We start from the raw sequence: 57,464 nt of genomic DNA, 5'->3' as shown, positions 1-57,464 counted from the left end.
CCCCCTCGTTCCAGGCGACCCCGCTGAGCTCCCCTCCCCTTTCGGTGAGGCGCATCCTCGGGCTGATCCGCCCGATCGGCGTGCTGATGGTCAGGTCCCAGGTTCCGGCAACCGACACTGTTCTTCCTTCCGGTGGTGATGGGTGGTGCGCGGGCCGGTCAGGACACGGGGACGGGCCCCTCGGCCCGCCAGACCACGCCGCGTCGTTCGTGGGCGAAGAGCCTCTCCACCGCGTGGGCGATCCGGGGTCCCAGCTCGCGTTCGAGGAGGTGGATGCCCAGGTCCAGCCCCGAGGTGACCCCGGCGGCGGTGACCAGGTCCCCGTCGTCCACGACCCTGGCGTCCACCGCCGTGGTGCCGGTGGCGTCCAACAGGTCCAGGCCCAGGTGGTGGGTGGTGGCCGCGCGGCCCTCGGTCAGCCCGGCCATGGCCAGCAGCAGGGAGCCACCGCACACGGCCGTCACGAGCGTGTCCTCCCGTGCCACGGCGGCACCGAGCAGCACCGGGAGTTCGGTGGTGAGGGCGTTTCCGAGGAGTACCGGAATCGAGTCCGGGTCGGGCTCGTCGTCCACCGTGTCCGGGTCGGGAACGCTCCCCACCGCTCCCGGCACCACGATCACGTCGGCGCGCCCGGGGTCCAGGCGCGCGGTGGCCCGGAGCGACACTCCGTTCCCGCTCGGTACCTCCCGAGCGCCCTCGGCGGAGACCAGTTCCACCGTCAGCGCGCCGCCGCTGGCGGCCCCGCCCGCGTACAGGACCTCGAACGGCGCGATCACGTCCAGCGGGTCGAACCCGTCGAACAGCACGACCTGGGCCAGCATCGTCCTCCCCCTCGTGTGGTCGGGCCTCCCCCTTTCGGAGGCCGTCGGCACGAAGCTACGGAAGGCCGGGGCGCGGTGACAGTGGCTGGACAGACACCTTCCAACGGATTCCAGCCAGTAGGCTCCCTGGCATGCACACCGTGGTGGTCACCGCCTTCGACGGAGTGATCGGCTTCGACCTGACCACGCCCGTCGAGGTGTTCTCGCGCACCCGTCTGCCCGGAGGCGGGCCCGCCTACCGGGTCCTGGTCTGCGCGCCCGAGCCGGAGGTCGGCGCCGGTCCCTTCCGCCTGCGCGCGGACCGGGGCCTGGAGGCGCTGGCCGAGGCGGACACCGTGGTCGTGCCCGGAACGGAGGACCCCCTCGCGGCCCCGTCGCCCGCCCTGCTGGACGCTCTGCGCGCCGCCGCCGCGAACGGGACCAGGATCGCCTCCATCTGCACGGGAGCCTTCGTGCTGGCCTCCACCGGTCTGCTGGACGGACTGCGGGCCACCACGCACTGGCGCGGCGCGGACGCCCTGGCCGAGCGCCATCCGGAGGTGACCGTCGACCCCGGCGTCCTCTACGTGGACAACGGGCAGTTCCTCACCTCGGCCGGGGCGGCGGCGGGGCTGGACCTCTGTCTGCACATGGTCCGCTCCGACCACGGGTCAGCGGTGGCGGCGGACACGGCACGGCTCTCGGTGACGCCCTTGGAACGCGAGGGCGGCCAGGCGCAGTTCGTCGTCCACGAGACCCCGCCCGTCCCGGACGGCGCCGCCTGGGAGCCGCTGCTGCGGTGGTTGGAGGAGAACTCGGGGCGCGATCTCACCCTGGCGGACGTCGCCGCGCACGCCGGGGTGAGCACCCGGACCCTGAGCCGCCGGTTCCGTGAGCAGACCGGGACCACGCCGCTGCGGTGGCTGTACCGGGCCCGGGTGCGTCGGGCCCAGTTCCTGTTGGAGTCCACCCGCCACTCGGTGGACCGGATCGCCGCCCAGGCGGGGTTCGGCTCCCCCACCGCGTTCCGCGAGCGGTTCCGCGCGGTGGTGGGCACGAGCCCCCAGGCCTACCGGAGGGCCTTCCAGAGCCGGGACGGTTGACTCGGCGCCATGTCGACAGGGCGATGCGTCGACGAGTCGACGGATCGGCTAGGGCCGGGGGATGTTGCGCAGGTTGGAGCGGGCGAGGTCGATCATCGACCCCACCCCGCCGCGCAGGACCGTGCGGCCCGCCGAGAGGGCGAAGCCGGTGACCTGGTCGGCGGTGATCCGGGAGGGCATCGACAGCGCGTTGGGGTCGGTGACCACGTCCACCAGCACGGGCACGTGGGCGGCCAGCGCGTCCCGCAGGGCGTCGTGGACGTCCCGGGGGTCCTCGACCCGGATCGCCCGCATACCGATGGCCTCCGCGATCCGCGAGTAGTCGACGGGCGCGTGGTCGGTCTCGAAGGCGGGCATCCCGTCCACCATCATCTCCAGCCGGACCATGCCGAGCGAGGAGTTGTTGAACACCACCGTCGTGATCGGGAGGTCGTGCTGATGGACGGTGATGAGCTCGCCGAGGAGCATGCTCAGGCCGCCGTCCCCGGACAGTGACACCACCTTGCGGTCGGGCGCGGCGTAGGCGGCGCCGACGGCGTGCGGCAGGGCGTTGGCCATGGTGCCGTGGGTGAAGGAGCCGATCACCCTGCGGCGGCCGTTCGGGGTGAGGTACCGGGCGGCCCACACGTTGTTCATGCCGGTGTCGACGGTGAAGACGGTGTCGTCCGGGGCCAGGGCGTCGAGGACGCTCGCCACGTACTCGGGGTGGATCGGGGTGTGGTGCTCGATGTTCTTCGTGTAGGCGTCCACGACCTTGGTCAGGGCGCGCTCGTGGCGACGGAGGACGTCCCTGAGGAAGGTGTCGTCCTCCTTGGACCGGACCGAGGGGCGCACCGCCCGCAGGGTCGCCGCGACGTCCCCCTGCACGCCGAGTCGGAGCGGGACACGGCGGCCGAGCCTGCGCGGGTCGTGGTCCACCTGGACCACGTTGTCCTTGGGCAGGAAGTCGTCGTAGGGGAAGTCGCACCCGAGCAGCACCGTGAGGTCGGCTTCCTGGAGGGCGTCGTAGCAGGCCCCGTAGCCGAGGAGGCCGATCATGCCGACGTCGTACGGGTTGTCGTACTGGATCCACTCCTTGCCGCGCAGTGTGTGGCCCACCGGCGCGTTGACCCGCCGGGCGAGCGCCATGACCTCCTCGTGGGCGTCGCGTACCCCGGCGCCGCAGAACAGGGCGACCGTGTCCGCCTCGTTGATCCGCCGGGCCAGTTCGCGGACGTCGTCCTCACTGGGCCAGGCGGTGGCCCGTCCGGCGGCGACGGGGCTGGTGTCGGCGGGGCCCGTCGCCCTGCGTCCGGCGATGTCGCCGGGCAGGACGAGCACGGCCACGCCGGGGGTGCCCAGGGCGTGCTGGACGGCGATCCGGGCCAGCCGGGGCATCTGGTCCGGGTGGGAGACCAGTTCGCGGAACTCGGTGACGTCACCGAAGAGCCGCTCGGGGTGGGTCTCCTGGAAGAAGCCGGTGCCGATCTGGCGCGAGGGGATGTGGGAGGCCAGCGCGAGCACGGGGGCTCCGCTGCGCTGGGCGTCGTAGAGGCCCTGCACGAGGTGGGTGTTGCCGGGGCCGCAGGACCCCGCGCAGACGGCCAGCTTCCCGTCGATCTGGGCCTGGGCCGCCGCCGCGAACGCCGCCGCCTCCTCGTTGCGGACATGCACCCACTCGATGCCGTCGGTGGTGTGGACGGCGTCCACCACCGGGTTGAGGCTGTCGCCCACGACGCCGTAGATGCGGGTCACCCCCGCCGCGACCAGGGTGCGGACCAGCTGTTCGGCGACGGTGTTCCTGCTCAAGGGACCCTCCCGGGGCACGGCGCGACCGGGGGCCGGACGTGTCGCCCCCGGCCCACGCTAGGAGCGCCCCGGCCGGAAGTGCCGGACCGCCACGCTCGTGGTCGCGGCCATGCCGAATCCGGACCGGTTCGAGGGGTTGACCCGAAGCCGGGTGGTGAACAAGGTGAATAGTCGCTTTGTTGAGTATTGTTCGCTGACACCCAGGAAAGGTGCGGGACATGAGGTTGGACGGGAATCTGCGGTACGTCGCCCTCGGGGACAGCCAGACCGAGGGGATCGGGGACGGCGACGAGGAGTCCGGGTACCGGGGGTGGGCGGACCGGTTCGCCGAGCGCCTGGCCGCGACCGGGGCGCGGGTGGACTACGCCAACCTCGCGGTGCGCGGCCGTCTGGCCCGGCAGGTGCACGAGGGCCAGCTCAAGGACGCCCTGGAGCTGCGTCCGGACGTGGCGACGGTCTTCGCCGGGGTCAACGACCTCATCCGGCCCGGGTACGACGCGGACGAGGTGGTGGGCCACCTGGAGACGATGTTCGCGGAGCTCATCGGGGTCGGCGCGCGGGTGGCCACGCTGACCTTCCCGGACATCGCCCGCATCGCCCCGCTCGCCCGACCCCTGGTGCCGCGGGTGCTGGACTTCAACGAGCGGGTCCGGGAGGCTGCTGGTCGGCACGGGGTCGCGGTGGCGGACACCGCCGCGTACGAGGTGGCCACGGACCGCCGCCTGTGGGGGGTCGACCGGCTGCACTGCTCCCCCGAGGGGCACCGGAGGATCGCCGGGGCGGTGGCGCACGCGCTCGGCATCCCGGGGAGCGACGAGAGCTGGGCCGACCCGCTGCCGGAGCGTTCGGTTCCCGGCGTGTTCCGCTCGGCCGCGTCGGAGGTGCGGTGGCTGGGGTCGTTCCTCGGCCCGTGGGTCGTGCGTCGGCTGCGGGGGCGCTCCTCCGGGGACGGCCGCACCGCAAAGCGCCCGGTCCCCCTGCCCGTGGTGGTCTGAGCCCCGGGCGGCGGTGGCCCGGGGTGCCTCGCGCTTCTTTGTGCAACTTGTTGCATAATAAAGGCGGGCCGGCAGGACACCGGCCGGAGGCACGCCGCGAGGAGAGGTCATGAGCGAGTACCCCCACCTTCTGGAACCCCTGGACCTGGGCTTCACCACCCTCAGGAACCGCGTGATCATGGGCTCCATGCACGTCGGCCTGGAGGAGGCCCCCCACGGCTTCGAGAGGATGGCCGCCTTCTACGCCGAACGCGCGCGCGGCGGCGTCGGCCTCATCGTCACCGGCGGCATCGCCCCCAACCCCGAGGGCGCCACCTTCACCGGCAGCGCCAAACTCACCAACGACGACGAGGTCGCCCAGCACCGCCTCATCACCGAGGCCGTGCACCGCGAGGGCGGCCGGATCGCCATGCAGATTCTCCACACCGGCCGCTACGCCTTCAGCGAGGAGTCCGTCTCCGCCAGCGCCCTCCAGGCCCCCATCAGCCCCTTCGTGCCGCACGCCCTCACCGAGGACGAGATCGAGCGCACCATCGAGGACTTCGCCCGCTGCGCCGAGCTCGCCCAACGCGCCGGGTACGACGGCGTCGAGGTCATGGGCTCCGAGGGCTACCTCATCAACCAGTTCATCGCGCCCGCCACCAACAAGCGCGAGGACCGTTGGGGCGGCTCCTTCGACAACCGCGTCCGCCTCCCCCTGGAGATCGTCCGCCGGGTCCGCGAGCGGGTGGGCGCGGAGTTCGTCCTCGTCTACCGGCTGTCCATGCTCGACCTCGTCCCCGACGGCTCCACCTACGACGAAGTGGTCGAACTCGGCAGGCGGATCGAGACCGCGGGCGCCGACATCATCAACACCGGCATCGGCTGGCACGAGGCCCGGGTCCCCACCATCGCCACCTCCGTGCCGCGCGGCGCCTACACGTGGATCACGCAGCGCCTCAAGAAGGAGCTGACCGTCCCGCTGGTGGCGGTCAACCGCATCAACACCCCCGAGGTCGCGGAACGGATCATCGCGGAGGGCCAGGCCGACATGGTCTCGCTGGCCCGCCCGATGCTCGCCGACGCCGCCTTCGTGGCCAAGGCCGAGGCGGGCCGGGCAGAGGAGATCAACACCTGCATCGGCTGCAACCAGGCCTGCCTGGACCACACGTTCAACCTGAAGATCACCTCGTGCCTGGTCAACCCGCGCGCCTGCCACGAGACGGAGCTGGTCCTCTCCCCCACCCGGACCCGCAGGAACGTGGCCGTGGTCGGCGCCGGCCCCGCCGGCCTCGCCTTCTCCGTCTCCGCGGCCGAGGTCGGCCACACCGTCACCCTCTTCGACGCCGCCTCGCGGATCGGCGGCCAGCTCAACATGGCCCGCCGCGTGCCCGGCAAGGAGGAGTTCGACGAGACCCTCCGCTACTTCCGCGTCCAGCTGGACAAGCGCGGCGTGGACGTGCGCCTGGACACCACCGTGACCGCCGCCGACCTCGACGGGTACGACGAGGTCGTGATCGCCACCGGCGTCACCCCGCGCACCCCCGCCATCCCGGGCGCGGACCACCCCAGCGTGGTGAGCTACGTGGACGTGCTGCGCGGCGGCGCCGAGGTCGGTGAACGGGTCGCGATCATCGGCGCGGGCGGCATCGGCTTCGATGTGGCGGAGTTCCTCACCGACGGCGGGGAGGGCGCGAGCCAGGACCCCGAGACGTTCTTCCGCCAGTGGGGCGTGGACACCGAGTACCGGGAGCGCGGCGGCCTGGGCACGGCCCAGCGGACCGCCCCGCCGCGCACCGTGCACCTGCTCCAGCGCAAGACCTCGAAGGTCGGCAAGGGCCTGGGAAAGACCACCGGCTGGATCCACCGCCTGGAGCTGCGCCACCGGGGCGTGGAGATGGTCGCGGGCGTCGACTACCGACGCATCGACGACGAGGGCCTGCACGTGACCGTGGACGGTGAGGAGCGCGTGCTCGCCGTCGACACCGTGGTGCTGTGCGCCGGTCAGGACCCGCGCCGCGACCTGGCCGACGAGCTCACCGCCGCCGGTCGCGCCGTGCACCTGATCGGCGGCGCCGACGTGGCCGCCGAACTGGACGCCAAGCGCGCCATCAAGCAGGGCACCGAGCTGGCCGCCGCCCTGTAGCCCCTACCTAGAATGCGCTCATGTCCCTGCCCCACGCGATCCTGACCGCCCTGCTGGAGAAACCCTCCTCCGGACTGGAACTCACCCGGCGCTTCGACCGCTCCATCGGGTACTTCTGGTCCGCCACCCACCAGCAGATCTACCGGGAGCTGGGCAAGCTGGAGAAGGCGGGGTTCATCCGGGCGCTGCCGACGGACTCGCCCACCCGGGGCCAGCGCAAGGAGTACGAGGTGCTGGTCCCGGGCCGGGAGGAGCTGGGGCGCTGGGTCGGCGAGCAGGAGGAGCCGCGCGCCCTCCGCGACCCGCTGATGCTGCGCCTGCGCGCGGCGGGGGTCGTGGGGGTCGGCGCCGACCTGGTCGAGGAGCTGCGCCGCCACCGTGCGCTGCACGCCGCCCGTCTGGCGGAGTACCGGGAGTTCCAGCGGCGCGACGCCGCGCGCGGGCACGGGACCGAACGGGACCGGGTCCAGGGGCTGGTGCTCCGGGGCGGCATCGACCTGGAGCTCTTCTGGGTGACCTGGCTGGACGGGGCCATCGCGGACCTGACCGGCCCCGGCCCCGAGGGCGATCCGGTCCCCTAGGCGAGCGCCCGCACGAAGCGCAGGGCGCACGAGCCGTCCGGTGTGCGCGAAGGACGGGCGCACCAAAAAGCCGCCCCCGGCTGTGCCGGGGGCGGCTGGTGGCGGTGGATGAGGGATTTGAACCCTCGAAGGGTTGCCCCTTACCCGCTTTCGAGGCGGGCGCCATCGGCCACTAGGCGAATCCACCGAGAGGTACTCTACCGGACGCGGCGCCGTGCGAAAAACCCGATCAGCAGATCCGAGCACCGGTCAGCGATGTCGCGGCTGATCAGATCGGGTGGAACGACTTCGGGACGGTGGTTCTGGCGCGGGTCCCGGACCAGGTCCCACATCGATCCCACCGCGCCCGCCTTCGCGTCGCGCGCGCCGTAGACCAACCGGTCCACCCGGGAGAGCACCGTGGCCCCGGCGCACATCACGCAGGGCTCCAGGGTGACCACGAGGGTGCACCCGGACAGGCGCCACTCGCCGTGCGCCTCGGCTGCCGCGCGCAGCGCGAGCACCTCGGCGTGGCCGGTCGGGTCTCCGGTGGCCTCGCGTTCGTTGTGGCCCCGACCGAGCACGGCGCCGTCGGGGCCGAGCACCACGGCGCCGACCGGGACGTCGTCGGTGGCCAGGGCCAGCTCGGCCTCGGCCAGGGCGGCCAGCATCGCCTCGTCGACCACGTGCCGGTCGAGTTCGGGCAGGCCGGTCACCCGGTCACAGCCTCATCGGGTCGAGGACGTCGGCGAACCCCGAACGTTCCGCGATGATCGCGATCACGTCACCGGGCAGGACGCCGCCGCCCACGGACAGGTCCGCGAGCTCGTCCTCGGTCACCCCGAGGTCGGTGAGGAGTCGCCCGTCACCGTCGGGCCGGGGATCGGGGCGGGATCCCGCGCTCTCGGCGGGCTGCGAGGCGCCGAGCCCTCCCGCCTCGGAGAGCACTCCGGCCAGCGGGTGGTCGTGCACCACCCGTCCGTCCGAGAGGTACACCCTCGGATCCGGATCCGACTCGTCCATCCGGACGACGGCGAACCACTCGTCGTCCGCGTCCACGAACAGAAGGGTCAGTTCGCTGCCCCAGTCCGTGGCGAGGTCCAGCATGAGGTCGGTGATGTCGTCGATGGCATCCACGTCACCGAGATCGACCTCAGTACCCCGCCACGTCTTGCCGTTCGGAGCGAAGACGGCTGCGAAGGTCGACACCGCGTGCCCTCCTGATCTCTACCCTGGTGGTCTTCCAGGCGTGCCCTACCCCATACCGTCCAGGACACGCTGGAAGGCCTGGGCGAATCCCAGACGCTCGGACACGCTCGCGAGGACCTCGTCCGGATACAGGTCCAGGTCGCCCGCGAGGGCGCCCAGTTCCATCTCGTCCAGGCCCAGGTCCGCGACCACGGACAGGTCACCCGCGGGCAGGACCTGGTCGAGGTCGTCGTCCTCCGGGAGGTCGATGTCCAGGTAGTCCAGGGCGTCCCGGGCCACCTGCCAGTCGACCGAGGCGGTCACGTCGGACAGGAAGAGGGAGACCTCCTCGCCGTACACCCGGACGATGATGAAGAAGTCGTCGCCGACCGACACCAGCCCGAGGGATCCGCTGATGCTCGGCTGTTGGCGCAGGGCGTGGATGAGCCCCTTGAGATCGTGTGTCAGCGCGATCGGGAGGAGGTCGACGTCCCAGTACTCCTCTTCCCTGTACGCGACGGCCGCGAAGTCACCCGAGTCGTCGTCACCATGATCGAGCACTGTCATCGTCACCCCAACCCGGACGGTGTTTCGGTGCGGACGAGAGGAGCCCGGCCCGCCCGTGCGAGTGCCATGGTAACGATCACCCTCACTGCGTCGTGGTCCCTCGTCCGCCGTGGAACGCCCTAACGCTCTCACGAGACACGGGTTCACCGCGCCCCCGTGACCGAACCCGTGCGCACCTGTTTCCCACCCGACGCCACCGGGGGAGAGCGGAAGGGGAGGCGGGGGCCGTGGGGAGCCCTGGTTCGGGTGATACGCGCGGTTAGACTCGGGCAGGCCCCTCTCCCCATCCACCGTCCCGTTATCCCAGCTCACCCGGAGAACGCTTTGGAAACCCTGGTCGTCGACCACCCCTTGGTCGCGCACAAGCTGACCACCCTGCGCGACGTGCGGACCGACTCACCGACCTTCCGGCGGCTGACGGACGAGCTGGTCACCCTGCTCGCCTACGAAGCGACCCGGGACGTCCGCGTGACAGAGGTCACCATCCAGACCCCGCTCGTGGAGGCCACCGGCACCCAGCTGACGCGCCCCACGCCGCTGGTCGTCCCGATCCTGCGCGCCGGACTCGGCATGCTCGACGGCATGACCCGTCTGCTGCCCACGGCCGAGGTCGGCTTCCTGGGCATGGCGCGCGACGAGGAGACCCTCCAGCCCGCCACCTACGCCGACCGCCTCCCCCAGGACCTGTCGGGCCGCCAGTGCTACGTGCTGGACCCGATGCTCGCCACCGGCGGAACCCTCGCCGCGGCCCTCAAACTGCTGGTGGAGCGGGGCGCCGACCACATCACCGCGATCTGTCTGCTGGTGGCGCCCGAGGGCCTGGTCGCCGTCGAGCAGAAACTGGCCGAAACCCTGCCCGACGACCACGGCGCCACGCTGCGCGTGGTGACGGCGGCAGTGGACGAGCGCCTCAACGAGGACGGCTTCATCCTCCCGGGACTGGGCGACGCGGGCGACCGTCTGTACGGCTGCTCCTGAACCAGAACCCCGCGACGCGCGGCACGAGCGCCCAACCGGATCACCGGTTGGGCGCTTTTTCGGCTCTTTTTCTGCTGGGGTGAATGAACGCCCGAAAATCGGGCATTGGTCCCATCACGCACCCTCACCCCGAGGTGTCTCCCCAGGTGGAGCTGGCTTGCCCGGAGGGCTACCGACACGGTGTTGCATTAGCCGAATTCATTTCGAGATTGGAACGTAACAGATTAGAGTGATCATGGTTCCTGACTACCCGTAACCGGGTGCACTTGCCAGGCCGAAACCACCCCACAAGGGGCTCAGCCCACTGATAACCGAACGTCGCCGCCCGTTTCCGGCGCGGCGCTCCGGCAACCCTCCAGTGGCTACTCAAAGCCCCCAGCCGTACACGCGCCGTGCTGTTCCGCCCCCGCAGCCCCGCAGCCCCAAGGAGTGAGATGCCCGAGAACACCTCCCCCTCGACCGCCCAGGCCGCCCGCGACGCGCACTTCAGCCCCGTCGTCAACCGCCTGTCGTCGGAGTTCTCCGACGTGCACCACTCCTCCACCGTCTCGCGGTGCGTGGACGCGGCCAGACACGGCGCCCAGGACGTGACCGGGCGGGCCACCCCGGACCTCGTGGAGCGGATCGCCCGGCAGCACCTCCAGGTACTCGCCCTGGCCTTCGCGGAACAGCGCTAGAGCCCACGCGGCACTCCCGTATCGGTTTCGGGCGCGCACTACTCGCCTCTTCGGCTCGCGAAGAACCTGGCTCTCCGTCACCCGCCCTCACGGACCGGTGACCCCTCCTCCGGAGCCGGGCCGAGGGCCCCGTGCCCTGTTCCCAGCACGGAGAGGAACGGCACCGCGCCCCGATTCCACCGCCCTGACCTGCGTCAGAACGGGAACTCTTTCCGGACCGTCAGTCACTCGGTTACCAACACCACCGAAACCGGACACAGCCCGCAAGGGGTGAACGTCCGACATACCGCCACGCCGAGAGTGCGCTTCAGGCTTTACGGGCAAGATGGTCGGTGCGACAATCGCTGCTGGGTTGGTGGGTCAGGTGGATTCCAAGGGGAGTCAGTCGTGGCGAAGTTGAAGAAATGGGGCGGTTACGCGCTCATCGGTTTCGTGGCGTTTTATCTGCTCACGCAACCTGAAAGCGCGGCCGGCGTGATCCAGAGCGGACTGGATCTCCTGGTGGGCGGCGCCGAGTCGATGTCCCGGTTCGTCAACACGCTGCTGTCGTAGGCGGGGACGGGTCGGGTTTCATGAAGCTCGTAGCCTCAAGCAACGCGGCTCCGGCATCGGTGAACCGCTATCTCCTGCCGCACGAGCAGGACGTCGTGACCATCCGTCGGCACCCCGCGGTCCTCATCGGACCCGTGGGGGCGGTCCTGGCGGCCCTGGTGTTCGCGGCGATCCTGAGTCAGACGATCGGCGCCAACAGCGCCGCGACCCTGGCCCTCGTGTGGTGGCTGTGGCTGCTCGTACTGGTGTGGTTCGTCTGGCGGGTCGCCGAGTGGTCCGTGGACTACTTCGTGATCACGTCGGCGCGGTTGCTGCTGACCACGGGGCTGATCACCCGGCAGGTGAACATGATGCCGCTGGGCAAGGTCACCGACATGCGGTTCGAGCGGACGCTGATCGGCCGCTTCCTGGGTTACGGCACCTTCGTGATGGAGTCCGCCGGTCAGGACCAGGCGCTCAGCAAGATCGCCTTCATCCCGTACCCGGAGCAGCTCTACCTGGAGGTCGTGGGACTGATCTTCAAGGAGTAGCCGGACGCGCCGACCACGGACGTTCACGGAGCACCCGCCCCAGCGGCGGGTGCTTCTTCGTGTCCGGGAGCGGAGTGAACCGGGCGCGCCGCGGGTACGAACCAGTTACCGCTTCGTTCACCTCCCGTTCACCTTGGAGCCCGAACCAAGGCTCGGGCCCTGCGCAGCGGACGCGCCACGAAGGAACCCAATTGACTCGAAGGTGAACATAGGGTTAACTTGGGTCATCTGATAAGGAAACGAGGAGGGCTTCATGGCACGCAGGACCGAGCACGGCCCGCACCTCTCTCACTCCGCGACCACCCCTCGGCGCACCCGGTCCACCGCGGCGAGCCGCCGACTCTCCGGCCTGGCCCCCGAACCCGCGCTGGTCCCGCGTCCGCGCACGGACCAAGAGGACACCGACACCACTTCGGAGCACCCGATCATGCACTGGGTCCTGGTCACCGACGACCGTGGCCGCACCCGGCCCGAGGCCCGCTGGCTCTAGGCCACGACGACGACAGCTCACGAAGGGCCGCCCGCACCACGCGGGCGGCCCTTCGTCATGCCCGGACCGCTCACGCTCCGGAGCCCCTTCGTCGCTATGTCGATAAATCGGCAAGACCATAAATCCAGATGTGGACGTCTCTATTTAGCCTCTCGGGCGCCCCTCCCCGGTGATCCCCGTCTCACCCGGAGGGCTTGACGGCCTCGGCAACGAGACGTATCGTCTTGCACATGAGGCTGTACATCCACCTGTGACCCGCGCCGGACGTCCACGTTCCGAGCACGCGCCCCACCGCACCGCGGTCCGGGCCCGCTCCGTCGACGTCCCCACACCGCGGTCGCGCACGGGCAGCCTCCTTTCTTCCGAGTTCCGGTCCATCAGCACACCTGTGCGCCCATGACCGAAACACCGGGCCGCCCCTGCGCTCCGTGGCCTTCCCAGGAACCACGCAGAACAGGAGGACCCATGCTCGGAACAGGCATGCGACACCGCTCCCAACTCGCCCTGAGCGAGATCACCAAACGCTACGGGGACCAGACGGTCCTCGACCGAGTCAGCCTCACCATCGCCCCTGGCGAACGCGTGGGCGTGATCGGGGACAACGGCTCCGGCAAGAGCACCCTCCTCCGTCTCCTCGCGGGCGTGGAGGACCCCGACAACGGGGAGCTCACGGCCCGCGCCCCGGGCGGCGTGGGCTACCTGCCCCAGACGCTGGAACGGGTCTCCGACGGGGTTCCGCTCGGCACCGTCGCCGACGCGGTGGACCAGGCGCTCCGGGACCTCAGGGTCCTGGAGGCGCGTGTCCACGCCGCCGAGGCGTCCCTCGGCGGCGCCACCCCCGGGGACCTGGACGCCTACGGCGACCTCCTGGCGGAGTTCGAGGCGCGCGGCGGCTACGACGCCGACACACGTGTCGACATCGGGCTGCACGGCCTGGGCCTGCCCTCACTGGACCGCGACCGGCCGCTGCGGACCCTGTCCGGCGGAGAGCGTTCACGGCTGGCGCTGGCCGCGACCCTCGCCGCCTCACCCGAACTCCTCCTGCTGGACGAGCCCACCAACGACCTCGACGACCACGCGGTCGCCTGGTTGGAGGCGCGACTCCGGAACCATCGCGGCACGGTCGTCGCGGTCACCCACGACCGGGCCTTCCTGGCCGCGGTGACCGACACGGTGCTGGAGGTGGACGCGGACACGCACCGGGTCCGGAGGTACGGCGACGGGTACGACGGGTTCCTCGCCGCCAAGGCGGCGGCGCGGGCGCGCTGGGCCCGCGAGCACGAGGACTGGAAGCGGGACCTGGCCCGGCAGCGACGCCTGGCCGACAACAACATCGCCGCGCTGCGGGCCATCCCGCGCATGATGGACAAGGCCGCCTTCGGGCACGGGGCCTTCCGGTTGCGTGGGGCGGCGCACGGGTCGATGGGCCGGATCCGCAACGCCAAGGAGAGGATGGCCAGGCTGACCGCGCATCCGGTGGCGCCGCCACCGGTCCCGCTCCGGATGACAGCCGAGTTCGTCGGCCCGGCACCGGAGGACGCCCCGGTCGCGGAGCTGGAGCGGGTCCGGGTGGACCATCGGCTGGAGGTCGGCGCGCTGTCGTTGGCCCAGGGCGAACGAGTCCTGGTCACCGGCCCGAACGGGGCGGGCAAGACCACCCTGGTCCGGGTGCTCTCCGGGGAGCTGGTCCCCGACTCCGGCCGGGTGGCGCTGCCCCGCAGTGTGGGACTCCTGCGCCAGGAGGACGCCCCGGTACCCGAGGGTCGTTCCGTGCTCCAGGCCTACGCGGCCGGGCGTCCCGGTCCTCCGGAGGAGTACCGGGACGAACTCGCCGCGCTCGGACTGTTCCGGGGCGGCGACCTCGACCAGCCGGTGGCCTCGCTGTCCGTGGGGCAGCGCCGCCGGATCGAGGTGGCGCGGCTGACCTCGGGCACCCATGACCTGCTGCTGTTGGACGAGCCGACCAACCACCTCTCCCCCGGTCTCGTGGAGGAACTGGAGGAGGCGCTGTCCCGGTACACGGGCGCCCTGCTCCTGGTGACGCACGACCGGAGAGCGCGCCAGCGGTTCACCGGGCGCCGTCTGGAGCTCCGCGAGGGGGCCGTGACCAGCGACTCCGCAGAGTAATGTCGACGTGTCTCTTTGTCGACATTACGGCTAGCCCATAAGTCGACTAATGGATTGACCGATACAACGGGGCGTGACCGAAGGGGCGCATCCAGCCACCCAAGGTCACGCCCCGTACTCACCGAGATCAGCGCGGCATGGTCCACCCGGCCCGCTCCCCCACGAAGGGCCGTCCGTCAAGGAGGCGGTGCCGCACGAACGGCGCCCACCGGAAGGATGCCGCTCGGGGCTGGCCGGATCGGCCTAGCCCGGGGCCATGTCGACGAAGCGGCTGTAGTGGCCCTGGAAGGCCACGGTCACGTCGGCGGTGGGGCCGTTACGGTGCTTGGCCACGATGATGTCGGCCTCGCCCGCGCGCGGGGACTCCTTGTCGTGCACGTCCTCGCGGTAAAGCAGGATCACCATGTCCGCGTCCTGTTCGATGGACCCGGATTCGCGCAGGTCAGAAACCTGTGGGCGCTTGTCGGTGCGCTGCTCGGGACCACGGTTCAGCTGGGACAGCGCCACCACGGGCACCTCGAGCTCCTTGGCGAGGAGCTTGAGCGAACGCGACATCTCGGAGACCTCCTGCTGGCGGCTCTCCACCCGGCCGGGTGAGCTCATCAGCTGGAGGTAGTCGACGATCACCAGCTTGAGGTCGTGCTGCTGCTTGAGGCGGCGGCACTTGGCCCGGATCTCCATCATCGACATGTTCGGGGAGTCGTCGATGAACAGCGGCGCGCTGGCCACCTCGCCCATCCGTCTGGCCAGCCGGGCCCAGTCCTCGTCGGTCATCAGACCGGACCGCATGGTGTGCAGCGGCACCCGCGCCTCGGCGGAGAGCAGACGCATAACGATCTCGTTGCGCCCCATCTCCAGGCTGAAGAAGACGGACGCCATCTCGTTCTTGATGGACGCGGCCCGCGCGAAATCCAGGGCCAGGGTCGAGTTGTGCGTGGGCACCATGGAACGCGTGGCGAGGAAGAGGTGGTCCGGGTGGTCGACCTGGACGCACCGCACGGGGACACCGTCGATCGGGCGAACGTCGGTGACGAACCTCGTTCCGACGCGGGAGTAGGCCCGCCCGGCGGACCGCTCCCGGTGCGCGGCCCGCTTGCGTTCGATACCGAAGACCTCCCGCTCGGAACCGAAGGTCACGGTGTGACAGGTCGAGCTCTCCTCCGAGCGCCCCCTGACCCGCTTGGTCGACAGACCTGTGCGGTACCCCAGACTGTGGGCCAGCTCCCGGAAATCCGCCGCCAGGCGCTCGTTGGTGACGGCGAACTGGACCGACCCAGCCGCGTTGACGGTTCCGTCGCTGTCCAGGAGCCCCGCCAGGAGTGCCCGGCGTTGAGCGAGCGACGAACGCAGGTAAGCCGCGGGAATGTGCTTGTCGCCCAGAACGCCCAGGGTCCGCAGCAGGGCCTGGACGCTCCCGTGGCCGTCCTGGCACTGACGGCAACGAACGCTGGAGAAGCAGGTCCGGCCACAGTCGGGGCAACTGGTGTGCGGAACCGGTTCCGACACGAAGCGGGCCCGCCCGCCACAGGACTGGCCGCACGTGCGCACGTGCGGCAACTTCGGGACGAAGCTGGCCCCGCAGACCACGCAGGTCTTCTCCGCGACCTCGACCTCTTCCGCCGGGAGGAAGACACCGTAGGTGCACGAAGCGTTCCCCACCGGCTTGGTCACCAGTCCGTCGGCCTCGATGTTGGTGAGGACCTCCGGATCGACGGTGGTGATCCGCGCCGAGTGGGAGGCCCCGTCCCCCAACCACATGCCCAGGAAGTAGGGCGGCAGTGGCAGCCGCCGTTCCGGCAGTTCCAAGGGTTCGGTGTTGCTCACCGAGTGGTTCAGTCTCCGGTCCGCGGTCTCCAGACGCACGGTACGGGCGATCTCCTCCGTGGTCCGCACGCCGGGCAGCACCCGGGGGGCGCCACCACTCGCCCGGGCCTCCTGCGCCGCTCGGCGCGAGGCTCGCGTGTCGGTCAGCCACTGGTGCTGGGCGTCCGCCACCACCACCGTGCCGTCGTCGAAGGTGACCTCGTAGCAGGGGCGGTCCCGCATGACGTCGGTGGCCGCCACCACCCGGGTCGGGGTCCCGTCGGCGGCGAGCAGTTCGTCACCGACACTGACCTCCCCCATGGTCGTCCACCCCTCCGGCGTGGGCAGGGGGGTGTCCAGGGCCAGGGCCTTACCGACGGCCGGGCGGGCGGCGATGATCACCATCTGGCCGGGGTGGAGGCCGTTGGTGAGGGCGTCGAAGTCGGCGAAGCCCGTGGGCACACCGGTCATGCTGCCGTCGTTGGCGCCGATCGCCTCGATCTCGTCGAGGGCGCCGGGCATGATGTCGCCGAGGACCACGTAGTCCTCGCCGGTCCGCTTCTCCGCGACCTTGTAGATCTCGGCCTGGGCGTGGTCGACGAGGTCGTCCACCTCGCCGTCGCCCGCGTAGCCGATCTGCGCGATGCGGGTGCCGACCTCGACCAGGCGGCGCAGGACCGCGCGGTCCGAGACGATCTTGGCGTAGTAGCCCGCGTTCGCCGCGGTGGGGATCGCCTCGGTGAGCGTGTGCAGGTAGGGGGCGCCGCCGACCCGGGTGGCCTCGCCGCGCTTGGTCAGCTCGGCGTTGACCGAGATGGCGTCGACCGGCTCGCCCCGGGAGAAGAGGTCCACGACGCTGTCGTAGATGATCTGGTGCGCGGGGCGGTAGAAGTCGGCGGAGCGGATGATCTCGACGACCTGGGTGATGGCGTCCTTGGACAGCAGCATGCCGCCCAGAACGCTCTGTTCGGCCTGGATGTCGTGGGGTGGGGTGCGCTCGTATCCGCCCTCTTCAGGTGGTTGCTCAGCGACACTCACGAACTTCTCCCCACACCGGCCGCGTGCGTCGGCCCGGATCGGACCGACTCTTCCAGGATGCCCCATCCGGGGTGCCGAAGACGCCGCTCGGCGCGCCTGTGGACAACCCCCTACCACCACAACCGAAGCGCCGTGGGGCATTGCGCACAGAGGTTATGCACATCACCTGTGGATAACTTTGCCGCGAGTCGCCAATGACCCACTTGAACTGGGAAAACATGATTCACAACCGGGAGGTGCAAGATGTCTCACAGGACGGCTTTCCACAGGTTATCCACAGGCTTGGCCGCTTCGGTGCCCGACGCCACAGAGGCCGTCGAACGTCTGTCCGGTACTGTGGCTTCGTCATGGCCACACTGCTCTCGGCGGCCCCCTTCCGGCACCGCCACGACCGCGAGATCTTCGCCCTCGCCGTCCCCACGTTCTTCGCGCTGATCGCCGAGCCGCTGTTCCTGCTCACCGACGCCGCGATCGTCGGCAGCCTGGGCACCCAGGCGCTGGGCGGCCTCGGGATCGCGGGCCAGGTCCTGCTGACCCTGGCCGCGGTGTGCGTCTTCCTCGCCTACGGGACCACCGCCGCGGTGGCCCGCAAGTTCGGTGCCGGGGACGTCCCCGGCGGTGTCCGCGACGGGGTGGACGGGCTCTGGCTCGCGATCCTGCTGGGGATCGCCGCGATCGGGATCGGCTGGCCCCTGGGTCCGTGGATGATCGACCTCCTGGGCGCCTCGCCCGAGGTCGCCCCCTACGCCCTCACCTACCTGCGCATCAGTCTGCTGAGCACGCCGTTCCTGCTGGTCATCATGGCCGGGACCGGGGTGCTGCGCGGGCTCCAGGACGCCCGGACCCCACTGGTGGTCGCGGTCGCCTCCTACGTGGGCAACGCGGCCCTGTGCGCGACCTTCGTGTTCGTGTTCGACTGGGGCATCGCCGGATCCGCCTGGTCGACGGTGATCGCCCAGGGCGGCGGGGCGTTCTGGTACGTGGCCGCCATCGCCCGGTCCGCCCGGCGCGAGGGGGTCTCGCTCGCGCCCTCACTGGCGGGTCTGCGCGCCTCGGCGTCGGCCGGTTTCGCCCTGTTCCTGCGCAGCGTCTCCATGCGCGTCGTGGCGCTGGTGACCACCGCCGTGGCCGCCCGGCTCGGTGACGAGTCCATCGCCGCTCACCAGGTCAGCTACAACATCTGGGCCCTGCTCGTGTTCGCGATGGACGCCATCGCCATCGCCGGGCAGTCCATTGTGGGGCGCTACCTCGGTGCCGGTGACGTGCGCGGCACCAGGCACGCCACCCGGCGAATGGTCGAGTGGGGGGTGATGTCGGGGCTCCTGTTCACCGTCGTGGTGTTCCTGGTCCTGCCCTGGGCGCACGTCCCCTTCACCTCGGACCCGAGCGTGGCCGCGCTCATCGTGGCCTCCCTCGTGGTGGTCGCCCTCATGCAGCCGCTGAGCGGGGTCACCATGGTGCTGGACGGCGTCCTCATGGGCGCCGGGGACCAGCGCTACCTGGCGTGGGCCTCCCTGTGGACGATGCTCGCCTTCCTGCCGTTCGCCCTGGTCATCCCCAGCCTGGCCACCTCGGAGACCGGCGGTCTGGTGGGCCTGTGGATCGCCTTCGCGGTGTGGATCCTCGCCCGAGCCGTCACCCTGGGCCTGCGTGCCCGGGGCGAGGCCTGGCTCGTCACCGGCGCCCACCGCCCCTGAGCCCCAAGTCCCCAAGTCCCCAAGTCGACTCCGGCCACGGACACGAGGTTCACCCCCCAGCCCAGCGACCTCGCATGCACAAGGGCGTAGTCGCACGGTCGACCCGATGTCTCAGCCACAGGCGCGCCCCCTGCACACCTCGCGTCAGGGGGTAGCCGACGGTCCCTCAGCCACAGAAGTGAGTCCCTCCTGCACACCTCCGCCACGAGGGAGTACCCCGTTCAGGCACCTCAGCCACAGAGGTGAGTCCAGCCCGTACACCCGCACCACAAGGGGGTGCCCCGTTCGAGCGCCGGAGAGGGTTCTGCAAGACGAGTCAAGCCGCCAGCGAGGAACGAGCGTCAGGCGTGGACGAGGATGAAGAATCCCTCTGCAAAGGCGCCGAACACGCACCGAAGCGAAGCGGAGGTGCAAAGGGGTACAACCGAACACGCACCGAAGCGAAGCGGAGGTGCAAAAGGGTACAGCCGCCCCTGCGAGGGAACAGGGACGGCTCGTCGCGGAACGGACTCTCTAGAAGCCCGTGTCGAGGTCTCCCACCGTGGGCCCGTGGTAGAAGGTCGCGACCCGTTCCGACTGCGGGACGGTCGGGTAGCTCGGCAGCTGCTCCAGGCTGAGCTCCTGTCCGGCGGGCCCGCTCAGCTGGCTGAGCTGTTGCCTCAGCTTGCTCCCCACGTCGCTACGGAGCTTGGGGAGCATCGAGTAGAGCTGGTCGCCGGGGCAGCTGGTGGCGTTGTAGTCGCGGTGGCCCACGATCGCCTCCTGCGGGTTCAGGCGGTAGACGAGGCACAGCCACGCGCAGGTGTCGACCAGCGAGCTCATGAGCGCACCGGGCGGTGTGGACGAGGTGTAGGTGCCCTCGTTCTCGATGCCGATGGTGTGCGAGTTGTGGTTGGCGGTGTGCGCGCCCAACACGTGCTTGCCGTCGCGGATGGCCTGGAGGGACTTGTCCCTGCCCTCCATGATGTGGCCGCCCCGGCTGATGGTCAGCTGCTGGCCGGTGTCACTCCAGCCGTTGTTGTCCATGTGGTACCGCTGGATGGACCGGGAGAGCGCGGCGGCGTGGCTGGTGGAGGTGTCGGACACGTTCGAGGTCGCGGTGTGGTGCACGACGATGTGGGTCGGCCCGTTGGCGAGCACCTGGATGGCGCTCTTGGGAGCGCGGGCCCCCCAGTCGGACCGCGTGTACACCTTGGGCGTCGTCGCCGCGGTGGCGTGGCCGGTCACCGACACACCCAGTGCTCCGCCGATCAGTACTCCCCCGGCGGTCAGGGCGGCCCCTCGCAGCATCGTCCTACGGTCCACCGCGAGAGGGTGGTCTGTCTCGGGCAGTCTTTCAACGGCCATCGGTATGCTGTCCTCTCCGTGCGGAGCGTCACTGAAAGTGACGCGACACAGAGAACACGATAGATTACAAAGAGTAATCAAAGGGGGCTTTTCGCCCCATCGGCGTGTTCAAGGGGAACAGAAGAACCCCGCCCCTCTGAGGAGGGGCGGGGTTCCGACCGGAACGGTCAGCGCGTACTAGGCGCCGACGATGTCCAGCTTGATCGTCGCGGCGACCTCGGGGTGCAGGCGGACCTGGACCTTGTGGGCACCGACGGACTTGATCGGGTTCTTGATCTCGATCCGGCGCTTGTCCAGCTCGGGACCGCCGGTGGCCTTGACGGCCTCGACGATGTCCGCGGGCGTGACCGAACCGAACAGACGACCACCCTGACCGGCGCGCTGCTTGAGGCGCACGTTCAGCGCACCGACCTGGCCGGCGACCTGCTGGGCCTCGTCCAGGGTGCGGATGTCACGCGCCTTGCGGGCACGCTGGATGAGGTCGATCTGCTTCTGACCACCGCGGGTCCACCGAATGGCGAACCCTCGGGGCAGCAGGTAGTTGCGACCGTAACCGTTCTTCACCTCGACGACGTCGCCGGGGGCTCCGAGACCGTTGACCTCGTGGGTCAAAATCAGCTTCACGACAAAGACCTCCCTCGGATATCGCCGCTAGCGAGCGGTGCTGGTGTAGGGCAGCAGGGCCACCTCGCGCGCGTTCTTGATCGCGGTCGCGACGTCGCGCTGGTGCTGCGTGCAGTTGCCGGTCACCCGACGGGCACGGATCTTGCCGCGCTCGGAGATGAACTTACGGAGAAGCGTGGTGTCCTTGTAGTCGATGTAGGACTGCTTCTCCTGGCAGAAGAGGCAAACCTTCTTCTTGGGCTTGCGCGCTGCCGGCTTAGCCATCGTGGTGCTCCTTCGCAAGAGCCCCGGGGTCCTCCCGGGGATGGGCTGGGACAATGGAAAGGTGACGCGACCCCCGGAGGGGCCGGGTCGGTGTTACGTGGGGAAGCCGCTGGTCAGAACGGGGGCTCGTCGGAGAATCCTCCGCTGTTGCCGCCGCCGAAACCACCGCCGCCGCCGTTGGTGGCCCACGGGTCGTCGGCCGGGGCGCCGCCCCGACCACCCTGCTGGCCACCGAAACCGCCGCCCTGGTTGCCGTAGCCGCCCTGGGACTGTCCGCCCTGGGGCTGGCCACCGCCGAAACCGCCGCCGCCCTGGTTGCCGCCGAAGCCGCCGCCACCCTGGCGCTGCGTCTTCGTCACCTTGGCGGTGGCGCTGCGCAGGGCCGGGCCGACCTCTTCGACGTCGATCTCGAAGACGGTCCGCTTCTCACCCTCGCGGGTCTCGAAGGACCGCTGCTTCAGGCGGCCCTGCACGATGACGCGCATGCCACGCTGAAGGCTCTCGGCCACGTTCTCCGCGTACTGACGCCAGACGGTGCAGGAGAGGAACATGGACTCTCCGTCCTTCCACTCCCCCGACGCGCGGTCGAAGGTGCGGGGCGTCGAGGCCACACGGAAGTTGGCGACCGCGGCTCCACTGGGCGTGAAGCGCAGTTCAGGGTCGTCGACGAGGTTGCCGACGAGCGTGATCTGGGTTTCGCCTGCCATGGATCGGCTCCGGTTCGAGATAGTTCGGGATCAAGCGGTTTCGCCTGCTCCCCACATCATCCGCGCCCCCAGAGACAAAACAGTCCCGGGGGCGGAACGAGCGGGGCTCAGGGAGTCAGGGCACCGGGGTGCCTAGTGAACCTCGGGACGCAGAACCTTGGTGCGGAGCACGGCCTCGGCGATGCCGAGCTGACGGTCGAGCTCCTTGACCGTCGCGGGCTTGGCGGTCAGGTCGATGACCGCGTAGATGCCCTCGGAGTTCTTGTTGATGTCGTAGGCGAGGCGACGCTTGCCCCAGATCTCCGTCTTCTCGACCGAGCCGCCGTCGTTGCGGACGACGCCCAGGAAGTTCTCCAGCGACGGGGCGACGGTGCGCTCGTCGAGGTTGGGGTCGAGGATGACCATGATTTCGTAACGACGCATGAGCGTACGTTCCTCCTCTGGACTGTCGCGGCCATGGAATCTCCATGGCAGGAGGGCAGGAGCCCGGCGTTCCGCCGCCCGGTCCCACCGGGGGCATCGCTCAGGCTCTGAGCCATACGGGAACCAAGGCTACCAGCAGCGGAGTACCACCGGTGCTGGGCTCCGGACCGCGACGAGCCCCGCTCCCCCACACGGCGGAGGGCCGGTGCCGAAGGGTCTCCCCTCCGCGCACCGGCCCTCCGCCGTGCCGTGACCGTCAGCCGGTCAGTCTCTCGGCCTGATCAGGCTGTTGTTGCTGTTGGCCTGGTTGCTCTGGTCGCTGCCGGGCGGCGGGACGCCCGGGTTGGGCTCCTCATCGTCTTCACAGTCCGGCAGGGGCCACGACCCGCACTCGTCCGGGTCGGGGCTCTCTTCGTTGTTGCAGTCCGGATCCATCCAGTGACAGTCCTCGGGAGACTCCTCGACGTCGCACCCGGGCTCGCCGGGCACGCACTCCTCCTCGCTCGGAGTCTCGCTGGGCTCGTCGCTGGGCTCGTCGGTCTCCTCCGGCGTCTCGCTCGGAGTGGGGGTCGGCAGGAACCGCTGGTCCTCGCCCACCCACTGCGGGGCCGGGAACTGCTGGTGCTCCTGGCCCTCCATGGCGACCTCCATGAAGGCCTTCCAGACCTTCGCGGAGGTGGTGCCGCCGAAGACGTCACCGATCTCCGGACCGAAGTCCAGCGGATCGCCCTGGGCGCGGCTCAGCCCCACCGAGGCCGACAGCTGCGGGGTGTAGCCCACGAACCAGGCCGAGACCGCGTCGGAGGAGGTACCGGTCTTACCGGCCACCGGGCGCCCGTCGGAGAGGGCCGCCTCCTTCGCGCCGCCCTCCAGGACCGCCTGCTGCATGGCGTAAGTGGCGTCCGCGGCGACCGCCTGGGAGATGACCTCCGTGCCGCTCTCCAGCTCCGCTTCGTCGTCCGGGTCGATCACCTCGCCGTCCGCGGTGGTCACCTGGGTGACCATGTGCGCCGGGAAGTGGCGGCCCTCGGCGGCGAAGGTCGCGTAGCCGCTGGCCATGTCGAGCGCGTTCACCTGGTGGGTGCCGAGCGCGACCAGCGGACCCACCTGGGAGGTGGTCTGCCGGTCGGGGTGGACGCCCATCTCGACCGCGAGCTCGTCCACGCGGCCCGGGTCGACCTTGATCGCCAGGTCCACGTAGCTGGTGTTCACCGAGTCGGCGGTGGACTGGATCAGGTCCACCTCGCCGTAGTCGACTTCACCGGAGTTGATCACGGGGCTGGCCAGACCGGGAAACTCCAACCCGCTGTCGCCGTTGAACTGGCTGCGCAGACCGATGTCGTCCGCGAGCGCGCGCGCCAGCACGTAGGGCTTGTAGGCCGATCCCGCCTGGGTCTGGTGCACCAGGGAGTTGTTGATCACCGTGGACACGTCCGGTCCGCCGTTGAAGGCGACGATCTCACCGGTGCTGGGGTCGACCGCGGTCAGCCCGTGCATGGTGTCGTCGGCCGCGCTCTCCGGCAGGACGTCGAAGGCCTCCTCCGCGGCGGTCATCAGATCCGGGTCGAGGGAGGTCTGGATGACCAGCCCCTTGGTGGCGATGTCCGCGCCGGTGATGTTCCGCTCCGAGTACCGCCGCTCGACCTCGTTGATCACGGCCTGACGGATGTACCCCTGCCGGGGATCGTCCAGGTCGGCCTCGGGCTCGTAGGGGATGATCGAGTCCGGTACCTCGAGCTGCTGGGCCTCGGCCTCGGGCAGGCCGCGCTCGCCGCCGGTGTTCTCGTACATGGCGGCCAGCTGGCGCTGGACGTACGGCCAGCGCTCCTTGTCCAGGTAGTTCGCGGTCCAGGAGTCCGGCTCGGGGTTCTCGAAGTTGCTGGGCATCTGGATGATGATGCCCAGGTACGCGCCCTCGGCCCGGTCCAGCTCGCTCACGCTCTTGCCGAAGTACTTCTGGGCGGCCATCTCGATGCCGGAGGCGCCGCGGCCGAAGTAGATCGTGTTGAGGTAGGTCGTGAGGATCTCGTCCGGGGGAACCTTCTGGCCCAGCTTGATCGAGATGAAGATCTCGCGGATCTTGCGGGTCAGCGGCGGGTCGCCGTCGAGGTCGCTGTAGTAGTTGCGGGCCATCTGCTGGGTGATGGTCGAACCACCGCCCGCGTCGCCTCCGGAGAGGATGGCGCGGCCGATCCCCTTGATGTTGATGCCCGGGTCCTCGTAGAAGGTGGCCTGCTCGGCGGCGAGCACGCCGTCGACGACCTCCTCCGGGATGTCCTCGCGCTGGATGGCCACGCGCTGGACCTCGCCGGTGGTGAGCGCGACCTCACCCTTCTCCGCGTCGCCCGTCGCGGCCCACAGGATCTGGGTGGCCGAGGCGTCCTTCTCCGCGTTCTTCTCCAGCTCCTCCGGATCGGGAGCCATCGCGTAGAGCACCGCGAAGGCGGCCACCCCGGCGATGATCATCAGACCGCAGAAGGCGAGCGCGGGTTTCCAGGCCTTGGACAGGAAGCGCTTGAACCAGGGGCGGTCGTCCGGTTCGTCCTCGCGGGGGCGACGGCGGCCTCCGCCGCCGCCTCGTCCGCCGCGTCCGCCCGAGGCGGCGGCGGCGCGGGCGCCGCGCCCTCCGGAGCGGCGTCCCTCGGATCGGGACCCGTGTTCACGGTCGCGGGGGTCGCGGGGGCCCTCGGAGCGGCGGCGTCCGCCGGCCCGGGGGTCGTCGGGGCGACGACGGGGGCGGTCGCCGTCCTCGGGTCGTCGGGAGCGCGGGTCGTCGGGGCGCCTGCGCGGGCGCTCTCCGTCGCCCTCGGGGCGGCGTCGGCGTTCGCCGTCGGGGCGGCGGGGCCGCTCTCCTTCAGCGCGGCGGCGGCCGCCCTCGGGGCGGGGGCGCCCCTCGGAGCGGGCCTCGTCCCCGGGGGGGCGGGCTCTGCGGGAGCGCGGAGCGGGCCTGTCGTCTCCCCGAAGGCCGTCCTCGGAGTCAGGTCGGCGCCGTCCGCCCGCACGTTCTTCCCGGGGAGGGCCACCGGCCCTGCGCCTTCCGCCGTCACCGCGCGGACCGTCGTCCGGGCCGTCGGCCCGGCGACGGCCGCCGTCGGCATTCCGTCGTCGTTCGGTACTCACGTGGTCCTCGATTGCCTCTCACGGCCGCTCGGCCTGACGATTCCTTGGTGGAAACGGGGGTCGGTCCCCCTGGGGGATCGGTGATTCACGACCTGTACTCGTGGAGCGGCACGCTCGGGTGTGGTTCGACCCGGTTCCGCCGCTTTCGCCTGTGGTTCAAGGCTTGATAAAGAGACGCCCACCCGGGGGTGAAGGTTTTCAACAGGTCGCGAAGACGTTGGCCGCTACTTCCTCCTGATCGTTGGCCTGCGGGAGCGCTTCCCCGGTCGCGTCGGTGCTCTGGGCCGACGTCAACGTCGCCGCGGCATGGCTTCGTTCGGGGGTCTGGACCGGCTTCGCACGCAAATCAAAGGTCACGTTAGAGCGATCGAACGATATAGCACAACCCACGCGCGAGGGTATCGCTCGCTTTGGAAGACCTCGTCACCGTCTGCCGGGAACCGCCGGTCCTGGCAGTTCAGCGACGCGGAGCCGAAAGGGGCGCAGCGTGTGACTGCGGTCACCCGTGCGGCGCGGTCCGGTGTCGTCCCCGTTCGGGGTGTTCGTGTGGGATCACGCACGGGATCGAACGGGACCGCCCCGCACCGTGGTCACCAGTGGTCACTCCGGTGTCTTCGTGACCGTTGACCGCCTGCGTCCCCACCACCGGTCGTGGATAGAGTCAGATCAGAACAAACCAGCCAGACATGGACAGTTCTCCCTGATTCGACGGCCATGAGGGGGAACAGAACCGCCGTGCGCGCTGCTGATCACATACGGAATACGACGCAGGATGACGAGCCCCGGACCGCCGTCGGAGCGGGCCCGTCGCCGTGCGCTGTGGAATCCATGTTCGCGGAGAAGAAGGAGCAAGGACCAATGGGTTCGGTACGTGTAGCCGTCGTGGGTGTCGGCAACTGTGCGGCGTCGCTCGTCCAGGGTGTGCACTACTACAAGGACGCCGACCCGGAGTCGCGGGTCCCCGGCCTGATGCATGTCCAGTTCGGCCCGTACCACGTGAGCGACATCGAGTTCGTCGCCGCCTTCGACGTGGACGCGAAGAAGGTCGGGCACGACCTGGCGGACGCCATCACCGCGAGCGAGAACAACACCGTCAAGATCTGTGACGTCCCGCCGACCGGCGTGACCGTCATGCGCGGCCCGACCTACGACGGTCTGGGCAAGTACTACCGCGAGATGATCCAGGAGTCCCCCGAGGACGCCGTGGACGTGGTCGCCGCCCTGAAGGCCGCCAAGGCCGACGTCCTCGTCTCCTACCTCCCGGTGGGCTCCGACGAGGCCGACAAGTTCTACGCGCAGTGCGCCATCGACGCGGGCGTGGCCTTCGTCAACGCGCTCCCGGTGTTCATCGCCTCCGACCCGGAGTGGGCCGAGAAGTTCACCAAGGCCGGTGTGCCGATCATCGGTGACGACATCAAGTCGCAGATCGGCGCCACCATCACCCACCGGGTGCTGTCCAAGCTGTTCGAGGACCGGGGCGTGATCGTCGACCGCACGTACCAGCTGAACTTCGGCGGCAACATGGACTTCAAGAACATGTTGGAGCGCGAGCGCCTGGAGTCGAAGAAGATCTCCAAGACGCAGTCGGTCACCTCGCAGATCCCGCACGAGCTCAACGCCGGTGCGGTGCACATCGGTCCGTCGGACCACGTGCCGTGGCTGGACGACCGCAAGTGGGCCTACATCCGCCTCGAGGGCCGTGCCTTCGGTGACGTCCCGCTGAACCTGGAGTACAAGCTGGAGGTCTGGGACTCCCCCAACTCCGCCGGGATCATCATCGACGCGGTCCGCGCCGCGAAGATCGCCAAGGACCGCGGCATCGGCGGCCCGATCCTGGAGCCGTCCTCCTACTTCATGAAGTCGCCGCCGGAGCAGTACAGCGACGCCGAGGCGCACGACAAGGTCGAGAGCTTCATCGCGGGCGAGTAGCCGCTCCCCTGCCCGGGGCCCGTGGGCCCCGGGCACGCCCCCCACAAGGACACGTCCCTCTTCGGGCCGTGTCCTTCCTCATGGGCCCGTGCGTGTCCCGGCGGGGCCCCGGGGCGCGGGGACCCGGGGGACGTCGTCCGTTCCCCTGGAGGACGCCGGTCACGAGCCCCCCGGGCTGGGTCGACGTGTCGACTCGTGGACGTGCCGACTCGTCGACGAGTCGACCCCAGCGCCCCTGGCCCCTGGGCCCTGGGCCCTGGGCCCTGGCCCCTAGCCTCCGACACCCTCGGCCACCGGCTGCTCCTCGGTGGTCTCCCGATAGAGGCGCAGACCCCGGGCCCGGTAGTTGTCGAGGGCGTGGTCCCCGTCCAGCGAGCAGGTGTGCAGCCACACCCGGCGCGTGGCCTCGCGGTCCGGCCGGCGGGCCCCCAGGTCCCACGCCCGGCGCAGCGCCTCGGTGAGCATGTGCCCGCCCAGGCCCCGTCCGAGGAACCCGGGAAGGAGGCCGAAGTAGACCACCTCGACCTCCCCTCCGGGCTGGGACTCCAGCTCCGCGTAACCCGCGGGCGTGCCCCGGTCGTACAGGACCCAGGTCTCCACGTTCGGGTCCGCCACCCGCGCACGCCACTCGTCGGTGCTCCAACGGGCGCGGTCGATCCACTGGTAGTCGCCGCCGACCGTCGTGTAGAGGAACCGCGAGAGCTCGGGGCTGGGCACCTCCGCGCGGACGAGGGTCACCGCGCCCTCCGGCTCGCGGCCGGGCCGCAGCTCGGCGGGGTCGGTCGTCTCCAGGTACCAGGTGGTGATCGTCATCGCGCCATCCTCGCACCGGCGGATCGGCTTCCCGGGTGCGGGTCCTTCCGGGAGACGGTGCCGTCAGGCCCCCTGACCACGAGTCGACATGTCACCCTCTCTACGAGTAGTCAAAGCGACACTTAATGTAGTCTCCCCCGCAGGCATTCGCGCACGAGCAGGAGATGGTGGCCATGAGCGGCGGTTTCGGAACCGGCGGTGCTTCGCACGGGTCCAGGGGCGGGTCCGGGAGTGACAGAGGGGTGGCCAAACGCGTCGGGGCCGTCACCCGCCAGCTGCCCGTCCGCGGCGACCGCCTCCTCGACGTCTGCTGCGGTGACGGCTCCCACACCGTCGCGCTCGCCCCGGGGTACGTGCGCGTCGACGCGATCGACACCGACCCCGCGCTGCTCGACGCGATCAACGGGCGCATCGCCGGAACCGAACTGGAGGACCGGATCGGGGTGCACAAGATGACCCCCGACTCCCTGGCCTTCGACACGAACACCTTCGACCGGGTCACCGCGTTCGACGTGGTCGAGCACCTGGACGACCTGGACGGCGCCCTGGCGGAGATCCACCGCGTGCTGCGGCCCGGCGGCGCGTTCTCCCTGACCACGTCCAACCGCTGGTTCCCCTTCGAGACGCACGGGGTCCTCTGGGGGGTACGGCGGCGCCCCGCCGTCACCGCCCCGTTCCTGCCCTGGGTGCGGCCCCTGCACACACGGATGTCGGACACGCGGTCCTTCAGCAGCCAGGAGCTGGGACGCCTGCTGCGCGGCCACGGGCTGCGCGTGCGCGCGATCGACTACCTCATGCCGTCCCTCGACCGCCGTCCGCCGGCCCTGCCGAGCGTGTCGGGCGCCCTGGAGGGCACGCCGCTGCGGGTGTTCGGCGCGGGCATGGCGGTCACCGCGGTGAAGCCGGGGCTCTGAGCGGCGCCTGACCGCCCCTCCCGGCGCCCGCGCGGTCTATCCGTCCTGACGGCCGTCCTGCTCCAGGTGGTCCGCCGCCCAGGAGCGCAGCTCCGCGACGACCTTCTCCTTCTCCATGGGGCCGTTCTCCAGGCGCAGCTCCAGGAGGTACCGGTAGGCCTTGCCCACCAGCGGACCGGGCTTCACACCCAGGATCTCCTGGATCTCGTTGCCGTCCAGGTCGGGCCGGATGCGGTCCAGCTCCTCCTGCTCGGCCAGCTCGGAGATGCGACGCTCGATGTCGTCGTAGGAACGCGCGAGCGCGGCGGCCTTGCGCCGGTTGCGGGTGGTGCAGTCGGCCCTGGTCAGGATGTGCAGGCGCTCCAGCTGGTCACCGGCGTCCCTGGCGTAGCGGCGCACCGCCGAGTCCGTCCACTCGCCCCGGCCGTAGCCGTGGAACCGCAGGTGCAACGCGACCAGCGTGCTCACCTGGGAGATCACGTCCTTGGGGAAGCGCAGAGCGGACAGCCGCTTGCGGCTCATGGACGCGCCCACCACCTCGTGGTGGTGGAAGGTGACCCTGTTGCCGCCCTCGAAGGCACGGGTCCGGGGCTTGCCGACGTCGTGCATCAGGGCGGCCAGGCGCAGCACGAGGTCGGGTTCGTGACCGCGTCGGCGCTCCAGGTCCATGGCCTGGTCCAGGACGGTGAGCGAGTGCTCGTAGACGTCCTTGTGCCGGTGGTGCTCGTCGATCTCGAGCCGCATCCTCGGAATCTCGGGCATCACGTGCTCGGCGATGCCGAGGTCCACCATGAGCTCGATCCCCCGGCGCGGGTCCGGGCTGAGCATGAGCTTGGTGAGCTCGTCGCGGACGCGCTCGGCCGAGACGATGGCGAGCCGGTCCGCCATGTTCCGAGCGGCCTCGGCCACCTCGGGTGCCAGGGAGAAGCCGAGCTGCGCCGCGAAGCGGACCGCGCGCATGATGCGCAGCGGGTCGTCGCTGAAGGAGTCCTCCGGGCGGCCCGGGGTCCGCAGCACCTTGGCCCTGAGGTCCGCGAGACCGCCGAAGGGGTCCACGAACTCCCGGCTGGGCAGGTGCACCGCCATCGCGTTGACCGTGAAGTCGCGGCGGAGCAGGTCGTCGTGGATGTTCGTGCCGTAGGCCACCTCGGGCTTGCGGGACTTGGGCGAGTAGGCCTCGCTGCGGTAGGTGGTGATCTCCAGCTGGAGCCCGCGCTTGCGCAGGCCGACGGTGCCGAACTCGATGCCGACGGTCCACACGGAGTCCGCCCAGCCGTCGATGAGTTCGAGGACGCGCTGCGGCACGGCGTCGGTGGTGAGGTCCACGTCGTTGGAGTCGCGGCCGAGGAGCGCGTCGCGGACCGGACCGCCGACGATGGCGAGCTGCTGCCCCTGGGCGTCGAAACGGTCGCCCAGTTCGTCGGCCACGGGTTGGATCGCGTCGACCAACGCGGCGACCGCCGCTCGCTGCGCACCACTGAGTTCACCCGCGGGCGGGTTCACCCCCGTGGACGGGTTCCGGGCGGCGTCGTTCTCACGCGAAGGCTCTGTGTTCGGCACACCACGCAGGTTAGGCGGCCACACGGGGTGACCGCGAATCAGTCCGATATCGCTGAGGGCCTGTGGCGGCCCTGGTGTCGGACCCCGGTCAATGAAAGGGTGGGCCGACCACGACCCCGAACAACGGTCCGCGTCAGAACCGGGATTCGAGGAACGCGGTATCTTCGGGTGAAGTGGTGGCATGTCACGGTCAGTCCGAGGCCACCAGCCCCGCTTGGGCCGAGCGCGCCGCGCGGGCACCCCGACCGACCCCGCCCCACCTTCCGTATCCCTGGCGGGACGGACACCTGGACCCGAATCAGGAAACCAAGCGTTGCGTCGAACTGCTTCCGCGGCCGCGGTCATGGCCATGACCGCCGCTCTGCTTCCGATACCGGCCACCCTCTCGCCCGCGTCGGCCGAGCCCGACGACGAGGGGGCGGCCGCTCCGCTCGTCGTGGACCGGATCACCCCGGACGCCCTGGACGAGGACAGCACCCTGCGGGTGTCGGGCGAGGTGACCAACACCACCGGGGAGACCGTCGAGGACGTCACCGTCCGCGTGCGCTACTCCCGGCACCCCTTCACCTCCCGCGACGAGCTGGACGACTTCGCCACCGGCGAGGACTGGCAGCCGAGCGCCTCGGGGCCGGACAAGGAGTTCAAGGGGAAGCTGGAGCCGGACGGCACCCTGGAGTACTCGCTGAGCACCCCCGCCGAGGATCTGGGCCTGGGCTCCTACGGGGTGTACCCCATGGTCGTCGAGGCGGTCGACGGTGACGGCGACCCCCTCGGCGCGCAGTACACCTTCCTTCCCTACACCGCCGACGACGACGTCCCCACCCTGGACCTGGCCTGGGTCTGGCCGCTGATGGACGCCCCCCAGCGCGCCGACGACGACACCTTCCTCAGCGACGAGCTGCACGGGTCGGTCGGCGCCGACGGGCGCCTCGGACGGCTCCTGGAATCCGGTGCGCAGGTCCCCCTGTCCTTCGAGGCCGGGGACGAGGACCTCGTCGAGGAACTGGGGCTGGAGAAGGACCAGGGCGTCGAGGAGAGCCCCGAGCCGACCGACGAGAGCTCACCGACCGCCGGGGAGGAGGTCACCGCGGAGGAGAGCGCCGACTCGGTCTCCCCCGAGGCGTCCGACGAGGGCACCGACGAGGAGGCGGACCCCTCCGCCTCTCCCGAGGAGGACGGCGGGAACGACGAGGACGACGGCGGTGAGGAGAGGCCGACGCGCACCGAGGGCATCCCGGTGACCTGGTCCGTCGACCCCGGAACGCTCGACGACGTCCTCCGCATGGCCGCGGCCGAGCACCAGGTCCTGGAGGGCCCCCTGGACGACCCGGCCGAGGAACCGGGCCGTCAGGGGCGCCCCGCGGACGTGGCCGCCCAGGTGTGGCTGCGCGAGGCCCGCGAGGTCCTGGCCGCCGACACCGTCGTGGCCTCCCCCTACGCCGACGCCGACCTGGTCGCGCTGCTCCTCAACGACATGAACGGTGACGCCGAGGCCTCGCTGCGGCTCGGCCAGGAGGCCGTGGCGCGCGCGCTCGCCCTGGAGGCGGACGACCGGTTCGCGGTCCCGGCCGAGGGGCTGATGGACGAGCGCGTCCAGGAGCTGTACACCGAGCACGGCGCCGACCGCTTCCTGCTGTCCGAGGAGGCGCTTCCCCCCGCCTCCTGGATCTCCACGACCCCCAGCGCGCAGGCCCCCCTGCCTGTGAGCGGGGACGAGGAAGCTGACGAGGAGCCCTACGCGCTGGTGACGGACTCCGGTCTGACCGACGTGCTGTCGATGCCCTCGTGGGAGCCGGGCGAGTCCGCCCTGGCCCTCCAGCGCTTCGCGGCGGAGACCGCGATGATCGCCGGGGAGAGCGGCGAGGGCGACCGGGTGGTCGTCGCCGCCCCCGAGCCCGGCTGGGACCCCAGCCCCGAGTTCGCGTCGGGGGTGCTGGAGGCCACGGACGGCCTGCCCTGGCTCTCCCCCGAGCGCCTGGACCGGGTCGAGCTCCCCGACTCCAAGGACCGGGAGGAGACCCGTCAGGAGCTGGACTACCCGGACCAGGCGTACGGCGACGGGCTCAGCTCCACCTACCTCGGCCAGATCGAGGACGTCAGCCGGGACGTGCGGTTGTTCAACAGCATCCTGGTCGGTGACAGCGACCCGTTCCGGCCCGCGCTGGTGCGCCTGGAGTCGGTCCACTGGCGGGACCGCGAGGCCCTCGCCGGAGCCACCCGCACCCTGGTGGTCAAGTCGGTGCAGAGCCGCCGGGAGGACGTGCGCGTCATCCCGGGTGAGCCGGTCACGCTGGCCAGCCGCACCGGGACCACCGGCGTGCTCGTGGCCAACGACCTCGAGGACGAGGCCGTCTACGTGTACCTGTCGCTCTATTCGGAGAACTCCGAGCGTCTGAGCATCGGCGAGTACACGCACCACTTCGAGATCGCCCCGGGGGCCAAGACCACGGTCTACGTCCCGTTGTCGGCCCGGATCAACGGCAGCACGAACGTGCACGTCAGCCTCCAGAACGCCGACGGTGAGCCGATCAGCTCGCAGGACACGCTGATCCAGGTGAACGCCACGGGTCTGGGCACGCAGGCCCTGCTGATCAGCGGGATCGGCCTGTTGATCCTGGTCGCGGCGCTGGCCCCGCGCGCGCTGCGCAAGTGGGCCCGCAAGCAGGCGGCCAGGGCGAAGGCGGCCGAGGCCGGAGACGGGACGGCGGACGGCGAGCGGTCCGCCGACGGCTCCGAGACCGACGCCGGTTCCGAGACCGACGCGGCCGGGACGGACTCCGATCCCGACGTTCGCGCGCCCGAGACCGACGCACCCGACGCCGACACGTCCCAGGCCGACGCCGGTTCCGAGACCGACGCACCCGAGGGTGACGGGACGCCGGAGGGCCCCACCCCGAACGCCCCCGCCGCCGGGCGGCCCTCCGACGCGACGCCCGGCGACGGGGACCGAACGGCGGACGGCGACACCACGGACGACTCCCCCACGACCAAGGACGACCCGGACGGCAGCGGCTCCGGAAAGTGACCGCCACACCCTGATCCGCAGCGCCGTCCCCACGGCGTCGCGGCCCGAACCCTCCCCGCAGACGAAAGGAACCCTGATCCACGGTGGTCACCGACTCCCCGAACGGCGACGAGCAGTCCCCCCGTCACACGCCCAAACACACCGGGCCTCCCCACGAGGGCCCCATGCCCGGTGACAGCGCCGTCCGCCCCACCGGCGGCCCGACCCCCTCCTACGAGGAGGGCGAGCTCCCCGAGCCCGAGGCACCCGCCCCGCCGGAGGGCTCCGACTCCGGCGGCATGATGCGGTCCAGCATGATCATGGCCGTCGGCACCATGGCCTCCCGCATCACCGGCTTCGCCCGCACCATCGTGCTGGCCGCCGCCATCGGCACCCACCTGCTCGGTGACGCCTACCACACGGCGCACACGATCCCCTTCATCCTGAACGACCTGCTCATCGGCGGCCTGATGGCCTCCGTGGTCATCCCGTTCCTGGTCAAGCGGCGCAAGCGCGACGCCGACGGTGGCAAGGCCACCGAGGACCGCCTGTTCACCTCCATGGTGCTGGCGCTGCTGCTGGTGACCACGGTCGCGATCCTGGCCGCCGAGGCCCTGATCTGGCTGTACGGCTCCCGCTTCACCCCCCTGCAGTTCGAGGCGTCGGTCTACCTGGCCCGCTTCCTGCTCTCGCAGATCTTCTTCGTGGGCCTGAGCGGCCTGTTGAGCGCCATGCTCAACACGCGCGGCAAGTTCGGCGCGGCGGTCTGGGCCCCGGTGCTCAACAACGTCGTCATCATGGGCGTCGCCGCGATGTTCCTGATCGTGGCCGGTCCGGGCCGCACCCCCGAGACCGTCTCCACCGGCGAGCTCACCCTGCTGGGCGCGGGCACCGCCGCCGGCATGGCGCTCCAGGCCCTGGTCCTGTTCGTCGCCCTGACGCGGACCGGCTACCGCTGGCGCCCCCGCCTGGACCTGCGCGGCTCCGGTCTCGGTGAGGCGCTGCGCACCGCCGGGTGGATGATGCTCTACACCCTCCTGACCCAGGCGGGCCTGTGGATCACCACCAACATCGCCAACGCCGCCAACGTGGCCAGCATCGAGCAGGGCCTGGACGTCGGTGCCGGTATCAGCGCCTACAACCTGGCGTACCAGCTCTTCCAGCTCCCGTACGCGATCATCGCGGTCTCGCTGATCACCGTCCTGCTCCCCCGCATGAGCGCGCACGCGGACGACCGCGACTGGGCCTCCGTCCGCTCCGACTTCTCCCGTACGCTGCGGGTCTCCGCGTTCGTGCTCGTCCCGATCGCCTTCGCCGTCGCGATGTTCGCGGAACCGCTGTCGATCCTGGCGTTCGCCCGGGGCTCGGTGTCGGTCGCGGACGCGGCCGCCATCGGCCAGATCCTCGCCGTGATGTCGCTCGGCCTGCTGCCGTTCACCGTGTTCCAGCTCATGCTGCGCGTGTTCTTCGCCATGGGCGACACCCGTACCCCGGCCCTGATCGGCCTGGCCAACCTCGCCGTTCACAGCGGTCTGGCCCTCGTCGCCTACCTGCTCCTGCCGCCGAACCTGGTCGTCGTCGGCGTCGCCTCGGGCTTCATGCTCTCGTTCCTGTCGGGCCTGACCATCGCGGGTCAGATCCTCAGTCGCCGGATCGGGGGACTTGACGGAAAGCACGTGATGGGCACATTGTTGCGGCTGCACCTGGCCGTCGTACCCAGCATCGCGGCGGGCTTCGGTGTGCTCTGGTTCTTCGAGACGCGGGTCGGACCCGGTCTGGCCACCAACGTCGGCGCCCCCCTCGTCGGCTGTGCCGTCGGCGCCCTGCTGTTCCTGCTCTCCGCCCGACTGCTGCGCGTCCCCGAGCTGAGCTCCGCCGTGGAACTCATCCGCGGCCGCCTGCGTCGATAGATGCCGTGAGCCCTTCCGGCCCCGCCCCCGCCGGACACCCCAGCCGCAAGAGTCAGAGGAAGAGGACCACCCCACGGTGTCCAGCGATCATCCCCGCCAGCACGCCGACGGTCCGGAGCCCGGACCCGAGGAAACCCACGAGGGCGCGCCCCGGCACCACCTGGTGATGCCCGAGGACGTGCTCGACGCCTACGAGCGCGCCGAACCCCGGACCGAGCCGGAGACCGGCCTGAGGACGGTCCGGGATCCCAGCGAGATCGGTGACGTCGGCACGGCGGACCGCGCGGGCCTGGAGGACGGCGACGAGATCGGCGGTGCGACGCACACCGGTCCGGGCAACATCGCCAAGTCGACGGCGATCATGGCGGTCGGCACCATCGCCTCGCGTGTGACGGGCTTCGTCCGCACCATCGTGCTCGCCGCCGCGATCGGCACCCAGCTGCTGGGTGACGCGTACCAGACCGCCGGCATGGTGCCGTACATGATCTACGACCTGCTCATCGGCGGGTTGCTGGCGAGCGTGTTCGTGCCCTTCCTGGTCAAGCGGCGCAAGCTGGACGCGGACGGCGGTGACCGGACGGAGCAGCGTCTGGTCACCCTGATGCTGCTCGCGCTGTTCGTGCTGACGCTGGTGTCGGTGCTGATCGCGGAGTGGTTCATCCGGATCTACGCGGGCGGGTTCAGCGGGGCCCAGTACGAGGTCTCCGTGATCCTCGCCCGCTACCTGGTGCTCCAGATCTTCTTCATCGGCGCCAGCGGCCTGGCCAGCGCGATGCTGAACGCGCGCAACAAGTTCGGCGCTCCGATGTGGGCGCCGGTGCTCAACAACGTCGTCATCATCGGCGTCTGCCTGTGGTTCCTGTCCCTGGCCGGTCCGGGCCGGACGCCGGACACCATCACCTCCGGCGAGCTCGCCCTGCTGGGCCTCGGCACCGCGGTGGGCCAGGTCGTCCAGGCGGGCGTGCTGGTCTGGGCGCTCGCCGCCGCGGGCTTCCGCTGGCGTCCCCGCCTGGACCTGCGCGGTTCCGGGCTGGGCGAGGCCGCCAGCGCGGCCTCGTGGATGATGCTCTACATCGTCGTCGCCCAGGTGGGCGCGCTCGTCTCCACCAACGTCGCCACGCGCGCCGGTTCGATGGCGGCCGACCTCGGTTACGAGACCGGCTCGGGCATCGCGGCGTACAAGTTCGCGTCGATGCTGTTCCAGCTTCCGTACGCGATCATCGCGGTCTCGGTGATCACCGCCCTGCTGCCCCGGATGAGCGAGCACGTCGCGGCCGGGCGCAAGGACCAGGTGCGCAGCGACTTCTCCCGGGGCTTCCGGCTCTCGTCGGTCCTGATCGTGCCCATCGCGGTGGCGATGATCGTCTTCGCGGTCCCGTTCTGCGTGATGATCTACGCGCAGGGCAGCACGAGCGCCGAGGACGCGGCGGCGATCGGGCGCATCCTCATGGTGTTCTGCGTGATGTTGATCCCCTTCACGCTCTTCCAGCTCCAGATGCGCGTGTTCTACGCGCTGGGCGACACGCGGACCCCGGCGCTGGTGTCGATCCCGTCCGAGATCGCCCACGCGGTCACGGCGCTCAGCCTGCTGTACTTCATGGCCGACAACCCGCAGGACATCGTCGTGTGGCTGCCGGTGCCCTACGGTCTCTACTACGTGGTCGGTTCGGCCATCATGTGGTACCTCCTCAACAGGAGGCTGAACGGGCTCGACGGCCGACGGACCGCGGTGACGCTGTTCAAGCTGCACGTGGCCACGGTTCCGGCGGCGGCGTTCGGCGTCCTGATGATCTTCGCCCTCGGCGGCCTGCCGGGCGACGTGTGGCCCGCCCTCGCGTCGATGGTGGCCGGAGGACTGGTCGGTGCCGTACTGTTCGTGGTTGCCGCCAAGTTCCTCAATGTGACTGAAGTCACAGCATTCCTTGATTTGGTCAGAACCCGGCTACGACGCCGCTGATCACCTGTAATGGATGACGTTGGGTGGTCGCGCCCGGGTACGTCCCGGAAGAAGCGTGACCATCCGGTGTCCTCCAAAGAGGCTGTTCAAGCGTCCTAGCATGGACAGACACCGCTTTACCGCCAGAGCATCGTTTATCCGAGCTGCCCGAAGGGAGGCTGGGGACAGCAGACAGCGCCGAACCCCCGCGCGTACGCCCGCGACGGCGCCACGCGAACCACGGCACTGTCACCCGTCACTCCCATCATGAGCACCTTCCTGATCGAACCCGGGGCGAAGCTGGCCAACCGCTACCGACTCGACACCGTGGTGAGCGAGACCGGTGGCGCGACCCGCTGGAAGGCCACCGACGAGACGCTCGCGCGCCCCGTCGCGGTGTGGACCTTCGCGGAGGGTTTCCCCCGTACGTCCGAAGTGGTGCGCGCCGCCCGCGCGACGAGCCGTATCCCCGACGCCCGCGTCACCCAGGTCTTCGACGCCGACGACACCACCCCCGTCCCCTACGTCGTCGAGGAGTGGGTCATCGGCTCCTCCCTCGCCGAACTCCTCGCGCAGGGCCCGATGGAGCCCGAGCGCGCCGCCGGTCTGGTGGCCGAGGCCGCCGAGGCCATCGCCGCCGCGCACGCGGGAGGCCTGCACCACCTGTGCCTGACCCCGAGCAAGCTCATGTGGAGCAGCGGCGGAGCGGTCAAGGTCACCGGTATCGGGGTGGACGCCGCCCTGCTGGGGAACAACGTCCCCCAGCCCGCCGCCGTCGACGCCCAGGGCCTGGGCAACCTGCTCTACGCGGCCCTCACGGGGTACTGGCCCGGCGGTCCGCAGAGCGGTCTGCCCGGCGCACCCCAGGGGCCGATGGGCCCCTACCCGCCCGGTCAGCTCAGACAGGGCGTGGGCGAACCCCTGGCCTCCATCACCACCCGCGCGGCCCTGCCGCAGCTGGTGGGTCAGATGGTGCCCGGCCCGCCCATCTCCAGCCCGGCCGAGTTCTGCGCCGCCATGGCGGAGGTCCCCCGGCTCATCCCGTTGCCGGTCTCCCCGGCCGAGGCCGCGCCGCCCGAGCCCGGGACCTCCCGGCGCACGGGCGAGTTCGACGCCACCAACAACCAGCGCCGCACCAGCCGCACCTCCGCCGCCCCGGCCCGCGGCGCCTCCCGCCCGGCACCCTCCCGCATGGACCAGCGCGCCTCCCGTGAGGAGGGCTCGTCCACCAAACGCGTCCTGGTCGGCGCGGTCGCGGTGGTGCTGTTCGTGGCGGTCGTCGTCGGCGCCTGGTCGTTCGGCTCGATGATGAACTCCGGCACGGACGGCGAGGCCGACCCCAGCGTCAGCGCGACCGAGGACACCCCGGCCGACGCCGAACTGAGCGTCCTGGACATCTCCGACTCCGACGGCTTCGACCCGCTGGGCGACAACTCCGAGCACGGGCAGAACGCGCCGCTGGCCCACGACGGCGATCCCAGCACGGCCTGGAACACCGAGGGCTACAACGACCCGATGGGCACCGAGAAGTCCGGTGTCGGCCTGCTCCTGGACCTGGGCTCCAGCCAGGAGGTCCACGAGGTCGACCTGGTGGTGCCCTCGAGCTCCTACGGGGTCCAGATCAGGGTCGGTGACAGCAACGCCGTCTCCGACGACGCCAGCCTGGACGCCAACCTCCCCTCCGCGTGGGAGGGCGAGGTCAGCGGTGAGCAGACCGTCACCCTGGACGAGGCCGCGACCGGCCGGTACGTCCTCGTCTGGTTCACCGACCTGCCCTCGGACGACGGACGCTTCCGTGGGACCATTAACGAGGTCGAGGTTCGCGGGACCTAGTTCTACTTTGTGGGGTATGTGATCAGCGCTGATGGACGCGGCCCAGGAGCTTCCTGACACGGAGCTGTTGTCGAGGCACGCTCAGGGTGACGAACAGGCGTTCGCGGTACTGGTTCGCCGTCACCGTGAGCGCCTGTGGGCTGTCGCCGTCCGGATGATGGGCGACCCCGAGGAGGCCTCGGACGCCCTCCAGGACGCCTTCATGTCCGCGTTCCGCGCCGCCGACCGGTTCCGCGGCGAGTCGCAGGTGAGCACCTGGATGCACCGCATCGTGGTGAACGCCTGCCACGACCGCCTCAGACGCCGCAAGGTGCGTCCGGCGACCCCGACGGAGGACGAGACCCTCGACGTCATCTCCAACGACCGCCTGAGCCGTTCCGGGGGCGGACACGACCACGCCGCGCAGACCGAGGCCCGGCTGGACGTGCACGCCGCACTGGAACTCCTCCCGCTGGACCAGAGGATGGCGCTGACCCTCGTGGACATGCTCGGCTACCGGGTGGACGAGGCGGCGGAGATCCTCGAGGTCGCGTCGGGCACCGTCAAGAGCCGGTGTGCGCGAGGTCGCGCCAAACTTCTTCCCTCACTGGCCCATCTAAGGAACCCTCAGCCTCCCCGAGACGTCACATCTGGGAGAGGAGGTGCCAACCCATCGTGACGTCCCATCCTGACGTGGAGGCACTCGCCTTCTTCGCGGAGGACCTTCTGGACCCCGACGAGGAACGCTTCGTTGCCACCCACATAGAGACCTGCGCGTCCTGTGCCACGGTCCTCGACGAACTCTCGGGGGTCACCCGCGTCCTCGCCGACGAGCCCGTTCCGGCACTGCCGCAGGACGTCGCGGACCTCCTCGACGGGCGTGTGGCCGAGGCGGTGCGCGAACGCTCCGCGACCCCGACGGCCGGGGAACCCCCTCTCGCCGACTCCTCGGCCTCCGACGCGTCGGACGCGTCCGAGGGCCCCGGGGCGGAGACGTTGGCACCGGTGGTCCCCCTCAACCGGCGGCGCGGCTTCGGCCTCCCCCACCTGATGGCGATCGCCGCCGTGACCGTGTTCGTGGTCGGTGGCGGCGCCGCGATCCTCAACGGGCAGATGAACGACCAGCAGGAGTCCACCGCCGCGTCGCCGCTGCTGGAGGAGTCCGAGTCCGAGTCGGCACCTGACACCGCCCAGTCCTACTCCGCGACCTCGGTGGCGAGCGGCACGGTCTACACGGAGGACCGGCTCGGCTCCCAGGCGGCGGAGGTCCTGGCCGCCTCGCGGGCGACGGAGGGCGCCCAGGAGGAGACCGGCACCCAGGAGCTCACGCAGCTGACCGCCGACGCGCAGGAGTGCGTCACCCGCTTCGAGAAGGACGCCGGAACACGGGTCACCCTGGTCGACGACGCCCTCTACGACGCCGGTGACGGTCCCGGACCCGCGTGGGTCCTCTTCACCCGGGACGAGGACGGCGCCGGAGTGGTGGTCCTCGACCCGAGCAGCTGCACGGACGGGGACCCCGGAGGCGGCGTGCTCTCCGAGCGTCCCCTGTAGGCGACCGCGCCACCGGTGGCGCGGCCCGTCCTCAGCGGCCGTCCCCCGCGCGCACCAGCCCGCTCTCGTAGGCGAGCACCACCAGCCCCACGCGGTCACGCACCCCGAGCTTGGCCAGGAGGCGGCCCACGTGCGTGCGCGCGGTGGCCGGGCTCAGGTGCAGTTTCGCCCCGATCTCCTGGTTGGACATCCCCCGCCCGACCAGGGCCAGCACCTCGCGCTCCCGGAAGGTGACCGCCTCCAGCCGCGCGACGGCCTCGGGCGGCGGCTCGCTCCCGGCGAGGCGTTCGATGACGCGCCGGGTGACGCCGGGCGACAGCAGGGCCTCCCCCGCCGCCACCGTGCGGACCGCGTCCCGCAGCTCACGGGGCCTGGCGTCCTTGAGCAGGAAACCGGCGGCGCCCAGGCGCAGCGCGGTGAACACGTTGGCGTCCTCGCCGAAGGTGGTGAGGACCACCACCCGGGTGTCGACATGTCGGCGGCCCGACGTGTCGACACGTCGACGTTCCAGTTCCCGGAGCACGGCGAGCCCGTCCATGACGGGCATCTGGAGGTCCAGCAGCACCACGTCCGGGCGGTGGCGGTCGACCTCGACCAGCGCCGCGCGGCCGTCCTCGGCCTCCGCCGCCACCTCGATGTCACCCTCGCGCTCCAGCAGGGAGCGCACACCGGCGCGGACGAGCTCCTGGTCGTCCACGAGCAGGACCCTCGTCGGCGCGCTCACTCCCCGCCCCCGAGCGGCAGCCGCGCGCGGACCCGGTACCCGCTCCTGGGCACCGGCCCCGCCTCCAGGGTCCCCTCCACCATCCGGACCCTCTCCCTCATCCCCGCGAGCCCCGTTCCGCCGCGCCCGCCGTCGAGCGGCTCCCGGCGCGCCCCGCCGGGGAGGGGCCCGGTCCCGTCGTCGGAGACTGTCACCGTGAGCGATTCCTCCGCGCGTTCGAGCACCACCTCGGCGGTCTCGGCCCGCGCGTGCCTGAGCGTGTTGGTCAGCGCCTCCTGGACCACCCGGTAGGCGGTGGCGTCGACCAGACCGGGCAGCTCGGGACCACCCTCGCCGGTCACCCGCACGGTCAGCCCCGCCGCGCGCACGGAGGCCACCAGGTCGTCCAGGTGCGCGAGCCCGGCCACCCGTTCGACCCCGTCCCCGTTGTCGCTCCGTGGCCCGGGGTCGCGCAGCGCCCGCACCGTGGAACGCAGGTCACGCAGTCCCTCCCGGGCCGCCTGGGAGACGTGGTCCAGCTCGGCCCGGGCCACCGGTGCGTCCACCGCCCCCTCTTCCAGGGCCTCGGCCGCCACCGAGGTGTGCAGGGAGACCACGGAGAGGTGGTGGCCGACCGCGTCGTGCAGGTCCCGCGCGATCCGGGCGCGTTCGCGGGCCAGGAGTTCGGCTGACTCCGCCTCCCTCGCCTGGGCGTCCAGGACGGCGATCAACTCGCGCTGGCGGGCGCCCTCCGCCCTCTGGCGGACCCCGTCCCCCAGGGCGATCGCCGCACCCATGATGGCCACGGTCGACACCAGTTCGTACCCGAGGAGGAAGGCCGGGTCCTGGCCCTCGGCCAGCCTCGCTGTCGTGGAGACGACGACGAGCGCCGCCGCGGTCCCGACGGCCCACCGGGTGCGGTCGAAGAGGGCGGCGGAGTACAGCGCGGCGGCCGCGGGCACGGCCAGCCCGATCACCGGCAGATCCGCCACGTAGTAGACGATGAGCAGGACGGCGGTGAGCAGGAGGACCGCCAGGGGCCAGCGGCGCCGGACCAGCATGAGGAGTCCGAGCGCGGTCGCGAACGCGTAGGCCACGGTCGGTGGGAGGTCTCCCCCGCCGATCCCGGCCCCGATCGCGATCGCCACCACCGCGAAGACGGCGAACCCCAGGAGGGCGTCGACGACGACGGCCTGGCGGCCGGTGCGGTCGGTGGAGCCGGACGGGTCCTGCTGGCCGCGCGGGCCGGGGCGGTCGGGCATGCCGTGATTCTACGGAGCCCGGCCCCGTCGGCACCCCTGTTCGCGGGCGCGTCCGGCTACGCGTTTCGACGTACCCGGAGGGGATACGCGACGGACGCCCCGAGCAGGCCCCGTCCGTAGCGTGCGGGAGGTCGTCGCGGCGTCCGCCGCCCCAGAATCCACGAGGGGGACCCCATGAACCACCGTCCGGCCCCGGCCACCGGAGCCCCGCCCGGCGTGCCCTGGCCCCTGGTCCTGAGCCTGGGGGCACTGGCCCTGGTACGCCCCCTGATGAGTGTCACCGGGGTCACGGAGACGATCGGTGCCCCCTGGGCACAGCTGGGCGTCACGCTGCTGGTGACGGTGGCGTGGGTTGCGGCCGTGATCGTGGCGCACGTGCCCCGGCCCTTCGTCACCCTCGTCTGCGCGGGTGTCGCCTACGGGGTGCTCGCGGTCCTGCTCGGCGCGGTGCTGTCGCCGCTCCTCGGTGAGGGGTTCCGGGTGCCGCTCACTCACCCCCTCGCGGTGCTCTCGGTGCTCACCGTGAACGCCGTGTGGGGGGCTCTCGCCGGGGGCCTGGCCCTCGCGGTCCGGGCGGTCCGGTGGCCGGGGTCCGGGAAGGGCTGAGTCCCATACCCCACCCCCGTACGCTGCACGGATGTCGGACCGGGAATGGCGTGCGCCTACCATCGGTTGTGCTAACCATCTTTCCCTGTCACACCACCGTGGCCGGGCAGCGACTGTGTGAAGGGCCTAGAGCGTGAGTGACGTCCGCAATGTCATCATCATCGGTTCCGGACCGGCGGGGTACACCGCTGCCGTGTACGCCGCGCGCGCGGAACTGCGCCCGCTGGTGTTCGAGGGGTCCATCACGGCCGGTGGTGCGCTCATGAACACCACCGACGTGGAGAACTTCCCCGGTTTCCCGGACGGGATCATGGGCCCCGACCTCATGGACAACCTGCGCAAGCAGGCCGAGCGCTTCGGCGCCGAGCTGGTCCCCGAGGACGTCACCGACGTGGACCTGACCAAGCCGGTCAAGGAGGTCACCGTCGGCGGTGACACCTACTTCGCGCACACCGTCATCCTGGCCACCGGCTCGGGCTACCGCGAGCTCGGCGTGCCCGGTGAGAAGGAACTGTCCGGCCGGGGCACCTCCTGGTGCGCGACCTGTGACGGCTTCTTCTTCCGCGACCAGGACATCGCGGTGGCGGGCGGCGGCGACACCGCCATGGAGGAGGCCCTCTTCCTCACCCGCTTCGCCAAGTCGGTGACGGTGATCCACCGCCGCGACGAGCTGCGCGCCAGCCGGATCATGGCGGAGCGCGCCCTCGCCAACGAGAAGATCAGCTTCCTCTGGGACACCGAGGTCGTCGAGGTCGTCGGTGAGGACCGCGTCAGCGGCCTCAAGCTCGTCAACAACAAGACCAACGAGGCCAGCACGCTGGACGTCACCGGCCTGTTCGTCGCCATCGGCCACGACCCGCGCGTGGAGCTCTTCCAGAAGCAGGTCGAGCTGGACGAGGAGGGCTACGTGAAGGTGGACGCCCCGTCCACGCGGACCAACCTCGAAGGCGTCTTCGCCGCGGGCGACGTGGTCGACCACCAGTACCGTCAGGCGATCACCGCCGCGGGTACCGGCTGTTCCGCAGCGCTGGACGCCGAGCGCTTCCTCGCAGCCCTCGGCAACTAGACTCCCCGGCCCCCCTCACCCGGTTTCGTCGAACCAAGGAGAACCAAGCAGTGTCCACCGTGAAGAACGCCACCGACGCCTCCTTCGAGGAGACCGTCCTCAAGAGCGCCAAGCCCGTCCTGGTGGATTTCTGGGCCGACTGGTGCGGTCCCTGCAAGCAGATGGCCCCGGTCCTGGACAAGCTGGCCGCTGAGCACGGCGACAAGATCGAGGTCGTCAAGGTCAACACCGACCAGAACCCCGAGACGCCCCGCGCCTACAACGTCATGTCGCTGCCGACCATGAACGTCTACAAGGACGGCGAGGTCGTGAAGCAGATCATCGGCGCGAAGCCGAAGCGACTCCTGGAGAAGGAGCTGGCGGAGTTCCTCTGACCCGGAGCACCGCACACACGCACGAGAGGCCCTCAGGCGAAGCCTGGGGGCCTTTTGGCGTCCAGTCGGACTCACCCCAGGGTTGCACCCCCTGGGCCACTCACGGGCGACCTGAGGGCGCGATCAGTGGGCCAGCGACCCCCTGACCGGCTGTTTCACGTGAAACAGCCCCTCCGAACACCGCCGTCACCCTGACGGCGGACACGACGATGGCGGTGTTTCACGTGAAACACCGCCATCACTCGCGAGGGTGGAGAGGTCAGTTCTCGCGGTCCATCTGACCGATGATCCGCTCCAGGTCCTCCATCGTCGCGAACTCCACGACGATCTTGCCCTTCTTCCGGCCGATGTCCACCTTCACCGTGGTGTCCAGCCGGTCACCCAGACGGGTGGCCCACTCCTCGATCTGCGGGGGGTTGTCAATCCGCCCGGCGGAGGCCCTTCGGGGCTTGTCCTCGTCCGGTATCTCCCGGAGCGCGACGATCTCCTCCAGGGACCGGACCGACAGCCCCTCGTCGTTGACCCTCTTCGCGAGGCGTTCCTGCGCCTCCGGGTCGTCGATCGACAGCAGGGCACGCGCGTGACCGGCGCTCAGCACCCCGGCCGCCACCCGCGTCTGCACCCTCCCCGGGAGGTTGAGCAGACGCAGCGTGTTGGCGATGTGCGAACGCGACTTCCCGACCTGCTGGGCCAGCTCCCCCTGGGTGGTGCCGAAGTCGTCCAGCATCTGCTGGTACGCGGCCGCCTCCTCCAGCGGGTTGAGCTGCTGCCGGTGCAGGTTCTCCAGGAGCGCCTCCCGGAGCAGTTCGTCGTCGTCCGTCCGACGCACGATCGCGGGGATGCGGTCCAACTCCGCGAGCTTGCTCGCCCGGAACCGCCGCTCCCCCATGATCAGCTCGTAGCGGGGCTGTTCCCCGCCTTCGAGCTTGCGGACCACGACGGGCTGGAGCAGACCGACCTCGATGATCGAGTCCCGCAACTCGTCCAGAGCCTCGTCGTCGAAGTAGGTCCTGGGCTGACGGGGGTTGGGGGTGATCGAGCCGAGCTCGACCTCCTCCAGGTAGGTCCCGTCCGGCATCTCCGTCGGCCCCTGGGCCGCAGGGGGTTCGGGGACGGACACCACCGTGTCGCGGACGTCCACCGGCGCGGGGGCCGTCGGCCCCTGCGGGATGAGCGCCCCCAGCCCCTTGCCCAGTCCGCGCCGCTGCTGGCTCACCGGCAACTCCCTCCACACTCCTTGTGAGTTTCCGCCCGCCCGGTCGGCCGCGCCGACCGGGCGGGGTGTTTCACGTGAAACAACCACCGTCAGCCGGGGTTGAGCCCCTCGGCCCGGAAGGCGATCTCTCGCGCCGCCTCCAGGTAGGCCACGGCTCCGGTCGATCCCGGGTCGTAGGTCATGACGGACTGCCCGTAGCTGGGCGCCTCGGAGACACGGACGCTCCTCGGTACCAGCGACTTCAGGACGAGCTCTCCGAAGTGCGAGCGCACCTCGTCGGCCACCTGCTGGGCGAGCCGGGTCCGACCGTCGTACATCGTCAGCAGGATCGTGCTGACCGACAGTCCCGTGTTCAGGTGCGACTTGACCAGTTCCACGTTGCGCAGAAGCTGGCCGAGCCCCTCCAGCGCGTAGTACTCGCACTGGATCGGGATCATGACCTCGTCGCACGCCACCATCGCGTTGACCGTCAGCAGGCCGAGCGAGGGCGGGCAGTCGATGAGGATGTAGTCGAGGTCCGAGGTGTCGTAGGCCGCGAAGGCCCGCTTGAGTCGGGCCTCCCGCGCCACGAGGGAGACCAGTTCGATCTCCGCGCCCGCGAGGTCGATGGTGGCCGGAGCGCACCACAGGTTGGGGATGTCCGGAACCGGCTGGGCCAGCTTGCGGATCTCCTCGTCCTCGACGAGACAGTGGTAGATGGACCGGGTCTGGGTGTCGCGCTCCATGCCGAGAGCGGTGGAGGCGTTCCCCTGCGGGTCGAGGTCGACCACGAGGACGCGCTGTCCGTTCATGGCGAGGGCGGCGGCGATGTTCACCGTCGTGGTGGTCTTGCCGACCCCGCCCTTCTGGTTGGCGACGCTGATGATCCGGCAGGCCTTGGGACGAGGCCAGGGGTCCTCGTGCGCACGGCCCGTCATCGCGGCTCGGGCCGCCCGGGCGAGAGGAGTGTCGGGGACGCTGTCGGGGGCCGCCTCGCCACTCCATGTTTCACGTGAAACAGGGGGCTGGCCCGCCGTGGAGTCGATCGGTGTTTCACGTGAAACATCGAGCAGGTCTCCATAGGCGCCCGCCGGTGTTTCACGTGAAACACCGGCGTCGTCGGCTGGGTTCTGGGGCACGAATGAGTTCACCTCTTCCGTCCGCGCTTCTTCTTGCCGTTCCGCGCCTTCTTCTGGGAGCCTCCCGACGCGGGCGGGCCACCGTCGGATGTCACCGTGACGCGAACGACCGTGGTAGCGGGATCGACTTTACCCCGCCCCACCCTGATCACATCGCTCACGCCAGGGCGCAGTTTCGAAACGTCTTCCCGGGCCTCCGCGAGTTCGGCCTCCGCCTGCTCCCCCTTGAGGGCCAACAGGCTGCCGTCCTTGCGCAGCAGGGGGAGCGACCAACCGGCCAGCCGGGCCAGCGGAGCCACCGCACGGGCCGTCACGAAGTCGGTGTACAGCTCGCCGTGCGCCTCCTCGGCGCGCCCCCGGCGCACCTCCACGTTGGTCAGCCCCAGGGTCCGGACCGCCTCGTCGAGGAAGACCGTCCTCCGCAGCAGGGGCTCCAGGAGGATCATCCTGATGTCGGGGCGCAGCAGACCCAGCACCAGCCCCGGCAGGCCCGCACCGGAACCGATGTCCACCACCTCGGCGCCCTCGGGGATCAGCTCCTCCACGACGGCGCAGTTGATGAGGTGCCGCTCCCAGAGGCGGGGCACCTCGCGCGGGCCGATCAGCCCGCGACGCACCCCGTCGTCGGCGAGCAGTTCGGCGTAACGGGTCGCCACGGGCAGGGTGTCGCCAAAGACCGCGACCGCCTCCGGGGGCGGGGCGGGGAGCGTGGCGCCGGGCTCCTCAGTGCCCGAGGTCATCGGTCACCACCTGTCGGAACTCGTCCATCGTCACTTCCATGAACCGTTGGGTCGTCATGTCGACCTGTCCACAAGGGGACAGGGACCGAACGACGCGGGAAGCGCGCGTCGGATCGCGGCCGACCGCGCGCATGGGGGTTCGTCCCTCCCCCACACGGATCGTGTGGTTCGCGACTCCACTCGCGGAGCCACCCCGGGGGTACCGAGGGTGGGACGACTCGTGGTGGGAAGGTCCCCGCAGACGATCCTACGCGGGGGCCGCACCGGTGTTTCACGTGAAACACCCCTTGCGTCCGACTCGGTCCCGGGACCTCCGTCCGGGTGGGTCCCGCGCCGGTGACCCACCGCCCCTCCGGGCATGACGAAGGGGCGGTGTTTCACGTGAAACACCGCCCCTCGACCGCCCGTCCGTCGCCTAGTCGGCGGGGTGGACCACCACGTAGCGGTTGGGCTCCTCGCCCTCGGACTCGCTGCGCAGTCCGGCCGCGGCGACCGCGTCGTGCACCACCTTGCGCTCGAACGGCGTCATCGGCTCCAGCGGGTGGACCTCGCCGGTCTCCTTGACCTTCGTGGCCGCCTCGGCGCCGATCTGGAAGAGCACCTTCCGGCGGCCGTCGCGGTAGCCGCCGATGTCCAGCATCAGTCGGCTGCGCTCACCCGTGGCCCGGTGGACGGCCAGACGGGTCAGCTCCTGGAGCGCCTCCAGGACCTCGCCGTCCTGACCGATCAGCTCGTCCAGGGTCGCCCCGACGACGGAAACCATCGCGCGGTCGCCCTCGACGTCCATGTCGATGTCGCCGTCGAAGTCCGCGATGTCGAGCAGACCCTCGATGTAGTCCGCGGCGATGTCGCCCTCGTTCTCCAGGGCCTCGACGTCGACTCCCGCCTCAGGTGCGTCAGCCACCGCCACACCACCGCTCTCTTCCTCGCTACGTCCCACAGCGATCCCGTCTCCTCTATCCGTCAGTCCCTGGCCGCCGTACGCCTCAGGGGCATTCTCGCCTGCGCACTCGAAAGTCGTGAACGCCGACACGAAACAGGGAGGCCCTACTTGGCGCCGCCGCCGCGCTTGGAACGCGTCTGCTTCTTCGGCTGTTTGCGTTCGATCTTAGGCTGTTCCACCGGCTCCGGAGCGGTTTCCGGAGCCTTCTTGCGGCCGAGCATGCCCTTGGCCGAACCCTTCGAGGAGGAGCCCTTCGAGGACTCGTCCGTGCCGGGCGCGGGCTGGTTCCGGTACAGGAAGTGCTGCTGCACCATCGTCCACACGTTGGAGGTGACCCAGTAGACCAGCACACCGATCGGCATCATGAGGCCGAAGAGCCCGAAGGCCGGCGCCATGTACATCATGATCTTCTGGGTCTGCATCATCGGGTTGTCAGGCTGCTGCGCGATGCTGCGCTTGATGCTCTGACGCATGGTGAGGAACGTCGTGACGCCCATGACCACACACGCGATGGCGATGACGACCTTGGCCATGATGGGGTCGGTCGCGCCCAGCGCCCGCAGCTCGTCCGCCGGGGTGTTGAACTGGGCGGCGATCGGGGCGTGGAAGATCAGCGCCTCACGGGCGCTGTCCGCGAGCTCCTGGGTGAAGCCGAACTGCACCTTGCCCTCGGCCACGCTGCGCAGCACGCTGAACAGGGCGAAGAAGACCGGCATCTGGAGCAGCAGCGGGAGGCAGCCCATGATGGGGTTGGTGCCGCTCTCCTGGTAGAGCTTCATCGACTCCCGCTGGAGCCGCTCCTTGTCGTGCTTGTAGCGCTCCCGAAGCTTCATGATCTTCGGCTGCACTTCCTGCATCTTGCGCTGCGTGTTCATCTGCTTGACGAACAGCGGCACCATCAGCAGACGCATCAGGCAGGTCAGCAGCACGATGGACAGGCCCCACGCCCACCCGCTGTCGGGGTTCAGGCCAACGATGGTCAGACCCGAGTGGATCCAGACCAACACGTGGCCGATGATGTTGTAAAGCCAGTCCAGCACCGGCCAACTCCTCGGTGATTCGGTTCAGCTACTGGTCCCCGGAAGCGGTGCCGGTGTGCCCGGTTCCGCCCGTAGACTCCTCGGACTCCTCGTTCCGGCGCCCCTTGGGCGGCGGAACCGGATCAAGACCCCCCGGGTTGAACGGGTGGCAGCGGGCGATGCGCCTGACCGTCAGCCACAACCCGCGAAGCCCCCCGTGGACGCGCAGCGCCTCGACGCCGTACGCGCTGCACGAGGGGTAGAAACGACAGACCGGGGGGAAGAGCGGGCTGATGAAGCGCTGGTACCCCCGGATGGGCAGGATCAGCAGCCGTGCGAACGACGTCGGTCTGTGCTCGGTCATTGCTGCGCCCACCGTTCTGCGCCCTCCTGGGGGCGACGGTCACCGTCTGCTTCACTCTTCGCCGACCCGACCGGTTCGGGGCGTGGGCCCCCGCGGCCGCGCCGACGCTTGTCGGCCCCACGGGGACGCTGCGCCGCGGCGATCGCGCTGTCGAGTTGTACCGCCAGGTCCGCCTGCCGCAGGTTCGCGGCCGAGGGCCTGGCCCGCACTACCAGCAGGCTACCGTTTGGCAGAACAGCCAACCGTGAGCGCATCAGGTGCCGGAGGCGTCGCTGCACGCGTTTGCGGACGACGGCTCCCCCGACGGCCTTGCTCACGACGAAACCGACGCGCGGCGGTGCCGGTGCGTCGGTGTGGTCACTGTCGCCGGACGGTTTCCGGGGAGCGAGGTAGATGACGCCCAAAGCGTCACGCGAGGAGCGCCGACCGGAACGCATGACCGTTCCGAACTCGGCGCTGTGGCGCATCCGGTTCTCCGGCGACAACATCGGGGTTCCTCCGGGAGAGGGGTGCGGCACGGCCCCCGGCTACCGGTTCCGTGCCCCACGACAAAGGGACCGACCGGCGAGAAGGCCGGACCGGTCCCAGTGAAGACTTGAGGCTTGACGTGGCCTAGTGGCTCACGGTCAGCGCGGCGCGTCCCTTACGACGTCGCGAGGCGATGATGGCGCGACCGGCGCGCGTACGCATGCGCAGCCGGAAGCCGTGGACCTTCGCGCGACGCCGGTTGTTCGGCTGAAACGTACGCTTGCTCACTACTGGCTCCAGGGGCGTGTCAGGAAAGTACTACGACAGACCCCCAGGATATGCGGGGCCTTACAGTGCGTGCGACGAGGCCGCGACTTCGTGGCTGGCACGAGCGCAGGCAGAATCGTCGGCATAAGCATAAAGAACATACGACCTGGTCGGGTCGTGGTCAAATCGGCCCCGCTGACCGTCCCGCGAGGGGAGGCCGGGGCCCGGCTCGACCGGTGGCGGACGCCACCGGCCACAGTCTACCCGCCTCCCTGTGGACAACCGGTTGTCCACAGCGTGTGAGACTTCCCCAAGGGGTGGGGGCTGTGGATAACCTCAACCTGTGGATAACTCACCCCCGAGACTGTCCACAGCCACCCCAAACCTGTGGACAATCGCTGTACACACCCCCTGAACTGGGGATTGTGGATAACCTCCCGATACACACAGGGGTCTGCCATCCTGTGGATAAACCTGTGGACAAGGTGTGGACAACCTCCGGAAGCTGTGGATACCCGAAGGTAGTCACACTCCTGGACTCCAGACTTCGCGTCCGTTGTCCACAGGCCGCGCACGACCCGAACGACCGCCCGCGAACCGGAACCCCGGCCCGGCACCTCCCTCAGGGGAGGACAATGGGACGTGTGGGCCCCGTGGGGTCCCCGCCCCCAGAGACACGCCGGACCGAACGCCCCCCGTCCCCTCACCGCCTCCCACCGCACCGAACAGATCCGCACCGAAGGGACAGCAACCATGGCAGGTCACCTTGGCTGAAGCACAGGTCAACCTCGCAATGGTCTGGTCGAGCGTGCTGGACGGGATCGACCACGACTCCCTCCCCGCACACCAGCGTGCCTGGCTGCCGCAGACCCGTCCGCTGGGTCTGATCGAGGACACGGCGCTGATCGCGGCGCCCAACGAGTTCACCAAGAAGGTCCTGGAGACGCGCCTCTACCCGGCGATCAGCAAGGCGCTTTCGGCACACCTGGGACGGGAGATCCGGGTCGCGGTCACCGTGGACCCCACCGCCGTGCCCACCCCTCCCCCGACTCCCTCCCCCTACGGAGTGAGCAGGGACACGGGCGCGCACACGTCGCTCTCCGCGCCGCCCGAGCAGCCCCCGGCGCCGGGCCGCGCCGACCAGCCCTCCGTCCACGAACCCCGTGGCCAGCACGCCCGTCCAGCCGGACCGCACCCCTTCGACGCACCCCAGCGGCCGCAGGCCCCGCACCCGTCCGAGGCGCTCGGCGCCCACCCTGGGCACGCGCGTGCCCAGGAGGCGCAGGCCGACCTGCTCGGCCCCGCCTCCTCCGCCCAGGGCCCGCGGCCCGCCGAACGCGGACCGGCGCCCCAGCAGGGACCGGCGCCCCAGCAGCACGGGCACGTGACCGCTGACGGCCGGGCCCCGCACGTTCCGGAGCGGTCCTCCCAGGGTCCGGCCCCCGCACCGGCACGGCCCGCCACGGACCTCCCCGCGCACGGCGCCCAGCAGCCGCTCCCCGATCCCCCCGCGCGCCCCCAGGAGGGGCACCGGACGGCGTTCCCCGCGGCCTCGGCCACCGGATGGGAACAGCCCGCCCAGGAGCAGCTGTGGCAGCAGCAGAGCTGGTCGGACGCGTCGTGGGACGAGCCCAACCGCTGGGAGAGCCCGGCCCCGAGGCCCGGCCCGGAGCCCGCGCCCGTCGCGGAACCGGCCCCGAGCGCGCACGAGGCCGCCCCCGCGCCCGTCGAGCCCGTGGCTGATCCCCCGGCGGCGGAGGAGAGCGAACCCGCCGCACCGTCCGCACCGGCACCCGCCCCGACCTCTCCGCCCGGGCGGTCCCAGGAGATCCCGCCCGGTGAGCACGCGCGGCTGAACCCGAAGTACACCTTCGACACCTTCGTCATCGGCTCCAGCAACCGGTTCGCGCACGCGGCCTCGGTCGCTGCGGCGGAGGCCCCCGCGAAGGCGTACAACCCGCTGTTCATCCACGGCGGTTCGGGACTGGGCAAGACCCACCTCCTCCACGCCATCGGCCACTACACGCACCGGCTCTACGAGGGCTCACGGGTGCGGTACGTGAGCTCGGAGGAGTTCACCAACGAGTTCATCAACTCGATCCGGGACGGCAAGGCGGACGGGTTCCGGCGCCGCTACCGGGACATCGACGTGCTCCTGGTGGACGACATCCAGTTCCTGGAGAACAAGGAGCAGACGCAGGAGGAGTTCTTCCACACGTTCAACACGCTCCACAACTCCGACAAGCAGATCGTCATCTCCAGTGACCGGCCGCCCAAGCAGCTGACCACGCTGGAGGACCGGATGCGGAGCCGGTTCGAGTGGGGCCTGCTGACGGACGTCCAGCCGCCGGAGCTGGAGACCCGCATCGCGATCCTGCGGAAGAAGGCCGCGCAGGAGGGCCTGGCGGCCCCGCCCGAGGTCCTGGAGTTCATCGCCAGCAAGATCTCCACCAACATCCGGGAGCTGGAGGGGGCGCTGATCCGGGTGACCGCCTTCGCCAGCCTGAACCGGCAGTCCGTGGACCTGGACCTGACCGGCCAGGTACTGCGCGACCTGGTCCCCAACGCCGAGGTCCCGGAGGTCACGGCCAGCGCGATCATGTCCCAGACCGCGGCCTACTTCGGGCTGAGCCTGGAGGACCTGTGCGGGACCTCCCGGTCCCGGGTCCTGGTCACGGCCCGGCAGATCGCCATGTACCTGTGCCGTGAGCTCACCGACCTCTCCCTGCCGAAGATCGGGCAGCAGTTCGGCCGGGACCACACCACGGTCATGCACGCCGACCGCAAGGTCCGGGCGCTGATGGCGGAGCGCCGCTCCATCTACAACCAGGTGCACGAGCTGACCAGCCGGATCAAGGACCAGCCCTCGCTGACCTGACCGACGTGCCGGGCGTACGACGACCGGAGGGGCGGGCCCGCCAGTGCGGCGGCCCGCCCCTCCGCCGTGTCCGGGGGTGTCTCCGGGTACCCGCGGGCCCCCGGTCCGTGCGCCTGTCCCCGTGTCTCCGTGTCCGCCTGTCGACGTGTCCCCGAGTCGACGTGTCGACTTCTCTCCCCGTCCCGCGCCCGTCGGGAGGCCCGTGACCGCGCCGGTGGGCCTCCGTGCGCACGCTCGCGCCTGTCCACAGTCTCCGGGGCTCCCCCGAAACCACCCGGGCCGAGTTATCCACAGGCTTGTGTGGGTGTTGGCACCCTGGGGAGAGGTACGTCCGTGTCGTGGCCGAGCAGTACGGTGCGTACCGGACACGCACTGTTTCCCCTGGTTTCCCGGGTGTGCGGAGCCTGTTGCGCTGGCCACAGCGGGGGTGAAGGGCGTCGGTCAGGGGCCGTGACGAGGAACGGGACCAGCGCTTCGCGAAGGACCTGTGGAAAACCCTGTGCACAGACTCTTTGTCCAGGTTCGCGCGCTCTGTGCCGGGCTCCGAAAAAAAGTTTGGGGTTTTCTCGGCGGAGTTATCCACAGAGAGGGGTCGAATTCTGTGGACAACCCTGTGGATAACCTGTGGACAACAGCCCCGCGCCTGTGGGTAACCCAGGGTCGCCCTGTGGACACGGCCACCGATGATCGGACCACGGAACCCCCAGGCACTGTGGACAACTTGGGGAAAAGCTGTGGACGAACCTGTGGACGCTCTGTGGACAAGCTGAGGGGCCCTCTGGTTGTCCACAGCGGGCCCGAGTTACGCACAGGGTCATCCACAGGCCCTGTGGACAAAAATTCGCAGTCTGACCTGCGAGAACAAGGGTTATCCACACTATCCACAGGCCCTACTACTACGACGCACTTTCATTAACCAAGATGTGGCGTCAAAACAGCTTCGCGGAAAATCTGTGGACAAACGCCTGAGATCGAGGTGACGGCGGGTCAGTCCCGAGCTGTCAGCGGCAGCGGGTGAATCCGGGTAACGTGTGGTCTCGCCCCTGTCCTCCGCCGCCCGGATCTGAGCGGTGACCCCTACGGAGTCCGAGACCGCTCCAGCGGCACGGTCCGCCCTCGTCGCGGACGCCGTCCACACCCTGGGGACACGCCCCCGGCGGATCCACGAGACACCCACGAGCTGCAACGTTGAGGCTGCGACCGGTCCCCGGTCGGGCGGAAAGTGAGTCGGAGAGTGAAGTTCCGGGTCGAACGCGACGTACTGGCCGACGCTGTCGCCTGGACAGCGCGCACACTGCCCTCGCGTCCCTCTGTACCGGTCCTCGCCGGAATCCTGCTGGACGCGGGTGAGATCGACGGCCGACAGCGCGTGCGCCTGTCCGGCTTCGACTACGAGGTCTCCGCGCAGGTCTCCGTCGACATCGAGATCGAGGAGCCCGGGCAGACCCTGGTCTCCGGACGCCTCCTCGCCGAGATCACCCGCAACCTTCCTCCACAGACTGTGGAGATCTCCACGGACGGCCCCAAGGTCGTCGTGAGCTGCGGCAGCGCCAAGTTCACCCTGAACACGATGCCGGTCGAGGACTACCCGTCCCTCCCGGAGATGCCCGGCGTGAGCGGGACAGTCGGCAGCGACGCCTTCGCCGCCGCCGTCAGCCAGGTCGCCGTGGCGGCCGGCCGTGACGACACGCTCCCGATGCTCACCGGCATCCGGGTCGAGATCGAGGGCGAGACCATCACCCTCGCCTCCACCGACCGCTACCGCCTCGCCGTCCGCGAGCTGAACTGGAAGCCGGAGAACCCGGACCTGTCCGCGGTCGCGCTGGTTCCGGCCAAGACCCTCCACGACACCGCCAAGTCGCTCACCTCGGGCGCCGAGGTCTCCATCGCCCTGTCGGGCAGCGAGACCGGCGAGGGCATGATGGGCTTCGAGGGCGGCGGCCGACGCACCACCACGCGTCTGCTCGACGGTGAGTTCCCCAAGTACCGCGCCCTGCTGCCGGACACCTTCAACACCGTCGCGGAGGTCAGCCGCTCCGAGTTCGTCGAGGCTGTCAAGCGCGTCTCGCTGGTCGCCGAGCGCAACACCCCGCTGCGGCTCGCCTTCACCCAGGGCGCGCTGGTCCTGGAGGCGGGCACCGGTGAGGACGCGCAGGCCGTGGAGACCCTGGAGGCGGACCTCGACGGCGAGGACATCCAGATCGCCTTCAACTCCGGGTTCCTGCTGGACGGGCTGGGCGCCATCGGCACCGACGTGGCCCGCCTGCACTTCACCACCTCGACCAAGCCCGCGATCCTCACCGGGAAGCCCGCTGAGGAGGGTGCTTCCCCCGAGTACCGCTACCTGATCATGCCGGTCCGCCTCTCCGGCTGACCGGAACGCCCGTTCCACCGACGAGCGTCCGCCGCCCGGCCCGTGCACAGCGCCACGGGCCGGTCGGCTTCCACATGTCCACAGGTGCCCCAGGGGAGTACACATGCAACTCGGAATGATCGGTCTCGGCAAGATGGGCGGCAACATGGCCGCCCGCCTGCGTGAGAAGGGGCACGACGTCGTCGGCTACGACGTCTCCCCCGGCGCCCGCGACGTCGAGACCCTGTCGGAACTGGTCGACCGCCTCGACGCCCCCCGCGTGGTGTGGGTGATGGTCCCGTCCGGCGAACCGACGGCCGCGATCGTCTCCGAGCTCGGTGACCTCCTCTCCGAGGGCGACATCGTCGTCGAGGGCGGCAACACCCACTACGTCGACGACGCGCCGCGCGCCGAGGCGCTCGCCGCCAAGGGCGTCGGCTACGTCGACGCCGGTGTCAGCGGCGGCGTGTGGGGCCGCCAGAACGGCTACGGGATCATGGTCGGCGGCGGGGCCGAGGACGTGGAGCGCCTGCGCCCCGTCTTCGACTCCCTGACCCCCGACGACGGCGGCGGCTTCGTGCACGCCGGAGCGGTCGGCGCGGGCCACTTCGTGAAGATGGTCCACAACGGCATCGAGTACGGCATGATGCAGTCCTTCGCGGAGGGCTACGAGCTGATGGTGGCCTCGGGGATCGTCAAGGACGTCCCCGGCACCTTCGAGAGCTGGCGTGAGGGCACCGTCGTGCGCTCCTGGCTGCTGGACCTGCTGGGCCGCGCGCTGGAGGAGGACCCGGACCTCTCCGAGCTGCGCGGATACGTGCAGGACTCCGGCGAGGGCCGCTGGACGGTCCAGGCCGCCGTGGACCTCGCGGTCCCCGCCCCGGCGATCACCGCCTCGCTCTTCGCGCGGTTCGCCTCCCGCCAGGACGACAGTCAGGCCATGAAGGTCGTGGCCGCCCTGCGCAACCAGTTCGGCGGCCACGCCGTCACGAAGGCCGCGCCCACGGACGCCGAGCAGGGCTGACCGCGCCCGCTCCTCCCGGGGTGGGGGGGGGGGGGGCCCCCCCCCCCCCCCCCCCCCCGGGGGCCCCCCCCCCCCCCCCCCCCCCCCACCCCCCCCCCGGGGCCGCCCCCCCCGCGGGGGGGCCCCCG

The 57,464-nt window shown here is 70.5% G+C and carries 50 protein-coding genes and 1 tRNA gene (1 of these 51 running past the window's edge); 25 read left to right on the top strand and 26 right to left on the bottom strand.

What is annotated here, in order from left to right; translation table 11 throughout:
• Both ACFW3L_RS02400 and ACFW3L_RS02395 read right to left on the bottom strand, forming a co-directional pair.
• Positions 1-118: the start of a hypothetical protein gene (locus ACFW3L_RS02400; RefSeq protein WP_378735488.1), read on the bottom strand. Its footprint begins 185 nt before the window's first position; the window shows 118 of its 303 coding nt (coding positions 1-118); its start codon is at positions 116-118; its stop codon lies off the left edge, out of view.
• Positions 119-158: 40 nt separating this feature from the next.
• Positions 159-821: a DJ-1/PfpI family protein gene (locus ACFW3L_RS02395; protein ID WP_378735486.1), complete on the bottom strand. Its 663-nt coding sequence runs from the start codon at positions 819-821 to the stop codon at positions 159-161.
• 131 nt (positions 822-952) lie between these two features.
• Between ACFW3L_RS02395 and ACFW3L_RS02390 the strand changes: the two genes are divergently transcribed.
• Entirely contained in the window at positions 953-1,903 is a 951-nt protein-coding gene (locus ACFW3L_RS02390; protein ID WP_378735483.1) for a GlxA family transcriptional regulator, read from the top strand.
• Positions 1,904-1,951: 48 nt separating this feature from the next.
• Here the strand turns inward: ACFW3L_RS02390 and ACFW3L_RS02385 are convergent, their stop codons facing one another.
• Positions 1,952-3,691, bottom strand: a complete 1,740-nt coding sequence (locus ACFW3L_RS02385; RefSeq protein WP_378735481.1) for a pyruvate dehydrogenase — start codon at positions 3,689-3,691, stop codon at positions 1,952-1,954.
• A gap of 218 nt (positions 3,692-3,909) precedes the next feature.
• Here ACFW3L_RS02385 and ACFW3L_RS02380 point away from each other — a divergent pair, with 218 nt between their 5' ends.
• From ACFW3L_RS02380 to ACFW3L_RS02370, 3 genes are all read left to right on the top strand, one after another.
• A complete protein-coding gene (locus ACFW3L_RS02380) occupies positions 3,910-4,686 on the top strand; it encodes an SGNH/GDSL hydrolase family protein (protein ID WP_378735479.1) in 777 nt (258 codons plus the stop codon).
• Positions 4,687-4,795: 109 nt separating this feature from the next.
• Entirely contained in the window at positions 4,796-6,811 is a 2,016-nt protein-coding gene (locus tag ACFW3L_RS02375) for an FAD-dependent oxidoreductase (RefSeq protein WP_378735476.1), read from the top strand.
• 20 nt (positions 6,812-6,831) lie between these two features.
• Positions 6,832-7,392: a PadR family transcriptional regulator gene (locus tag ACFW3L_RS02370; protein WP_378735473.1), complete on the top strand. Its 561-nt coding sequence runs from the start codon at positions 6,832-6,834 to the stop codon at positions 7,390-7,392.
• Positions 7,393-7,491: 99 nt separating this feature from the next.
• Here ACFW3L_RS02370 and ACFW3L_RS02365 read toward each other — a convergent pair.
• From ACFW3L_RS02365 to ACFW3L_RS02350, 4 genes are all read right to left on the bottom strand, one after another.
• Positions 7,492-7,579: transfer RNA gene (locus ACFW3L_RS02365), tRNA-Ser, on the bottom strand.
• A 10-nt stretch (positions 7,580-7,589) separates the two neighbouring features.
• Entirely contained in the window at positions 7,590-8,042 is a 453-nt protein-coding gene (locus ACFW3L_RS02360; RefSeq protein ID WP_378736162.1) for a nucleoside deaminase, read from the bottom strand.
• Between the two features lie 49 nt (positions 8,043-8,091).
• A complete protein-coding gene (locus ACFW3L_RS02355) occupies positions 8,092-8,580 on the bottom strand; it encodes a tRNA adenosine deaminase-associated protein (protein ID WP_378735471.1) in 489 nt (162 codons plus the stop codon).
• A gap of 45 nt (positions 8,581-8,625) precedes the next feature.
• Positions 8,626-9,126 (bottom strand): tRNA adenosine deaminase-associated protein, encoded by a 501-nt coding sequence (locus ACFW3L_RS02350; RefSeq protein ID WP_378735469.1) that lies wholly within the window; start codon positions 9,124-9,126, stop codon positions 8,626-8,628.
• Positions 9,127-9,450: 324 nt separating this feature from the next.
• On the opposite strand from ACFW3L_RS02350, the gene upp reads away from it, so the two are divergent.
• The 6 genes from upp (at position 9,451) to abc-f (ending at position 14,480) form a co-directional block, all read left to right on the top strand.
• Complete coding sequence (gene upp / locus ACFW3L_RS02345; RefSeq protein WP_378735467.1) at positions 9,451-10,104, top strand: uracil phosphoribosyltransferase; 654 nt, start codon at positions 9,451-9,453, stop codon at positions 10,102-10,104.
• A gap of 434 nt (positions 10,105-10,538) precedes the next feature.
• Positions 10,539-10,781 carry a hypothetical protein gene (locus ACFW3L_RS02340; protein WP_378735465.1) on the top strand — a complete coding sequence of 81 codons (243 nt, stop codon included), beginning with the start codon at positions 10,539-10,541 and terminating at the stop codon, positions 10,779-10,781.
• A 387-nt stretch (positions 10,782-11,168) separates the two neighbouring features.
• Positions 11,169-11,333, top strand: coding sequence for a hypothetical protein (locus tag ACFW3L_RS02335; RefSeq protein WP_017545737.1), 165 nt, complete (start codon positions 11,169-11,171; stop codon positions 11,331-11,333).
• A gap of 20 nt (positions 11,334-11,353) precedes the next feature.
• The gene (locus ACFW3L_RS02330; RefSeq protein WP_378735462.1) at positions 11,354-11,863 is read left to right on the top strand and encodes a PH domain-containing protein; all 510 of its coding nucleotides are present in this window, start codon (positions 11,354-11,356) and stop codon (positions 11,861-11,863) included.
• 253 nt (positions 11,864-12,116) lie between these two features.
• Complete coding sequence (locus tag ACFW3L_RS02325; RefSeq protein ID WP_378735460.1) at positions 12,117-12,353, top strand: hypothetical protein; 237 nt, start codon at positions 12,117-12,119, stop codon at positions 12,351-12,353.
• Between the two features lie 480 nt (positions 12,354-12,833).
• Entirely contained in the window at positions 12,834-14,480 is a 1,647-nt protein-coding gene (gene abc-f / locus ACFW3L_RS02320) for a ribosomal protection-like ABC-F family protein (RefSeq protein ID WP_378736160.1), read from the top strand.
• Between the two features lie 243 nt (positions 14,481-14,723).
• On the opposite strand, the gene dnaB is transcribed toward abc-f, so the two are convergent.
• Positions 14,724-17,321, bottom strand: coding sequence for a replicative DNA helicase (gene dnaB / locus ACFW3L_RS02315; protein WP_378735458.1), 2,598 nt, complete (start codon positions 17,319-17,321; stop codon positions 14,724-14,726).
• 347 nt (positions 17,322-17,668) lie between these two features.
• Here dnaB and ACFW3L_RS02310 point away from each other — a divergent pair, with 347 nt between their 5' ends.
• Positions 17,669-19,018, top strand: a complete 1,350-nt coding sequence (locus tag ACFW3L_RS02310; protein ID WP_378735456.1) for an MATE family efflux transporter — start codon at positions 17,669-17,671, stop codon at positions 19,016-19,018.
• Positions 19,019-19,531: 513 nt separating this feature from the next.
• Here the strand turns inward: ACFW3L_RS02310 and ACFW3L_RS02305 are convergent.
• The 6 genes from ACFW3L_RS02305 to ACFW3L_RS02280 all read right to left on the bottom strand — a co-directional run bounded on the left by ACFW3L_RS02305 (position 19,532) and on the right by ACFW3L_RS02280 (position 25,503).
• Positions 19,532-20,365, bottom strand: a complete 834-nt coding sequence (locus tag ACFW3L_RS02305; protein ID WP_378735454.1) for a peptidoglycan recognition family protein — start codon at positions 20,363-20,365, stop codon at positions 19,532-19,534.
• 177 nt (positions 20,366-20,542) lie between these two features.
• A complete protein-coding gene (gene rplI, locus ACFW3L_RS02300; protein ID WP_017579428.1) occupies positions 20,543-20,989 on the bottom strand; it encodes a 50S ribosomal protein L9 in 447 nt (148 codons plus the stop codon).
• A gap of 27 nt (positions 20,990-21,016) precedes the next feature.
• Entirely contained in the window at positions 21,017-21,253 is a 237-nt protein-coding gene (gene rpsR / locus ACFW3L_RS02295) for a 30S ribosomal protein S18 (RefSeq protein WP_013155832.1), read from the bottom strand.
• A 113-nt stretch (positions 21,254-21,366) separates the two neighbouring features.
• A complete protein-coding gene (locus ACFW3L_RS02290; protein ID WP_378735451.1) occupies positions 21,367-21,960 on the bottom strand; it encodes a single-stranded DNA-binding protein in 594 nt (197 codons plus the stop codon).
• Between the two features lie 132 nt (positions 21,961-22,092).
• Complete coding sequence (rpsF, locus tag ACFW3L_RS02285; RefSeq protein WP_017545727.1) at positions 22,093-22,383, bottom strand: 30S ribosomal protein S6; 291 nt, start codon at positions 22,381-22,383, stop codon at positions 22,093-22,095.
• Positions 22,384-22,647: 264 nt separating this feature from the next.
• The gene (locus ACFW3L_RS02280) at positions 22,648-25,503 is read right to left on the bottom strand and encodes a transglycosylase domain-containing protein (RefSeq protein WP_378735448.1); all 2,856 of its coding nucleotides are present in this window, start codon (positions 25,501-25,503) and stop codon (positions 22,648-22,650) included.
• Between the two features lie 858 nt (positions 25,504-26,361).
• Between ACFW3L_RS02280 and ACFW3L_RS02275 the strand changes: the two genes are divergently transcribed.
• Positions 26,362-27,432 carry an inositol-3-phosphate synthase gene (locus tag ACFW3L_RS02275; RefSeq protein WP_378735446.1) on the top strand — a complete coding sequence of 357 codons (1,071 nt, stop codon included), beginning with the start codon at positions 26,362-26,364 and terminating at the stop codon, positions 27,430-27,432.
• A gap of 270 nt (positions 27,433-27,702) precedes the next feature.
• Here ACFW3L_RS02275 and ACFW3L_RS02270 read toward each other — a convergent pair whose 3' ends face one another.
• Positions 27,703-28,245: a GNAT family N-acetyltransferase gene (locus ACFW3L_RS02270; protein WP_378735444.1), complete on the bottom strand. Its 543-nt coding sequence runs from the start codon at positions 28,243-28,245 to the stop codon at positions 27,703-27,705.
• A gap of 173 nt (positions 28,246-28,418) precedes the next feature.
• Between ACFW3L_RS02270 and ACFW3L_RS02265 the strand changes: the two genes are divergently transcribed.
• The gene (locus tag ACFW3L_RS02265; protein ID WP_378735441.1) at positions 28,419-29,159 is read left to right on the top strand and encodes a class I SAM-dependent methyltransferase; all 741 of its coding nucleotides are present in this window, start codon (positions 28,419-28,421) and stop codon (positions 29,157-29,159) included.
• 36 nt (positions 29,160-29,195) lie between these two features.
• On the opposite strand, the gene ACFW3L_RS02260 is transcribed toward ACFW3L_RS02265, so the two are convergent.
• Positions 29,196-30,719: a CCA tRNA nucleotidyltransferase gene (locus ACFW3L_RS02260; RefSeq protein WP_378735439.1), complete on the bottom strand. Its 1,524-nt coding sequence runs from the start codon at positions 30,717-30,719 to the stop codon at positions 29,196-29,198.
• Positions 30,720-31,062: 343 nt separating this feature from the next.
• On the opposite strand from ACFW3L_RS02260, the gene ACFW3L_RS02255 reads away from it, so the two are divergent.
• The 6 genes from ACFW3L_RS02255 (at position 31,063) to ACFW3L_RS02230 (ending at position 40,935) form a co-directional block, all read left to right on the top strand.
• Positions 31,063-33,744: a DUF6049 family protein gene (locus tag ACFW3L_RS02255; protein ID WP_378736158.1), complete on the top strand. Its 2,682-nt coding sequence runs from the start codon at positions 31,063-31,065 to the stop codon at positions 33,742-33,744.
• Positions 33,745-33,827: 83 nt separating this feature from the next.
• Positions 33,828-35,633 (top strand): murein biosynthesis integral membrane protein MurJ, encoded by a 1,806-nt coding sequence (gene murJ, locus ACFW3L_RS02250; RefSeq protein ID WP_378735437.1) that lies wholly within the window; start codon positions 33,828-33,830, stop codon positions 35,631-35,633.
• A 166-nt stretch (positions 35,634-35,799) separates the two neighbouring features.
• Positions 35,800-37,590: a murein biosynthesis integral membrane protein MurJ gene (murJ, locus tag ACFW3L_RS02245; protein ID WP_378736156.1), complete on the top strand. Its 1,791-nt coding sequence runs from the start codon at positions 35,800-35,802 to the stop codon at positions 37,588-37,590.
• A 246-nt stretch (positions 37,591-37,836) separates the two neighbouring features.
• Entirely contained in the window at positions 37,837-39,402 is a 1,566-nt protein-coding gene (locus tag ACFW3L_RS02240; RefSeq protein WP_378735435.1) for a protein kinase family protein, read from the top strand.
• Between the two features lie 31 nt (positions 39,403-39,433).
• Complete coding sequence (gene sigM / locus ACFW3L_RS02235; protein WP_352388541.1) at positions 39,434-40,060, top strand: RNA polymerase sigma factor SigM; 627 nt, start codon at positions 39,434-39,436, stop codon at positions 40,058-40,060.
• Positions 40,061-40,074: 14 nt separating this feature from the next.
• Complete coding sequence (locus ACFW3L_RS02230; RefSeq protein WP_378736154.1) at positions 40,075-40,935, top strand: hypothetical protein; 861 nt, start codon at positions 40,075-40,077, stop codon at positions 40,933-40,935.
• 31 nt (positions 40,936-40,966) lie between these two features.
• On the opposite strand, the gene ACFW3L_RS02225 is transcribed toward ACFW3L_RS02230, so the two are convergent.
• The gene (locus tag ACFW3L_RS02225; protein ID WP_378735432.1) at positions 40,967-41,659 is read right to left on the bottom strand and encodes a response regulator; all 693 of its coding nucleotides are present in this window, start codon (positions 41,657-41,659) and stop codon (positions 40,967-40,969) included.
• Positions 41,656-42,900: a sensor histidine kinase gene (locus tag ACFW3L_RS02220; protein WP_378735430.1), complete on the bottom strand. Its 1,245-nt coding sequence runs from the start codon at positions 42,898-42,900 to the stop codon at positions 41,656-41,658. Before ACFW3L_RS02220 ends, ACFW3L_RS02225 begins: the two co-directional genes overlap by 4 nt.
• A gap of 174 nt (positions 42,901-43,074) precedes the next feature.
• Here ACFW3L_RS02220 and ACFW3L_RS02215 point away from each other — a divergent pair, with 174 nt between their 5' ends.
• From ACFW3L_RS02215 to trxA, 3 genes are all read left to right on the top strand, one after another.
• Entirely contained in the window at positions 43,075-43,506 is a 432-nt protein-coding gene (locus ACFW3L_RS02215; RefSeq protein WP_378735428.1) for a hypothetical protein, read from the top strand.
• Between the two features lie 133 nt (positions 43,507-43,639).
• The gene (gene trxB, locus ACFW3L_RS02210; RefSeq protein WP_378735425.1) at positions 43,640-44,572 is read left to right on the top strand and encodes a thioredoxin-disulfide reductase; all 933 of its coding nucleotides are present in this window, start codon (positions 43,640-43,642) and stop codon (positions 44,570-44,572) included.
• Positions 44,573-44,622: 50 nt separating this feature from the next.
• Complete coding sequence (gene trxA, locus ACFW3L_RS02205) at positions 44,623-44,946, top strand: thioredoxin (RefSeq protein ID WP_378735423.1); 324 nt, start codon at positions 44,623-44,625, stop codon at positions 44,944-44,946.
• A 259-nt stretch (positions 44,947-45,205) separates the two neighbouring features.
• Here trxA and ACFW3L_RS02200 read toward each other — a convergent pair whose 3' ends face one another.
• From ACFW3L_RS02200 to rpmH, 8 genes are all read right to left on the bottom strand, one after another.
• Positions 45,206-46,162 (bottom strand): ParB/RepB/Spo0J family partition protein, encoded by a 957-nt coding sequence (locus tag ACFW3L_RS02200; RefSeq protein ID WP_378735421.1) that lies wholly within the window; start codon positions 46,160-46,162, stop codon positions 45,206-45,208.
• An 89-nt stretch (positions 46,163-46,251) separates the two neighbouring features.
• Entirely contained in the window at positions 46,252-47,079 is an 828-nt protein-coding gene (locus ACFW3L_RS02195; protein WP_378735419.1) for a ParA family protein, read from the bottom strand.
• A gap of 209 nt (positions 47,080-47,288) precedes the next feature.
• On the bottom strand, positions 47,289-48,020 hold the full coding sequence (gene rsmG, locus ACFW3L_RS02190) for a 16S rRNA (guanine(527)-N(7))-methyltransferase RsmG (RefSeq protein ID WP_378735417.1): 732 nt from the start codon (positions 48,018-48,020) through the stop codon (positions 47,289-47,291).
• 415 nt (positions 48,021-48,435) lie between these two features.
• Complete coding sequence (locus tag ACFW3L_RS02185; RefSeq protein WP_378735415.1) at positions 48,436-48,924, bottom strand: protein jag; 489 nt, start codon at positions 48,922-48,924, stop codon at positions 48,436-48,438.
• A 143-nt stretch (positions 48,925-49,067) separates the two neighbouring features.
• On the bottom strand, positions 49,068-50,003 hold the full coding sequence (gene yidC / locus ACFW3L_RS02180) for a membrane protein insertase YidC (RefSeq protein ID WP_378735413.1): 936 nt from the start codon (positions 50,001-50,003) through the stop codon (positions 49,068-49,070).
• Positions 50,004-50,031: 28 nt separating this feature from the next.
• Positions 50,032-50,346: a membrane protein insertion efficiency factor YidD gene (gene yidD, locus ACFW3L_RS02175; protein WP_017545702.1), complete on the bottom strand. Its 315-nt coding sequence runs from the start codon at positions 50,344-50,346 to the stop codon at positions 50,032-50,034.
• Positions 50,343-50,834 carry a ribonuclease P protein component gene (rnpA, locus tag ACFW3L_RS02170; RefSeq protein WP_378735411.1) on the bottom strand — a complete coding sequence of 164 codons (492 nt, stop codon included), beginning with the start codon at positions 50,832-50,834 and terminating at the stop codon, positions 50,343-50,345. Before rnpA ends, yidD begins: the two co-directional genes overlap by 4 nt.
• Before the next feature lie 124 nt (positions 50,835-50,958).
• Positions 50,959-51,102, bottom strand: a complete 144-nt coding sequence (gene rpmH, locus ACFW3L_RS02165; protein ID WP_014909187.1) for a 50S ribosomal protein L34 — start codon at positions 51,100-51,102, stop codon at positions 50,959-50,961.
• Between the two features lie 772 nt (positions 51,103-51,874).
• On the opposite strand from rpmH, the gene dnaA reads away from it, so the two are divergent.
• The 3 genes from dnaA to gnd all read left to right on the top strand — a co-directional run bounded on the left by dnaA (position 51,875) and on the right by gnd (position 57,336).
• Positions 51,875-53,959, top strand: coding sequence for a chromosomal replication initiator protein DnaA (gene dnaA / locus ACFW3L_RS02160; RefSeq protein WP_378736152.1), 2,085 nt, complete (start codon positions 51,875-51,877; stop codon positions 53,957-53,959).
• A 1,234-nt stretch (positions 53,960-55,193) separates the two neighbouring features.
• Entirely contained in the window at positions 55,194-56,333 is a 1,140-nt protein-coding gene (dnaN, locus tag ACFW3L_RS02155) for a DNA polymerase III subunit beta (protein WP_378735408.1), read from the top strand.
• A 103-nt stretch (positions 56,334-56,436) separates the two neighbouring features.
• Positions 56,437-57,336, top strand: coding sequence for a phosphogluconate dehydrogenase (NAD(+)-dependent, decarboxylating) (gnd, locus tag ACFW3L_RS02150; protein WP_378735406.1), 900 nt, complete (start codon positions 56,437-56,439; stop codon positions 57,334-57,336).
• Positions 57,337-57,464 lie beyond the last annotated feature (128 nt).

Source organism: Nocardiopsis sp. NPDC058789, assembly GCF_042745575.1.
In the GTDB taxonomy this organism is placed as follows: Bacteria; Actinomycetota; Actinomycetes; order Streptosporangiales; family Streptosporangiaceae; genus Nocardiopsis; species Nocardiopsis eucommiae.
The sequence above is the reverse complement of the archived record's forward strand: the minus strand, read 5'-3'. Positions and strand labels throughout refer to the sequence as shown.

What these genes read in the sequence shown, in the direction of transcription:
- ACFW3L_RS02395 (WP_378735486.1), bottom strand. Translation starts at nt 821, where the DNA reads ATGCTGGCCCAGGTCGTGCTGTTCGACGGGTTCGACCCGCTGGACGTG.
- ACFW3L_RS02390 (WP_378735483.1), top strand. Translation starts at nt 953, where the DNA reads ATGCACACCGTGGTGGTCACCGCCTTCGACGGAGTGATCGGCTTCGAC.
- ACFW3L_RS02380 (WP_378735479.1), top strand. Translation starts at nt 3,910, where the DNA reads ATGAGGTTGGACGGGAATCTGCGGTACGTCGCCCTCGGGGACAGCCAG.
- ACFW3L_RS02375 (WP_378735476.1), top strand. Translation starts at nt 4,796, where the DNA reads ATGAGCGAGTACCCCCACCTTCTGGAACCCCTGGACCTGGGCTTCACC.
- ACFW3L_RS02370 (WP_378735473.1), top strand. Translation starts at nt 6,832, where the DNA reads ATGTCCCTGCCCCACGCGATCCTGACCGCCCTGCTGGAGAAACCCTCC.
- ACFW3L_RS02360 (WP_378736162.1), bottom strand. Translation starts at nt 8,042, where the DNA reads ATGCTGGCCGCCCTGGCCGAGGCCGAGCTGGCCCTGGCCACCGACGAC.
- ACFW3L_RS02350 (WP_378735469.1), bottom strand. Translation starts at nt 9,126, where the DNA reads ATGACAGTGCTCGATCATGGTGACGACGACTCGGGTGACTTCGCGGCC.
- ACFW3L_RS02340 (WP_378735465.1), top strand. Translation starts at nt 10,539, where the DNA reads ATGCCCGAGAACACCTCCCCCTCGACCGCCCAGGCCGCCCGCGACGCG.
- ACFW3L_RS02330 (WP_378735462.1), top strand. Translation starts at nt 11,354, where the DNA reads ATGAAGCTCGTAGCCTCAAGCAACGCGGCTCCGGCATCGGTGAACCGC.
- ACFW3L_RS02325 (WP_378735460.1), top strand. Translation starts at nt 12,117, where the DNA reads ATGGCACGCAGGACCGAGCACGGCCCGCACCTCTCTCACTCCGCGACC.
- abc-f (WP_378736160.1), top strand. Translation starts at nt 12,834, where the DNA reads ATGCGACACCGCTCCCAACTCGCCCTGAGCGAGATCACCAAACGCTAC.
- ACFW3L_RS02310 (WP_378735456.1), top strand. Translation starts at nt 17,669, where the DNA reads ATGGCCACACTGCTCTCGGCGGCCCCCTTCCGGCACCGCCACGACCGC.
- ACFW3L_RS02305 (WP_378735454.1), bottom strand. Translation starts at nt 20,365, where the DNA reads ATGGCCGTTGAAAGACTGCCCGAGACAGACCACCCTCTCGCGGTGGAC.
- rpsR (WP_013155832.1), bottom strand. Translation starts at nt 21,253, where the DNA reads ATGGCTAAGCCGGCAGCGCGCAAGCCCAAGAAGAAGGTTTGCCTCTTC.
- ACFW3L_RS02290 (WP_378735451.1), bottom strand. Translation starts at nt 21,960, where the DNA reads ATGGCAGGCGAAACCCAGATCACGCTCGTCGGCAACCTCGTCGACGAC.
- rpsF (WP_017545727.1), bottom strand. Translation starts at nt 22,383, where the DNA reads ATGCGTCGTTACGAAATCATGGTCATCCTCGACCCCAACCTCGACGAG.
- ACFW3L_RS02275 (WP_378735446.1), top strand. Translation starts at nt 26,362, where the DNA reads ATGGGTTCGGTACGTGTAGCCGTCGTGGGTGTCGGCAACTGTGCGGCG.
- ACFW3L_RS02270 (WP_378735444.1), bottom strand. Translation starts at nt 28,245, where the DNA reads ATGACGATCACCACCTGGTACCTGGAGACGACCGACCCCGCCGAGCTG.
- ACFW3L_RS02265 (WP_378735441.1), top strand. Translation starts at nt 28,419, where the DNA reads ATGAGCGGCGGTTTCGGAACCGGCGGTGCTTCGCACGGGTCCAGGGGC.
- ACFW3L_RS02255 (WP_378736158.1), top strand. Translation starts at nt 31,063, where the DNA reads ATGGCCATGACCGCCGCTCTGCTTCCGATACCGGCCACCCTCTCGCCC.
- murJ (WP_378736156.1), top strand. Translation starts at nt 35,800, where the DNA reads ATGCCCGAGGACGTGCTCGACGCCTACGAGCGCGCCGAACCCCGGACC.
- ACFW3L_RS02240 (WP_378735435.1), top strand. Translation starts at nt 37,837, where the DNA reads ATGAGCACCTTCCTGATCGAACCCGGGGCGAAGCTGGCCAACCGCTAC.
- sigM (WP_352388541.1), top strand. Translation starts at nt 39,434, where the DNA reads ATGGACGCGGCCCAGGAGCTTCCTGACACGGAGCTGTTGTCGAGGCAC.
- ACFW3L_RS02220 (WP_378735430.1), bottom strand. Translation starts at nt 42,900, where the DNA reads ATGCCCGACCGCCCCGGCCCGCGCGGCCAGCAGGACCCGTCCGGCTCC.
- ACFW3L_RS02215 (WP_378735428.1), top strand. Translation starts at nt 43,075, where the DNA reads ATGAACCACCGTCCGGCCCCGGCCACCGGAGCCCCGCCCGGCGTGCCC.
- ACFW3L_RS02195 (WP_378735419.1), bottom strand. Translation starts at nt 47,079, where the DNA reads ATGACGGGCCGTGCGCACGAGGACCCCTGGCCTCGTCCCAAGGCCTGC.
- rsmG (WP_378735417.1), bottom strand. Translation starts at nt 48,020, where the DNA reads ATGACCTCGGGCACTGAGGAGCCCGGCGCCACGCTCCCCGCCCCGCCC.
- yidD (WP_017545702.1), bottom strand. Translation starts at nt 50,346, where the DNA reads ATGACCGAGCACAGACCGACGTCGTTCGCACGGCTGCTGATCCTGCCC.
- rnpA (WP_378735411.1), bottom strand. Translation starts at nt 50,834, where the DNA reads ATGTTGTCGCCGGAGAACCGGATGCGCCACAGCGCCGAGTTCGGAACG.
- dnaA (WP_378736152.1), top strand. Translation starts at nt 51,875, where the DNA reads ATGGTCTGGTCGAGCGTGCTGGACGGGATCGACCACGACTCCCTCCCC.
- gnd (WP_378735406.1), top strand. Translation starts at nt 56,437, where the DNA reads ATGCAACTCGGAATGATCGGTCTCGGCAAGATGGGCGGCAACATGGCC.